The 57,176-nt window shown below is 71.3% G+C and carries 47 protein-coding genes and 1 pseudogene (1 of these 48 running past the window's edge); 20 read left to right on the top strand and 28 right to left on the bottom strand.

The window, feature by feature from the left end:
* The 8 genes in view from ACIBK1_RS30840 to ACIBK1_RS30805 are tightly spaced (at most 22 nt apart) and all read right to left on the bottom strand, a layout consistent with a single transcriptional unit that may run on beyond the window.
* Positions 1 to 1,302 carry the 5' portion of an FAD-dependent oxidoreductase gene (locus tag ACIBK1_RS30840; RefSeq protein ID WP_396739199.1) on the bottom strand. The gene continues 369 nt to the left of window position 1, outside the view, so the window shows 1,302 of its 1,671 coding nt (coding positions 1-1,302); the start codon lies at positions 1,300 to 1,302; its stop codon lies off the left edge, out of view.
* On the bottom strand, positions 1,286 to 1,729 hold the full coding sequence (gene trxA / locus ACIBK1_RS30835) for a thioredoxin (protein WP_030506677.1): 444 nt from the start codon (positions 1,727 to 1,729) through the stop codon (positions 1,286 to 1,288). Before trxA ends, ACIBK1_RS30840 begins: the two co-directional genes overlap by 17 nt.
* 3 nt (positions 1,730 to 1,732) lie before the next feature.
* Positions 1,733 to 4,369 carry an ATP-dependent chaperone ClpB gene (clpB, locus tag ACIBK1_RS30830; RefSeq protein ID WP_221264267.1) on the bottom strand — a complete coding sequence of 879 codons (2,637 nt, stop codon included), beginning with the start codon at positions 4,367 to 4,369 and terminating at the stop codon, positions 1,733 to 1,735.
* Complete coding sequence (locus ACIBK1_RS30825; RefSeq protein ID WP_036405444.1) at positions 4,342 to 4,668, bottom strand: chaperone modulator CbpM; 327 nt, start codon at positions 4,666 to 4,668, stop codon at positions 4,342 to 4,344. The genes clpB and ACIBK1_RS30825 overlap by 28 nt, the downstream gene beginning before the upstream one ends.
* The gene (locus ACIBK1_RS30820; protein WP_396739197.1) at positions 4,665 to 5,654 is read right to left on the bottom strand and encodes a DnaJ C-terminal domain-containing protein; all 990 of its coding nucleotides are present in this window, start codon (positions 5,652 to 5,654) and stop codon (positions 4,665 to 4,667) included. Before ACIBK1_RS30820 ends, ACIBK1_RS30825 begins: the two co-directional genes overlap by 4 nt.
* The gene (locus tag ACIBK1_RS30815) at positions 5,654 to 6,148 is read right to left on the bottom strand and encodes a nucleotide exchange factor GrpE (RefSeq protein ID WP_081903337.1); all 495 of its coding nucleotides are present in this window, start codon (positions 6,146 to 6,148) and stop codon (positions 5,654 to 5,656) included. Before ACIBK1_RS30815 ends, ACIBK1_RS30820 begins: the two co-directional genes overlap by 1 nt.
* Positions 6,149 to 6,154: 6 nt before the next feature.
* Positions 6,155 to 8,053, bottom strand: a complete 1,899-nt coding sequence (gene dnaK / locus ACIBK1_RS30810) for a molecular chaperone DnaK (protein ID WP_396739195.1) — start codon at positions 8,051 to 8,053, stop codon at positions 6,155 to 6,157.
* 22 nt (positions 8,054 to 8,075) lie between these two features.
* A complete protein-coding gene (locus tag ACIBK1_RS30805) occupies positions 8,076 to 8,543 on the bottom strand; it encodes a general stress protein (RefSeq protein ID WP_396739193.1) in 468 nt (155 codons plus the stop codon).
* A 643-nt stretch (positions 8,544 to 9,186) separates the two neighbouring features.
* On the opposite strand from ACIBK1_RS30805, the pseudogene ACIBK1_RS30800 reads away from it, so the two are divergent.
* Positions 9,187 to 9,315, top strand: a pseudogene (locus ACIBK1_RS30800) (BREX system ATP-binding domain-containing protein); the annotation flags it as partial.
* Between the two features lie 40 nt (positions 9,316 to 9,355).
* On the opposite strand, the gene ACIBK1_RS30795 reads toward ACIBK1_RS30800, so the two are convergent.
* The 6 genes from ACIBK1_RS30795 to ACIBK1_RS30770 form a co-directional block, all read right to left on the bottom strand.
* Entirely contained in the window at positions 9,356 to 10,384 is a 1,029-nt protein-coding gene (locus ACIBK1_RS30795) for a D-alanyl-D-alanine carboxypeptidase family protein (protein ID WP_396739191.1), read from the bottom strand.
* A gap of 176 nt (positions 10,385 to 10,560) precedes the next feature.
* A complete protein-coding gene (locus ACIBK1_RS30790; RefSeq protein WP_396739189.1) occupies positions 10,561 to 11,919 on the bottom strand; it encodes a sensor histidine kinase in 1,359 nt (452 codons plus the stop codon).
* 1 nt (position 11,920) lies between these two features.
* Positions 11,921 to 12,700 carry a response regulator transcription factor gene (locus ACIBK1_RS30785; RefSeq protein WP_396739187.1) on the bottom strand — a complete coding sequence of 260 codons (780 nt, stop codon included), beginning with the start codon at positions 12,698 to 12,700 and terminating at the stop codon, positions 11,921 to 11,923.
* 99 nt (positions 12,701 to 12,799) lie between these two features.
* A complete protein-coding gene (locus tag ACIBK1_RS30780) occupies positions 12,800 to 14,437 on the bottom strand; it encodes a M1 family metallopeptidase (RefSeq protein ID WP_197042497.1) in 1,638 nt (545 codons plus the stop codon).
* A gap of 210 nt (positions 14,438 to 14,647) precedes the next feature.
* Positions 14,648 to 15,946: a dicarboxylate/amino acid:cation symporter gene (locus ACIBK1_RS30775; protein ID WP_030506688.1), complete on the bottom strand. Its 1,299-nt coding sequence runs from the start codon at positions 15,944 to 15,946 to the stop codon at positions 14,648 to 14,650.
* Between the two features lie 79 nt (positions 15,947 to 16,025).
* Complete coding sequence (locus ACIBK1_RS30770; protein ID WP_357326566.1) at positions 16,026 to 16,109, bottom strand: putative leader peptide; 84 nt, start codon at positions 16,107 to 16,109, stop codon at positions 16,026 to 16,028.
* Between the two features lie 185 nt (positions 16,110 to 16,294).
* On the opposite strand from ACIBK1_RS30770, the gene ACIBK1_RS30765 reads away from it, so the two are divergent.
* The 3 genes from ACIBK1_RS30765 to ACIBK1_RS30755 all read left to right on the top strand — a co-directional run bounded on the left by ACIBK1_RS30765 (position 16,295) and on the right by ACIBK1_RS30755 (position 20,012).
* Positions 16,295 to 16,957, top strand: coding sequence for a GntR family transcriptional regulator (locus ACIBK1_RS30765; protein ID WP_030506689.1), 663 nt, complete (start codon positions 16,295 to 16,297; stop codon positions 16,955 to 16,957).
* 42 nt (positions 16,958 to 16,999) lie between these two features.
* The gene (locus ACIBK1_RS30760) at positions 17,000 to 18,388 is read left to right on the top strand and encodes an MFS transporter (RefSeq protein ID WP_396739185.1); all 1,389 of its coding nucleotides are present in this window, start codon (positions 17,000 to 17,002) and stop codon (positions 18,386 to 18,388) included.
* A gap of 298 nt (positions 18,389 to 18,686) precedes the next feature.
* Complete coding sequence (locus ACIBK1_RS30755; RefSeq protein ID WP_396739183.1) at positions 18,687 to 20,012, top strand: glycoside hydrolase family 6 protein; 1,326 nt, start codon at positions 18,687 to 18,689, stop codon at positions 20,010 to 20,012.
* Here ACIBK1_RS30755 and ACIBK1_RS30750 read toward each other — a convergent pair.
* From ACIBK1_RS30750 to ACIBK1_RS30730, 5 genes are all read right to left on the bottom strand, one after another.
* Entirely contained in the window at positions 19,997 to 20,401 is a 405-nt protein-coding gene (locus ACIBK1_RS30750; RefSeq protein ID WP_396739181.1) for an MmcQ/YjbR family DNA-binding protein, read from the bottom strand. The genes ACIBK1_RS30755 and ACIBK1_RS30750 overlap by 16 nt on opposite strands.
* Positions 20,402 to 20,428: 27 nt before the next feature.
* Positions 20,429 to 21,451, bottom strand: a complete 1,023-nt coding sequence (locus ACIBK1_RS30745) for a cytochrome d ubiquinol oxidase subunit II (RefSeq protein ID WP_396739179.1) — start codon at positions 21,449 to 21,451, stop codon at positions 20,429 to 20,431.
* Positions 21,451 to 22,818 carry a cytochrome ubiquinol oxidase subunit I gene (locus tag ACIBK1_RS30740; protein ID WP_030506693.1) on the bottom strand — a complete coding sequence of 456 codons (1,368 nt, stop codon included), beginning with the start codon at positions 22,816 to 22,818 and terminating at the stop codon, positions 21,451 to 21,453. Before ACIBK1_RS30740 ends, ACIBK1_RS30745 begins: the two co-directional genes overlap by 1 nt.
* 39 nt (positions 22,819 to 22,857) lie before the next feature.
* Entirely contained in the window at positions 22,858 to 23,157 is a 300-nt protein-coding gene (locus ACIBK1_RS30735; protein ID WP_030506694.1) for a hypothetical protein, read from the bottom strand.
* Positions 23,158 to 23,356: 199 nt separating this feature from the next.
* Positions 23,357 to 23,872: a hemerythrin domain-containing protein gene (locus ACIBK1_RS30730; protein ID WP_197042499.1), complete on the bottom strand. Its 516-nt coding sequence runs from the start codon at positions 23,870 to 23,872 to the stop codon at positions 23,357 to 23,359.
* Positions 23,873 to 24,099: 227 nt separating this feature from the next.
* Between ACIBK1_RS30730 and ACIBK1_RS30725 the strand changes: the two genes are divergently transcribed.
* Both ACIBK1_RS30725 and katG read left to right on the top strand, forming a co-directional pair.
* Positions 24,100 to 24,537, top strand: a complete 438-nt coding sequence (locus ACIBK1_RS30725) for a Fur family transcriptional regulator (protein WP_030506696.1) — start codon at positions 24,100 to 24,102, stop codon at positions 24,535 to 24,537.
* A 33-nt stretch (positions 24,538 to 24,570) separates the two neighbouring features.
* Positions 24,571 to 26,802 carry a catalase/peroxidase HPI gene (gene katG, locus ACIBK1_RS30720; protein WP_030506697.1) on the top strand — a complete coding sequence of 744 codons (2,232 nt, stop codon included), beginning with the start codon at positions 24,571 to 24,573 and terminating at the stop codon, positions 26,800 to 26,802.
* Positions 26,803 to 26,909: 107 nt separating this feature from the next.
* On the opposite strand, the gene ACIBK1_RS30715 is transcribed toward katG, so the two are convergent.
* The 3 genes from ACIBK1_RS30715 to ACIBK1_RS30705 form a co-directional block, all read right to left on the bottom strand.
* Positions 26,910 to 27,896, bottom strand: coding sequence for an alpha/beta fold hydrolase (locus ACIBK1_RS30715; RefSeq protein ID WP_030506698.1), 987 nt, complete (start codon positions 27,894 to 27,896; stop codon positions 26,910 to 26,912).
* A gap of 103 nt (positions 27,897 to 27,999) precedes the next feature.
* Positions 28,000 to 30,000, bottom strand: a complete 2,001-nt coding sequence (locus tag ACIBK1_RS30710) for an erythromycin esterase family protein (RefSeq protein ID WP_396739175.1) — start codon at positions 29,998 to 30,000, stop codon at positions 28,000 to 28,002.
* A gap of 101 nt (positions 30,001 to 30,101) precedes the next feature.
* A complete protein-coding gene (locus tag ACIBK1_RS30705; protein ID WP_030506700.1) occupies positions 30,102 to 31,061 on the bottom strand; it encodes a helix-turn-helix transcriptional regulator in 960 nt (319 codons plus the stop codon).
* A 153-nt stretch (positions 31,062 to 31,214) separates the two neighbouring features.
* On the opposite strand from ACIBK1_RS30705, the gene ACIBK1_RS30700 reads away from it, so the two are divergent.
* The 5 genes from ACIBK1_RS30700 (at position 31,215) to ACIBK1_RS30680 (ending at position 34,857) form a co-directional block, all read left to right on the top strand.
* Positions 31,215 to 32,057 (top strand): NAD(P)H-binding protein, encoded by an 843-nt coding sequence (locus ACIBK1_RS30700; protein ID WP_030506701.1) that lies wholly within the window; start codon positions 31,215 to 31,217, stop codon positions 32,055 to 32,057.
* 62 nt (positions 32,058 to 32,119) lie between these two features.
* Positions 32,120 to 33,211 (top strand): winged helix DNA-binding domain-containing protein, encoded by a 1,092-nt coding sequence (locus tag ACIBK1_RS30695; RefSeq protein WP_396739173.1) that lies wholly within the window; start codon positions 32,120 to 32,122, stop codon positions 33,209 to 33,211.
* A 57-nt stretch (positions 33,212 to 33,268) separates the two neighbouring features.
* Positions 33,269 to 33,868 carry a sulfite oxidase-like oxidoreductase gene (locus ACIBK1_RS30690; protein ID WP_030506703.1) on the top strand — a complete coding sequence of 200 codons (600 nt, stop codon included), beginning with the start codon at positions 33,269 to 33,271 and terminating at the stop codon, positions 33,866 to 33,868.
* Positions 33,861 to 34,556, top strand: coding sequence for a ferredoxin reductase (locus ACIBK1_RS30685; RefSeq protein WP_396739171.1), 696 nt, complete (start codon positions 33,861 to 33,863; stop codon positions 34,554 to 34,556). The genes ACIBK1_RS30690 and ACIBK1_RS30685 overlap by 8 nt, the downstream gene beginning before the upstream one ends.
* Position 34,557: 1 nt before the next feature.
* A complete protein-coding gene (locus ACIBK1_RS30680; RefSeq protein WP_396739169.1) occupies positions 34,558 to 34,857 on the top strand; it encodes a DUF6510 family protein in 300 nt (99 codons plus the stop codon).
* A 21-nt stretch (positions 34,858 to 34,878) separates the two neighbouring features.
* On the opposite strand, the gene ACIBK1_RS30675 is transcribed toward ACIBK1_RS30680, so the two are convergent.
* Positions 34,879 to 36,645: a serine/threonine-protein kinase gene (locus tag ACIBK1_RS30675; RefSeq protein WP_396739167.1), complete on the bottom strand. Its 1,767-nt coding sequence runs from the start codon at positions 36,643 to 36,645 to the stop codon at positions 34,879 to 34,881.
* Positions 36,646 to 37,161: 516 nt separating this feature from the next.
* A complete protein-coding gene (locus tag ACIBK1_RS30670) occupies positions 37,162 to 38,427 on the bottom strand; it encodes an MFS transporter (RefSeq protein WP_051761415.1) in 1,266 nt (421 codons plus the stop codon).
* 99 nt (positions 38,428 to 38,526) lie between these two features.
* Here ACIBK1_RS30670 and ACIBK1_RS30665 point away from each other — a divergent pair, with 99 nt between their 5' ends.
* Positions 38,527 to 39,612 (top strand): helix-turn-helix domain-containing protein, encoded by a 1,086-nt coding sequence (locus ACIBK1_RS30665; protein WP_030506708.1) that lies wholly within the window; start codon positions 38,527 to 38,529, stop codon positions 39,610 to 39,612.
* Between the two features lie 91 nt (positions 39,613 to 39,703).
* Here the strand turns inward: ACIBK1_RS30665 and ACIBK1_RS30660 are convergent, their stop codons facing one another.
* Positions 39,704 to 42,757 carry an MGH1-like glycoside hydrolase domain-containing protein gene (locus ACIBK1_RS30660; protein WP_396739164.1) on the bottom strand — a complete coding sequence of 1,018 codons (3,054 nt, stop codon included), beginning with the start codon at positions 42,755 to 42,757 and terminating at the stop codon, positions 39,704 to 39,706.
* 179 nt (positions 42,758 to 42,936) lie between these two features.
* Between ACIBK1_RS30660 and ACIBK1_RS30655 the strand changes: the two genes are divergently transcribed.
* Positions 42,937 to 43,485, top strand: a complete 549-nt coding sequence (locus ACIBK1_RS30655) for an XdhC family protein (RefSeq protein WP_396739162.1) — start codon at positions 42,937 to 42,939, stop codon at positions 43,483 to 43,485.
* 113 nt (positions 43,486 to 43,598) lie between these two features.
* Here ACIBK1_RS30655 and ACIBK1_RS30650 read toward each other — a convergent pair whose 3' ends face one another.
* Entirely contained in the window at positions 43,599 to 45,965 is a 2,367-nt protein-coding gene (locus tag ACIBK1_RS30650; RefSeq protein WP_396739160.1) for an extracellular catalytic domain type 1 short-chain-length polyhydroxyalkanoate depolymerase, read from the bottom strand.
* Between the two features lie 380 nt (positions 45,966 to 46,345).
* Here ACIBK1_RS30650 and ACIBK1_RS30645 point away from each other — a divergent pair, with 380 nt between their 5' ends.
* The gene (locus ACIBK1_RS30645; protein WP_396739158.1) at positions 46,346 to 47,053 is read left to right on the top strand and encodes a sulfotransferase family protein; all 708 of its coding nucleotides are present in this window, start codon (positions 46,346 to 46,348) and stop codon (positions 47,051 to 47,053) included.
* Positions 47,054 to 47,115: 62 nt separating this feature from the next.
* Here the strand turns inward: ACIBK1_RS30645 and ACIBK1_RS30640 are convergent, their stop codons facing one another.
* Positions 47,116 to 47,298 carry a cupin domain-containing protein gene (locus ACIBK1_RS30640; protein ID WP_396739156.1) on the bottom strand — a complete coding sequence of 61 codons (183 nt, stop codon included), beginning with the start codon at positions 47,296 to 47,298 and terminating at the stop codon, positions 47,116 to 47,118.
* A gap of 254 nt (positions 47,299 to 47,552) precedes the next feature.
* On the opposite strand from ACIBK1_RS30640, the gene ACIBK1_RS30635 reads away from it, so the two are divergent.
* The 4 genes from ACIBK1_RS30635 to ACIBK1_RS30620 all read left to right on the top strand — a co-directional run bounded on the left by ACIBK1_RS30635 (position 47,553) and on the right by ACIBK1_RS30620 (position 50,241).
* Positions 47,553 to 47,942 carry a metalloregulator ArsR/SmtB family transcription factor gene (locus ACIBK1_RS30635; RefSeq protein ID WP_396739154.1) on the top strand — a complete coding sequence of 130 codons (390 nt, stop codon included), beginning with the start codon at positions 47,553 to 47,555 and terminating at the stop codon, positions 47,940 to 47,942.
* Positions 47,875 to 48,357 (top strand): SRPBCC family protein, encoded by a 483-nt coding sequence (locus ACIBK1_RS30630; protein WP_030512543.1) that lies wholly within the window; start codon positions 47,875 to 47,877, stop codon positions 48,355 to 48,357. The genes ACIBK1_RS30635 and ACIBK1_RS30630 overlap by 68 nt, the downstream gene beginning before the upstream one ends.
* A complete protein-coding gene (locus tag ACIBK1_RS30625; RefSeq protein ID WP_396739152.1) occupies positions 48,344 to 48,916 on the top strand; it encodes a TIGR03086 family metal-binding protein in 573 nt (190 codons plus the stop codon). The genes ACIBK1_RS30630 and ACIBK1_RS30625 overlap by 14 nt, the downstream gene beginning before the upstream one ends.
* A 203-nt stretch (positions 48,917 to 49,119) precedes the next feature.
* Positions 49,120 to 50,241, top strand: a complete 1,122-nt coding sequence (locus ACIBK1_RS30620) for an FAD-dependent monooxygenase (RefSeq protein ID WP_396739150.1) — start codon at positions 49,120 to 49,122, stop codon at positions 50,239 to 50,241.
* A 73-nt stretch (positions 50,242 to 50,314) separates the two neighbouring features.
* Here the strand turns inward: ACIBK1_RS30620 and ACIBK1_RS30615 are convergent, their stop codons facing one another.
* Positions 50,315 to 51,121 carry an SAM-dependent methyltransferase gene (locus ACIBK1_RS30615; protein WP_396739148.1) on the bottom strand — a complete coding sequence of 269 codons (807 nt, stop codon included), beginning with the start codon at positions 51,119 to 51,121 and terminating at the stop codon, positions 50,315 to 50,317.
* A 666-nt stretch (positions 51,122 to 51,787) separates the two neighbouring features.
* Between ACIBK1_RS30615 and ACIBK1_RS30610 the strand changes: the two genes are divergently transcribed.
* Both ACIBK1_RS30610 and ACIBK1_RS30605 read left to right on the top strand, forming a co-directional pair.
* Entirely contained in the window at positions 51,788 to 54,721 is a 2,934-nt protein-coding gene (locus ACIBK1_RS30610) for a family 43 glycosylhydrolase (RefSeq protein ID WP_396739146.1), read from the top strand.
* A gap of 250 nt (positions 54,722 to 54,971) precedes the next feature.
* Positions 54,972 to 57,176 (top strand): family 43 glycosylhydrolase (locus ACIBK1_RS30605; protein WP_396739144.1); only part of this gene is annotated, 2,205 nt, incomplete at its 3' end.

Here is a 57,176-nt window from a genome sequence, read left to right as displayed (position 1 = left end):
GACCTGGGTGTTCAGCATCACCTGAATGCCGGGGTGTTGTTCGATCTCGACCGCCAGGTAGCGGGACATGTTCCTGGTCAGCTCGCCGTCGCGTACGAGCAGGCGGACAGAGGCGACGTGGTGGGCGAGGAACAGCGCGGCCTGGCCGGCCGAGTTACCGCCGCCCACGACGACGACCGGGTCCCGGCTGCACATCTGTGCCTCGAACGCGGTGGCCGCGTAGTAGACGCTGGTCGCCTCGAACCTCTCCAGGCCGGGCACGACGAGCCTCCGGTAGCGGACGCCTGTCACGATGAGCAGCGTGCGCGCGTGGACCGTCGTGCCCTCCTTCAGGGTGACGAGGTGATGGCCTTCGTGCTCTCGCAGCGTGCACGCCTCCGCCGGGACGCAGAGCTCCGCGCCGAACTTGCGGGCCTGGATCATCGCCCGCTCGGCCAGCTCGCCACCGGAGATCCCGGCGGGAAAGCCGAGGTAGTTCTCGATCCGCGACGAGGTGCCCGCCTGGCCGCCCAGGGCGACACTGTCGAGGACAACCGTGCCGAGCCCCTCGGAGGCTCCGTAGACCGCGGCGGCCAGGCCAGCCGGCCCGGCTCCGACGATGAGCAGGTCGCACACCGCCTCCCGCGTGCTCGGCGCCGGGAGGCCGATGGCCCTGGCCAGCTCCGCGATGGTGGGGTTGCGCAGCACCAGCTCGCCGCGCCAGATCACGACCGGCGTCTCCGCCGGGGTGACGCCCATCCGCCGCAGGAAGCGCTCGACCTCGGCGTCCTGTTCCAGGTCGATCCACTGGTGCGGCAGCCGGTTACGCGCCGCGAACTCCCGCAGCCGGCGGCAGTCCGGCGAGTAGCGGGAGCCCACGATCCGGAAACCGGCCCCCAGTCGGATGAGCATCGAGCGGCGGATGAGGTAGGCGCGCAGGACGAGGTCGCCCAGGATCTCGTCGCCCGCGACAAGCCGGCGGAGCTCGTCCACGGGCACGGCGAGCACCTCGCCGTCCTCCGCCACCACGGCGGTTATGAAGCTGGCCTGGCCGGTGAGCACGTTGAGCTCGCCCAGGAACCGGCCCGCGCCGTGGACTCTGATCACTTGATCGTCGACTCCGTACCCCTTCACGGTCGCCACCTTGCCGCTCAGTACGACGAAGAAGGCGGCGCACGGGTCGCCCTCCGCGAACAGCACGTCGTCCCGGTGAGCCAGGCGACGCTCGCCGTGGGCGCCCAGCGTCCGCATCTGCACATCGCTCAGCCGGGGGTAGGCGCCCTGCAGATCGGGCGACTCGAGGAGCTCATCCGGCCAGCGCATCGCCGACCCACTCCCGTAACACGGGCGCCGGCGCCGCACCGGCCCGATGGGCCACGACCCGCCCGAGCCGCAGGACGACGAGCGTCGGCACGGCTCGCACGTCGAAGCGCCGCGATGTCTCGGGTGCCTCGTCGATGTTCACCTTCACCAGCTTGATCCGCCCGGCCAGCTCGGTGGCGACCTGTTGGAGCGCCGGGCTCACCATGCGGCATGGTCCGCACCAGGACGCCCAGAAGTCGACGACGACCGGAACCCGCGCCGCCTCGGCGACCTCGGTGAAGTCCTCGTCCCCCGCGTCCACCACCCAGGGCAGCGACTCGCGGCACTCGCCGCAGCGCGGGACCCCGGCACCCGCCCGGGGCACGCGGTTGTTGCGGCCGCAGTGCGGGCACCGGACGACGCTCGACTCCGTGACCTTCGGCGGCATCGGTCAGCCCTCCGGGTTGTCGTATGTGACGACGAGCTCGCCGCCGGACAGCCCCACCCGGATGGTCGCGCCGTCCCTGACGTCACCGGCGACCAGCGCCCGCGCGACCCGGGTCTCCACCTCGCGGGCGATGTAGCGGCGCAGCGGACGGGCTCCGTAGATCGGGTCGAACCCGCGCTCGGCGATGTGGCGGACCGCCTCCGGGCTGATCTCGAGCGTCATCCTGCGCTCGGCGAGCCGCGCTCTGATGTCGTTGAACATCAGCGTGACGATCTGCTCGATCTCGGCCTCGGTGAGTGGCTTGAACAGCACGATGTCGTCGATGCGGTTGAGGAACTCGGGGCGGAAGCGGGCGCGCAGCTCCGCCATGACCATCTCGCGCACCTCCGGGTCGATCTCGCCCGACGGTGCCGCCTTCTCGCTGAGGTAGTGCGAGCCGATGTTGGACGTCATGATGATCACGGTGTTGCGGAAGTCGACCGTGCGCCCCTGGGCGTCGGTGAGCCGCCCGTCGTCCAGCACCTGCAGCAGGGTGTTGAACACGTCCGTGTGCGCCTTCTCGATCTCGTCGAAGAGCACCACGGAGTAGGGCTTGCGCCGCACGGCCTCGGTGAGCTGGCCGCCCTCCTCGTAGCCGACGTACCCGGGCGGGGCGCCGACGAGGCGGCTGACGGTGTGGCGCTCCTGGTATTCGCTCATATCCACGCGGACGATGTTCTCCTCGGTGTCGAACAACGCCTCGGCCAGCGTCTTGGCCAGCTCGGTCTTGCCGACTCCGGTCGGCCCGAGGAAGATGAACGACCCGATCGGGCGGCGGGGGTCCTTGATCCCCGAGCGCGCCCGGATGATGGCGTCGGCCACCGCCCGCACGGCCTCGTCCTGGCCGATCACCCGCTGGTGCAGGATCTCGTCGAGCCGTAGCAGCTTCTCCCGCTCGCCCTCCTGCAGGCGGCTGATCGGGATGCCGGTCCACCGCGACACGATGCCGGCGATCTCCTCCTCGGTCACCACCTCGCGCAGCAGCCGGTGCCCGCCCTGCTTGCTCTCCAGCTGTTCCTCCGCGGCACGCAGCCTGCGCTCCAGTTCGGGAAGCCTGCCGTGACGCAGCTCGGCCGCGCGGTTCAGGTCGTACATGCGCTCGGCCTGCTCGGCCTCCCGGCGTACGCTCTCGATCTCCTCGCGCAGCTGCTGCACCTTGCGCAGGGCGTGCCGCTCGGCCTCCCACTGGGCCCGCATGGCGTCGGCCTCGGCCCGCAGGTCGGCCAGCTCCTTGCGTAGCGTCTCCAGGCGCTCCCGGCTCGCCGGGTCGTCCTCCTTCGCGAGCGCCGCCTCCTCGATCTCCAGCCGCGTCACCCGGCGGGTCAGCTCGTCCAGCTCGGCAGGCATCGAGTCGATCTCCGTACGAAGCATGGCGCACGCCTCGTCGACCAGGTCGATCGCCTTGTCAGGGAGGAAGCGGTCGGAGATGTAGCGGTGGCTCAGCACGACCGCGGCGACGATCGCGCCGTCTTGGATCTTCACGCCGTGGAAGACCTCGAGCCGCTCGCGCAGCCCGCGCAGGATGGAAATGGAGTCCTCGACTGACGGCTCGTCGACGAAGACGGGCTGGAAGCGGCGCTCCAGCGCGGCGTCCTTCTCGATGTGCTTGCGATACTCCGCCACGGTCGTCGCGCCGATCATGTGCAGCTCGCCGCGGGCCAGCATCGGCTTCAGCATGTTGCCGGCGTCCATCGCCCCCTCCGCGGCGCCCGCGCCGACCACCGTGTGCACCTCGTCGACGAACAGCAGGATGCGTCCCTCGGACGCCGTCACCTCGGTGAGCACGGCCTTCAGCCGCTCCTCGAACTCGCCGCGGTACTTCGCCCCCGCGACAAGCGCGCCCATGTCCAGGCTGAAGATCGTCTTGTCCTTCAGGCCCTCCGGCACGTCGCCGCGCGCGATGCGCTGCGCGAGGCCCTCCACGATCGCCGTCTTGCCCACGCCCGGGTCGCCGATCAGGACCGGGTTGTTCTTGCTCTTGCGGGACAGGATCTGGACGACCCGGCGGATCTCGCCGTCCCGCCCGATGACCGGGTCGAGCTTGTCCGCCCGCGCCGCGGCGACGAGGTCGCGCCCGTACTTCTCAAGCGCCTCGTACGCGACCTCCGGATTGGCGGAGGTCACCCGCTGATTCCCGCGTGCCTGCGTCAGGACCTGCAGGAAGCGCTCACGGGTCAGCCCGTGTCCTTTGAGCAGCCGGCCCGCCGCGCTGTCGACGCCCTCGTCCAGCAGCGCCATCAGCAGGTGCTCGACTGATACGTACTCGTCCTTCAGCCGGCCGGCCTCCCGCTCGGCGGCGTCGAGCAGCCGCGACAGCCGTTGGGTGACGTAGACCTGGCCGGGAGCGGCGCCGGGACCGGTGACGCGGGGCCGCCGCTCCAGCTCGTGCTCCAGTTCGAGCCGAAGCTTGTCCGGGTCGGCGCCGGCGGCGGACAGCAGGCGCGGGACGAGCCCGTCGGGCTGGCGGACCAGCGCCAACAGCAGGTGCTCCCCGTCGACCTCGGTGTGTCCGAAGCGGATCGCCGCGGTCTGGGCGTCGTGCAGGGCCTCCTGCGACTTCTGCGTCAGGCGGTTCAGGTCCACGATCTGTCTCCGGTCCATCTCGTATGGGTGCGCAGAGCCGCCTCCAGCTCCGCGATGCGGTCTAGGAGGTCCGTCACGAGGCCGAGGGAGGCGTAGTTGACGCCGAGCCCCGCGTGCAGGCGCTGAAGGCGCCCCACGGCGGCGACCTGAGCGGGCGGGAAGCACAGGCCGCCCGCGAAGCCGGTCCAGGCGTCGATCAGCCCGAGCGCCACCAGGCGACGCACCAGTTCCGGGTGCAGTCCCGTGGCCCGGGAAAAGGACTCCAGGTCCAGGTGCCCGACGTCCACCTGGGCGAGCCGGACGAGCGGATAGGTCATGACGGGCTCCTCGGGTTGAACGCCGAGATCCTGGCCAGTTGCTCGTACAGGCGGCGCTCCTCGTCGCCGAGCGTGGGCGGCACCATGATCCGGGCCTCGGCCAGCAGGTCTCCGGGCCGGCCGCGCGGGTTCGGCATACCCTGTCCGCGCAGGCGCAGGCGGCGCCCGGACGAGGTGCCCGGCGGCACCTTGACCTTCGCCTCCCCGCCGGGCGTGTCGACCGCGACGGTCGCCCCCAGCGCGGCCTCCGACGGCGTCAGCGGGAGGCGAACGTGGATGTCGCGCCCCTCCAGGCGGTAGCGGGGGTGGTCGGCGATCCGCGCGATCAGGTAGAGGTCGCCCGCCCTGGCGCCGTCGCTGCCCGCGCCGCCCTGGCCCGCGAGCCGGATCCGCTGGCCGTCGGTCACCCCGGGGGGAACGTTCACCTGGAGGGTCCGCCCGCCTCCCGGGCCGGGGATAGTTATGGTCCGCCGGCCGCCGCGGTAGGCCTCCTCGACCGTGAGCGGCAGCTCGGCCTCGTGGTCGGCGCCAGGCACCGGGCCCCAGCCGCGGCCGGTCGCGCTGCGCCTGCGCTTGCCGAAGGCGCCGCCGAGCAGGTCTTCGAGGTCGATGCCCTCGAAGCCCTCGCCGGTGGTGAAGTGGATCTCCTCCCCGCCCGGTCCGCGCGCCCAGCCGGGCCCCTGTCCCGCCCAGCCTGGTCCCGCGCCGGCTCCCGCTCCGGCGCGGGCGCGGGCGTACGTCGCCGGGTCGACGCCTTCGGGTACGCGGCGGAAGTCCGGCCCGAACGCGTCGTACCGCCGCCGCGTCCCGGGGTCCGACAGCACCTCGTACGCCTCCGAGACCTCCTTGAAGCGGTCCTCGGCGTCGGGGGACTTGTTGACGTCGGGATGGTAGGCGCGGGCCAGCTTCCTGTAGGCCCGCTGGATCTCGTCCTGGTCCGCCGTTCTCGGCACGCCCAGGATCTCGTAGAAGTCGCGCTCCGCCATCACTCGTCGGCCTTCGTGGAGACGACGACGGAGGCCGGGCGCAGTTGCGTCCCGTCCTCGCCATAGCCGGGCCGTACGACCTCGACCACGGTGCCGGGGTCGGCGTCCGGGACGGCGACAGTGCCGACCGCCTCATGCCTGGCGGGGTCGAACCGCGTGCCCACGTCGTCCCTGCGCGGAAAGCCGAGGCGCGCGAGCACGCCGACCGCCTGATCGCGGACGGCCCGAACCCCCTCGATCACCGCGTCGGCGTCGGCATCCGCGTGTTTGAGCGCGAGTTCGAGGTTGTCGACCACCGGCAGCCACTCCGCCGCCACGCGCATGCGCTCGTCGATCCGCTGCCGCTCCATGTCGCGCGCGACCCGTTTGCGGAGGTTGTCGAGCTCAGCGACGGCGCGCAGCCATCGGTCCTCCAGCTCGGCGAGCTGCTCCGCAACGGGTTCCTCGACGGCCTGCCGGGGCTCCGGAGGTGCTTTCTCGTTCCGCTCGGTCATGTCACGTCACGGGCTGCTGGGGCTGGTGAACTCGGCGTCGATGACGTCCTCGTCCGACCCGCCCGCGGAGGGCTGCGCGGACTGCGCCTGTCCCTGGGTCTGGCCGGAAGCGGCGGACGCCGTCATGCCGAGGCCGTGGTAAACCTGCTGCAGCTCCGCTGTCAGGCTGCGCAGCCGGTCGACGGGCACCTCCTCCTTGATCGCCTGACGTGCTTCCATGATCAGTTGCTCGGCCCGCGCCTTCTCGTGCACCGGGACCGCGTCGCCCAGCTCCGACAGCCGGCGCTCGACCTGGTAGGCGGCGGAGTCCAGCTCGTTACGAGCGTCGATCGCGGCACGAAGCTGGGCGTCTTCGTTGCGGTGCCGCTCCGCGTCGGCGATCATCCGCTCGATCTCGCTCTGGTCCAGGTTGGAGCTCTCGCTGATCGTGATGCGCTGCTCGGCGCCGGTGTCCTTGTCCTTGGCGGAGACGTTCAATATGCCGTTGGCATCGATGTCGAAGGTGACCTCGATCTGCGGCACCCCGCGCGGGGCGGGCCGGATGTTCTCCAGCCGGAACCGGCCGAGCACCCGGTTGTCCGCGGCGCGCTCGCGCTCGCCCTGCAGGATGACGATGTCCACGGCCGACTGGTTGTCCTCCGCGGTGCTGAACGTCTCCGTGCGGCGGGCCGGGATGGTGGTGTTCCGCTCGATGATCTTCGTCATCACGCCGCCGAGCGTCTCGACGCCGAGCGACAGCGGCGTGACGTCCAGCAGCACGACGTCCTTCAGCTCGCCCTTGATGATGGCGGCCTGGACGGCCGCGCCGACGGCCACGACCTCGTCCGGGTTGACCGTCATGTTCGGGTCCTTGCCCGTCAGCCGCCGCACGAGTTGCTGCACGGCGGGCATACGGGTGGAGCCGCCGACGAGGATCACCTCGTCGAGGTCGTTCGTCGTCAGCTTCGCGTCGGCCATGGCCTGCTCCACCGGCCCCCGGCAGCGTTCGAGCAGGTCGCGGGTGATCTGCTCGAAGGTCGAGCGCATGAGCGTGGTGTTCAGGTGCTTGGGGCCGGTCGCGTCGGCCGTGATGAACGGCAGGCTGACCTGCGTCTGGGTGACCGCCGACAGCTCCACCTTGGCCTTCTCCGCGGCCTCGAACAGCCGCTGGAGGGCCTGCGGATCGCGCCGCAGGTCGATGCCCTGCTGCTTTTGGAACTCGTCGGCCAGGTGGTCGACGACGCGCCGGTCGAAGTCGTCGCCGCCCAGGTGAGTGTCACCCGAGGTGGCGCGGACCTCGATGACGCCCTCGCCGATGTCGAGGACGCTGACGTCGAACGTGCCCCCGCCCAGATCGAACACGAGAACGGTCTCGCTGCCCTTCTTGTCCAGGCCGTACGCCAGGGCCGCCGCGGTCGGCTCGTTGATGATCCGCAGGACCTCCAGGCCGGCGATCTTGCCGGCGTCCTTGGTGGCCTGTCGCTGCGCGTCGTTGAAGTACGCAGGCACCGTGATGACGGCCTCGTTGACCTTCTCCCCCAGGAACTTCCCGGCGTCCGAGGCCAGTTTGCGCAGCACGAAGGCGGCGATCTCCTCCGGCGCGTACAGCTTGTCGCGGACCTTGAACCGCACGGCGCCGTCCGGGCCCGGCACGACGTCGAACGAGACCGCCTTGATCTCGCTCTGCACCTCGTCGAACTTGCGCCCGATGAAGCGCTTGGCCGAATAGATCGTGCCCTTCGGGTTGAGGATCGCCTGGCGTCTGGCCATCTGGCCCACCAGCACCTCGCCCTGGTCCGTGAAGGCCACCACCGAGGGAGTCGTGCGCGACCCCTCGGCGTTCGGGACGACCGTCGGATGCGCGTCCTCGGTGGTCGCGATGACCGAGTTCGTCGTGCCGAGGTCGATGCCCACCGCCTTGGCCATGTCCTCATCCCCCTCCTGGCGCTCACCTGAGCGCAGCGGCCTCACGAGCGTCGGTGAGCACTCGCCGGGCCTCGTCGGCGAATTCGGCGTCCACGAGGATGTCGTAGTGGTCGGCGACGACCGCAGGCATCGAGGCGAACGCCCGGTGCTGCACCACGTGACTGATCGCACCCCACACGACGCCGAAGATCAGCCCGAGCACGATCGAGGAGCCGATGGCCCATCCGGCCCACGGGCTGAAGATCGCGAATATCAAGCCGATGAGAAGACCGATCCAGCCGCCGGTACCCGCGCCGGTGACGAGCGCCCTGCCGAGGCCCCATCGCCCGAGCACCTTCTCCTCCCACCGCAGATCGCAGCCCACGATGGTGACGTGGGCGATCGGGAAGTCGTGGCGGGCCAGGACGTCCACCGCGTGCTGGGCCGCGTCGTAGCTGCTGTAGGTGGCCAGCACCACCTTGTGGGGCCCTGCTGTTCTCGGGACGCTCACGGGACCAACCCCTCGGATATTTCAGCTCGTGAAGACAACTTGCTCCGCCGCTGCTGCGTATCGGCCCGAGCGCGAGAACCGGAATCCACGCCACCTTCGATGCTGGCGGTGTCAGGCTCTACCAGCGAGAACAATCCCTATGACGCATATCCCCGTCGGCTTGTGGAACACCTCGACGCGATTTTCGTCTTCCATACCAGGATCCCGCGTGCCGTTCCCTCGCACCACCCTTCCCGTCCCTCATTTGCCTCCCATGAGCAGTAGCAGGTCGCCCAGTGGGAGCGCCAGATAAGAAGCAAATTCGTACTTTCTCGGTCAGGCGTCGTGGCTCCCCGAAATTCACCTTTCCCGTCCCGCCGGACGGCCCGGGTGATGCACCCGCGCGGAGATCTGCTGGTACACGCGTTCGTAGGCCTCGGTAATCACCGGGACGTCGAAGCGTTCGGGGCGTCGGCAACGGTCATGGTCGTGCCGTCGATCGCGCAGATCAGCAGGTTCCGCCAGCGCAGGCCGGGCACCCGCACCCCCGCGGCGGGCTTTGCGACGGCGCCGTACCCGAAAGCGGGCTCGACCTGCTCGCCATCGGCCTCGACCGATTCGAGTCGGCGATGCCGAACTGGACGCGGTCGCCTCCGGCGCGTCGGTGTTCAAGGCGATCCGAGGAGAGTACGGGTCCGGTAAGACGTTCTTCACGCGATGGCTGGGGGAGCGGGCCAAACGGCGGAACTTCGCCTTCGCCGAGATTCAGATCTCGGACACCGAGACGCCCCTCCACCGGGTGGAGACTGTCTACCGGAGACTGACCGAGCGGCTCACCAGCGCCAGGGCAGCTCGCTCGTGCCCTGTGCCGCGACCAGGGAGTCGAGCGACTCACGGACCCCGTCGATCAGTGTCCGGCTGCGGTCCAGGGCGGTCCGCAGGCCGGTCGCGGGGGGCGAGCCGGCGTCCTGGTGCAGGACGACGCCGAGGATCAGCCACGTCCGGCCGGCGGCAGCGGCCTCGGCCGCCCACATCAGGGCGCCGCCGGCCGGCGTGGTGGAACCGGTCTTGAGGCCGATGACGCCTGACCTGCCGAGCAGCGTGTTGGTGTTGACGATCACACCGGGGACCCCGGGGATCGTGACCTCGGGCTTGGCGACGATCGAGCGGAACACCGGGTCCTTCATCACCCGCCGGGCCAGCCTCAGCTGGTCCACGGCGGTGCTCACGGTTGTCGGCTCGATGCCGCTGGCGCCGGTGTAGGTGGTGTGGGTCATGCCGAGGCGGGCCGCGGCCCGGTTCATCTTCACCACGAACGCCTCCTGGGACCCGGCGTCCCAGCGGGCGAGCAGGCGGGCGATGTTGTTGCCCGAGGGGATCAGCATCAGTTCGAGCATCTGACGCTCGGTGAACCTCTGGCCCTCCCTGACCGGCGCGCTCGACTCCTCGCGGGACGACGACTCCTCCGCGGCCTGCCTGTCGACCTCGATGCCCGGCCCGGCGGCGGCTCCCTTCAGCGGATGCTCGCCGAGGATCACGTACGCGGTCATCACCTTGGTGACGCTCGCGATCGGCACCGGCTCCCGCTCCCCCTTGCTGCCGAGATCGCCGAGGCCCTCGACCATGACGCTCGTCTGGCCGTCCTGCGGCCACGGCAGTGCCATTCCGGCCGCGAGGCCCTCGTCCGTCGTGTTCTCGTCGCCTGCGGGAGATCCGAAGCAGCCGCCGGCCGCGGCGACGATGAGGACGACGGCCCACATCGAGGCCGCGAGGCGGAGGGAGCGACGGTGGCGGAGCGACAGGGCCGGGCGGTCGACCGGCCGCTCTCCTGCGGGAACGACGGACAGGCGGGCTGGGAGCATGGAAGGCACCTCCGGGTGATCGGTGCGCGTTTGCGCACGTCACCCACCCTGTGCGGGACGAATGTCCGTGCCGCCGCGGCGGGAAGTCGGCGACCGCTCGAATCTCGCGCGGCTGCGTATCCGCCGTGTATCGGCTCCCCGGCCTGCGCCGGCGCCCGCCGGTGCCCTTCCGGGGGCTATACGCCCGTGTGCCGGTCGCGGGCGCCGGCGTCGAGGCGGACGGTGGCGACCGCGCCGCCGTCGGGAGCGTTGGCGAAGTCGAGCGACGCGCCGATCACCTGCGCCTGGCCGAGGGCGATCGTCAGCCCCAGGCCGTGTCCCCTGCCGCGTTCCTCCGCGCCCGTACGGAAGCGCCGGGGCCCTTCCGCCAGCAGGGTGCCGGGGAACCCGGGTCCGTGGTCGCGCACGACGATCGTCGTGCCGCACACGCCGACCTCGACCGGAGGCCGCCCGTGGCGGTGCGCGTTGGCGACCAGGTTGGCGATGATCCGGTCGAGACGACGCGGGTCGGTGTCGGCCACGGGATGACCGGTCACCTCCACCCGGGCCGGGAGCCCGGTCCGGCGCACGGACTCCTCGACGACCCCGCCCAGCGGCACCGGCACCTGTTCGGCCCGCTCAGCGCCAGCGTCCAGGCGGGAGATCTCCAGCAGGTCCTCGACCAGCGCGCGCAGCACACCGACCCGGTCGCGTACCAGCTCGGTGATCTCTCCCTCCGGGAGCAGCTCCGCCGAGGTGATCAAGCCCATGAGCGGGGTACGCAGCTCGTGGGCCACATCCGCGGTGAAGCGCTGCTCGGTGAGCAGCCGTTCCTGCAGCGCGCCCGCCATCGAGTCGACGGCCGCCGAGATCTCGCCGATCTCGTCACGGGTCCGGCCCCCCGCCCCGATCCTGGCGTCGAGGTCTCCGCCCGCGATGCGCCGGGCCGTTCCCGCCACGCGCCGCAGGCGCCGGTTCGGCAGTTCGGCGACCAGCGCCGCGAGGGGCACCACGATCGCGAGCGCGGCCAGCGTGGCCATGACGATATGCCGGTCGAGGGCCTGGAGGCTGCGCCGCTCGGCACCCATGTCCACCTTGACGGCCAGCACGCGGTCGCCGTCGCGGACGGCCGCCCACATCCAGGGCTCGTCGGGTTTCGTGTCGTCGTACCAGGTGACCGGTTCCCCTGCCGCCGCCTGCCGCAGCAGTCCCGGCGGCAGCACGGCCGGGTCCTGGAGAACCGTGCCGGTCTGGTCCCCGCCGCCGGTCGCCGCGCTTATGGCGGCCTGGAGCGCGGCGGTCCTGCCCACGTTGAGCGACCAGTCGTACGTCGTCGTGTGCACCAGCACCCCGACCGCCACGGCGACCGCGCAGGACGCCGCCGCCACCAGCGCGGCGATCTTCCATCGCAGCGACCGGGGGTCCAGCAACGACAGGGAAATCACGAGTGACAGGGGGTACAGCGGCACCCGGGTGCGCGGCGGGTGCCGGGGGTCCGGCGGCGTCCGCCGCCGGTTCCACGTCGTACGGCGGGTCTCGGCGGGCTCGGCGCTCACGTCAGCGCCGCAGCTTGTAGCCGAAACCGCGGACGGTCTCGATCCGGTCGGCGCCGATCTTCTTGCGCAACCGCTGCACGCACAGGTCCACGACGCGGCTGTCGCCGTCCCAGCCGTAGTCCCAGACGTTGCGCAGCAGCGTCTGCCGGTCGAGCACGATCCCCGGATTGGCCGCGAACTCCAGCAGCAGCCGAAGCTCGGTGGGGGCGAGCGCGACCGGCTCGCCGGCCAGGCGCACCTCGAGGCCGTGGGTGTCGATGGCCAGGTCGCCGAAGACGAGGTCGCCCGACCCGCCGGACGCGGGTTCGGGGGGATCGTCCGGCCCGTGCTGCAAAGCGGGCCCGTGCGCGGGAGTGGGCCCGTGTCCGGGGGCGGGCTCGCGACCGGGGGTGAACGTCGCCCGGCGCAGCAGTGAGCGGATCCTGGCCACCAGCACACCGGTGTCGACCGGCTTGACGACGTAGTCGTCCGCCCCCGCCTCCAGGCCCGACACCACGTCCAGCGAGTCACCGCGCGCGGACATCATCAGGATCGGGATCAGGCTGGTCTCCCTGACCCTGCGGCACAGGCCGATGCCGTCCAGGCCCGGCAGCATCACGTCCAGCAGCAGCAGGTCGTGCCGTCCCTCCCGGAAGAGCTCCAGGCCGGTCAGGCCGTCACCGGCGGTCGACACCGCGTAGCCGTAGCGTTCCAGGGCCATCCCGACCGTCTTGCGGATCACCTCGTCGTCCTCGACGAGCAGCACGGTGACAGGGGCTTGCGGCCCGCTCTTGACATCCAAACCCGAAATATCTCCCCAAAAGCGGCGAATAGCGTGCTTGCGAGCTTATAAGGACGCACCCGGTGCTCCCCTCTTCGGTGGCGTGACGGCGGGGAAACGTCAGGAGGCCGGGGCCGCCGCTCGCTTCCAGTCCGGGTGGCCCGGCATCGGAGGCACCTGGGCCCCGTAGAGCCAGCCTTCGATGTAGGAGGTGAGGTCGCGCCCGCTGACGCGGTTGGCCACGTCGATGTAGTCCTTCGTGGTCGCGGACCTGCCCAGGTATCGGTCGTAGAACGTCTGCTCGATCTTCTTGAAGACGGAGTCGCCGACCTGCTGACGCAGGCCCGCGAGCATCAGCAGGCCCCCGTTGTTCCCGCCGGTCAGCACGTCCTGCGCCGTCTTGAGCCGCGCGGGAGGCCCGGATTCGACCCGCTTGTCGAACTCGAACTCGTACCGCTGCTTCAGGACGTCGTCGAGCTTCCGATACCCCTTCGCCACGGAATAGAGCAGCTGGTAGTACTCGGCGTGGCCCTCGCTGATCCACATGTCGTTCCAGGTGCGCACGGAGACGGCGTCACCGAAATACTGGTGGACCAACTCGTGGATCATGGTCGGCGCGATCTCCTCGGCCGGACGCGTCAGTCCTTCGACGCTGAACGTGGAAAGCGTCGCGGACTCCAGGGCGACGCCGTCGTAGTCTCCCGGCACCCCCAGCACCCCGTAGGTCTCGAACGGATACCTGCGGCCGATCTCCTTCTCCACCCAGGCGACCTGGTCCGCGATGTCGTCCACCGGAGCCTTCGCCGCCTTGTACCGGGCCGTCGCGAGGTAGCTGCGGATCGGCAGGCCGTGGGGCCCGCGCGCCGTCACCTTCGTGAAGCGGCCGACGGCGACCTGGGCCACGTGGGTCGGGATGGGATCGCGGGTGGTGTAGGTGTAGGTCGTACGGTCCCCGGTGGTCCTGCGCGACCGCAGCGTCCCGCTCGCCACCGCCTGGAGGTTCTTGGGCGTGGTGACGCGGAAGGTGAAGCGGGCCTTGTCGCTGGGGTGGTCGTTGCCGGGGAAGAACATGTGGGCGCGGTCGGGCTGACCCATGACCGCGAAACCGTCGTCCTTTTCGAGCCAGGCCTGCAGGTAGTGCGCCGTGGGCGGGTAGGAGGGCGACCGCGTGTCGTCCGCGCGGTCGACGCGGTAGGAGACGTCGACACGGAAGGACTCGCCTTCGCGCAGGGCATGCCGCGGCGTGATCACGAGCTTCTCGCCGGACACCGTGAACGCGGCCCCCTCGCCCTGTACGGACACCGAGTCGACGCGGTCCACCTTCGAATCCAGGCTGAAGCTCGACAGCGCCTGCTTCGCCGTGGCCGTGATGCGCACGGAGGAGTTCATCTTCGTCGTGCCCGGACGGTAGTCGTACCGGATGTCGTAGGAGGCGACGTCGTACCCGCCGTTCCCGAGGTAGGTGAACAGCGGGTCACCGGCGCTGTGGGCGCCGGGCCGGGGCGTCCGGCCGTCCGGCGTGGACGCGCCGGCGCGGACGTCACCCTTGGCGGTCGCGGCGGTGTCACCGGTCTGGGCCGCCGCGGCGCACGCGGAGACCGCCAACGCCAGCGCGCCCGTCGCCGCCAGCGCGCTGAGCGATCCCCGCGTGCGGCGCCGAGGCGGCCGGGGCGACCGGCCCGACGGCTGGGGCGCGCGTGAGCGGGTGCTGTCGGCGCCGGGCCGCGGTCGCAGGCCGGGCATGCGGGCAGAGAACATCGATCGACCACCTCCTGGTGAGAAGGCGCGCTGGGTTCGCGCGCTCCGCCCATCGTGGGTGGGGCATGTGTCCGCGCCGCCTGCACCGTGTATCGGCGGCCGCTCAGGCACGTATCACCGTGCACGGCTGCTCGCACAGAAACGGCCTCGCCCACGACGCGACGTCGTGGGCGAGGCTGTCCCCGCCGGCGGACCGGAGGGGCAGGAGAATCAGGCGAGAGCAGGCTCAGGACCCGACGCGGGACGAACCGCGGCCGGGGCTTCGTCCAGAGACTGCGGCGGAGCGTCGAACACTTCCTCGTCGAGACGGCCCTCGGAACGGGCGACCAGGACGGGCACCACCATCTGCCCCGTGACGTTGGTCGCGGTACGGATCATGTCGAGGATCGGGTCGATCGCCAGGAGCAGCCCGACGCCCTCCAGGGGCAGGCCCAGCGTGCTCAGGGTCAGGGTGAGCATCACGATCGCGCCGGTCAGACCGGCGGTCGCGGCCGAGCCGACCACGGAGACGAACGCGATCAGCAGGTAGTGGCCCACGCCCAGATGGACGCCGAACACCTGGGCCACGAAGATCGCCGCGAGCGCGGGGTAGATGGCGGCGCAGCCGTCCATCTTGGTCGTCGCCCCGAAGGGCACGGCGAAGGAGGCGTAGTCGCGGTCCACGCCCAGACGTTCGGTGGTGACCCGCTGGGTGAGCGGCATGGTCCCGACCGAGGAACGGGAGACGAAGGCCAGTTCGATCGCGGGCCAGGCCTTGCGGTAGAAGGTGAGCGGGCTGACCTTGCCGACGAAGGCGAGCAGCAGCGGGTAGCTCACCAGGAGCACCAGCAGGCAGCCGATGTACACGCCCGCGCTGAGCTTCGCGAGCGGGGCGAGCAGGTCCCAGCCGTAGCTGGCCACCGACTTGCCGATCAGGCCGGCGGTGCCGATCGGGGCGAGCCTGATGACCCACCACAGGGCCTTCTGGACCAGTTCGAGGACGGACCGGCTGAAGCCGAGGAACGGCTCGGCCTTGTCGCCGACCGCCAGGGCGGCGGCGCCGAGGACGACCCCCAGGAAGACGATCTGGAGGACGTTGAGCTCGGTGAAGGCGGTGACGATGTTGGTCGGGATGATGCCGGTCAGGAAGTCCAGCCAGGTTCCCGCGCCCTCCAGGTCGACGGCCTTCGCCCCGGCGGTGGAGATGGTGACGCCCTGGCCGGGATTGAGGATCAGGCCGAGGCCGATGCCGAAGACCACCGCGATCAGCGAGGTGATCAGGAACCACAGCAGCGTCTTGCCGGCGAGCCTGGCGGCGCCGCTGACGTTGCGCAGGTTGGCCACGCTGACGACGACCGCGGTGAAGACCAGCGGCGCGACCGCGAGCTTGAGGAGCTGGACGAAGATCTTGCCGACTTCGGTGAGGGTGGTGGTGAGCCAGGTGACGTCACCGGCGCGGGCGACGAACCCGAGGGCCGCGCCTATCACCAGGCCGAGCAGCAACTGCAGGGAAAAGGAGAGTTTCTTCACGAACGAGACTCCGGCAGAAAGGCATGCTGACGCCGAGGCGGCATGCGAGGTGAAGGGGGGGAAGGAGTGGTGACTGCGTTCAGTGACAGAGACGACTACTCAACCGGCACAGGTCGACGTGCAGCCGCTTGACGAGCAGCACGTGCACCGGGAAGAACCTCATAGCGCGTCAGAACCTCCTCAACCGGCAGTAAATTCCGGTCCTTTATGTGATCCGTATCACGTTCTGCTGCGCCGGTGAAGCCTCAATCACACCAGAAATCCCATATAAGTCCTCCTGGCCGCGATGTTTCGGTCGCGACGCATCTCATAGATACAACTTGTATCTATGGCTGCTACGCTCCCGGCATGGCCGATCCCGCGAAGCGCCCGTCCGCCGCCCACACCGCGTACGCCGTGACCAAGGAGCTGATCCTCTCCGGCGAGCTGCCGGGCGGGAGCCTCATCAGCGAGGGCGAGATCGCCGAACGGGTACGCGTGAGCAGGACGCCCGTCCGGGAGGCGTTCCTGCGGCTGGAGTCGGAGGAACTGCTGGCGCTGCACCCCAAGCGCGGCGCGGTGGTGGTGCCGGTGCCGCCGGGAGAGGCCGCGGACGTCCTTGAGCTGCGGCTGGCCCTCGAACGGTCCGCGGCCGAGCGCATCGCCAGGACCGGCCTGCCGCACGAGCACCACGAGAGGATGCGGGAGCTGCTGCGGCGTCAGCGGGCCCTCGCCGAGGCCGCGGACGTCGGCCGGTTCGCCGAGGCGGACGAGGCGTTCCACCGGTGCATCGTCGAGGCGTCGGGAAACCGGCTGGCCGGCCGGTTCTACGCCACGCTCGGCGACCGGCAGCGGCGGATGAGCATCGCCGCGCTGCGCCCGCGGCCGGAGCGGCTGCCCCTGCTGGCCGACGAGCACGAGGCCCTCCTCGGCCATCTCGTCGGCGCGGACAGCGCGGCCTTCGCCTCGGCCCTGCTCGGTCACCTCACCGCGACGCACGGCTCACCGCACCCCGGCCTCGACGACCGCTGACCGCGTCCCCCGCACGCACTCCTCCCGAAGGTCCGACTTTCCATGCCCGAAACCCAGCGGATGCCGGAACCCCGGCACGCCGCCCTCCCGCCTGCCGTCCCGCTCAGGCCCGGCGCCTGGCGGACCGTCGCCGCGGCGATGTTCGCCTGCGGCTGGGGCGGCAACCAGTTCACCCCGCTGCTGCTGATGTACCGCCGGTTGGGCGGCTACTCCACGCTCAGCGTCGACGCCTTCCTCGGCGCGTACGTCGTCGGACTCGTGCCGGGGCTCCTGCTCGCCGGGCCCGTGTCCGACCGGCGCGGGCGACGTCCCGTGCTGGTGGCCGGCGCCGTCGCCTCGGCCGTCGCGAGCCTGGTGCTCTGCTTCGGCGGTCAGAGCGCCTGGCCCATCTACGTGGGACGGCTGATCACCGGCTTCGCCGTCGGCATCGCCATGTCCGTGGGCAGCAGCTGGGTGAAGGAGCTGTCGAGCGGGACGGACGGCGGGCTCGCCGCACGCCGGGCGGCGCTGTGCCAGACGGCGGGATTCGGCCTCGGCGCCGGGGTCGCGGGCGTGCTGGCCCAGTGGGGACCGTGGCCCATGGTGAGCCCGTACGCCGTCCATCTCCTCCTCACCGCGGCGATACCCGTCCTGCTCCTGCGGGTGCCGGAGACGCGGCCGCCGCTCGCGCACGCGACGGGTCGTCCGGCCCGGCGGCTCCTCACGGCGCTGGTGGACGACCTACGCGTCCCCGCGCCGGCCCGCAGGCGGTTCCGCCTCGTGGTCCTGCCCATGGCGCCGTGGGTGTTCGGCGCGGCCGGACTGGCGTACGCGGTCATGCCGCAACTGGTCGGCTTCCGCGTCGGGGACTGGGGGCTCGCGTACGCGACCGGACTGACCGTGCTGACCCTGGGCGCGGGCGCGGCGGTGCAGCCCGTGGCCAGGTGGCTGCACGGTGAGATGAAAACCGGTGAGATGAAAACCGGCGAGGTGAAACCCGGTGAGACCAAAACCGGCGGGACCAAAACCGGCGGGACCAAAACCGGCGAGACCAAAACCAGCGGGGCGGGAACCCGGACGGGACGGGCTCCGGTGGCGGCGATGGCGGTGATGCTCCTCGGCGCGGCACTGTGCGCGGCGAACGCGGTGCTGCTGTCGCCGTGGCTCGCGGCCGTCACCGCGGCCACCCTGGGCGCCGGTTACGGCCTCGCGGTGGTCTCCGGACTGCTGGAGATCCAGCGCATGGCCGGCCCCGACGACCTCGCCGGCCTGACCGGCGTCTACTACATGCTCGCCTACGCGGGCTTCCTGCTCCCCACCGTGCTGGCCGGCTTGTCGTCGTGGCTCTCCTACCCCCTCATGCTGGCGGCGGTGGCGGCCGCGGCCTTGGTCTGCCTGGGCCTGGTCGTGACCGGCGCCCGCGTCACCGAGCCGGCGGCCCCGGCGCGATGACGGTCGCTTCCGTGCGTCTCGCCCGACGCCTCCGCGCCGCCGGCATCCGGGTGGCCGTACGTCCGGGTGGCCGGCATTCTCGCCCCCCGGCGCCCGGGTGGCTGAAGCTTTCATCCGACGCGGCGCGCGGCGGCGTCGAACGGCGACGGGCGGCGGGGTGTTCGCCGAGCTGAGGGCGGGCGCGCTCCCCCGGGCCGGGCGCGCGTACGGCGACAGGCGCCGTCGGGCGCTGTACGCGCCCGCCACGCCGGTGAATCGTGCGGGGTGACGACGATCTCGCGCGGTGGGGAGGCACGGCATGGCGGTGCGGCTCGGAGCGCGTCTCATGGCGGTGGTCGCGGCGGTGATCCTCCTGCCGGTCACGGCGGTCCTCACGGGCACCCCCGCCGCCGCAGACACCCGCGTCGACAACCCCTACGTGGCCGCCCAGCGCTACGTCGATCCCTGGTGGTCGGCGTCGGCCGCGGCCGAGCCCGGCGGTGCGGCGGTGGCCGACCAGCCGACCGGCGTCTGGCTCGACCGCGTCTCCCTGATCGAGGGCACCGCCTCCTCCCCCGGGCTGCGCGCGCATCTGAACGAGGCCGTCGTGCAGGACGCCTTCGGCTCGGCCCCGCTCACGATCCAGATCGTGCTCGACGACCTGCCGGACCGGAACTGCACCCACCCGGTCTCCAACGGGGACTTCAGCGTGGCGGCCGACGGCCTGAACCGCTACCGGAGCGAGTATGTCGATCCGATCGCCGAGATCCTGGCCGACCCGGCCTACCAGCGGTTGCGCATCGTGGCGATCGTCGAGCCCGACTTCCTGCCCGGGCTGCTCCTGCCCGCCGCCACCTCCCGCTGCGCCGCCGTACAGGCGAGCGGCGCCTATCCCGCGGCGCTGCGGTACGCGGTGACCCGGCTGCACGCCGTCCCCAACGTGTACCTCTACCTCGACGCCTCCCACCACGGCGTCGCCGGTCATCCGGACAACTTCGGCCGGGCCGCCGACCTGCTCGCGAGCATCGCGGGCGTGACCGGAGGGCAGCCTTCACCCGTGCACGGCTTCACGGTGAACGTCGCCGGCTACGGCGCCCTGGTCGAGCCGTACTACAACACCCAGATGGGCCGGCCGGTGAAGAGCTCGCAGTGGGTGGCCGGAAACGACTACGTGGACGAGCTCTCGTTCGCCCAGGCGTTCCGGCAGCGGCTCATCGCGGCGGGCTTCGGATCCGGCATCGGCATGGTGATCGACACCTCGCGCAGCGGCTGGGGCGGCCCGTATCGCCCGGCTCGCACGAGCACCTCCACCGATGTGAACCGGTTCGTCGACGAGTCCCGGACGGACCGCCGGCACAGCGTCGGCAACTGGTGCAACCAGGCCGGCGCCGGGCTCGGCGCACGGCCCGCGGCCATCCCCGCCGCCGGCGTCGACGCGTACGCGTGGATCAAGCCGCCGGGCGTCTCCGACGGCGCGAGCGTGAACGTCACGAGTCCCGACGGCCTCCTCCCCGACCCGATGTGCGATCCCACCTATGTCCAGGGGACCGTGCCCAGCGGGGCGCTGCCGTACGCCCCGGCGGCGGGGCAGTGGTTCGGGCCGCAGTTCCAGCAGCTCCTCGCCAACGCCTACCCGCCGCTGTGAGGCACCGGCCGCGCTAGGCCGGTCTGGGCGGTCGGCGGTTCGTCGAGGAGCCGGACCAGTCGTTTCGGCGCGATCAGCCGGTAGCTGTCCTCGATCAGCCCGGCGATCTCGTCCCAGTCCTGATCGGCGTCCAGGCGTGCGCCCACCCAGCCGTTGCGGCCGACGTACGGCGGGACGAAGAAACGCTCCGGATCCGAGGCCACGAGGGCGTCCTGCACCCCCGGCCCGGCCTTGAACGTCAGCGACCGCCCGTCCTCACTGGTCATCGCGAACATCTTGTCGCCGACCCGGTAGGTGGGCGCCGTGTGGCCCCCGAACGGCTTCTCCACGGCCTCCGGCAGGTTCAGGCAGATCTCCCGGAGCCGGGCCGGCACATCCTGGTCGCTCACGCGGCTCACCCCTTCGCACGGTCGTCGTCAGCGACCAGGGTAGGGGCCGCCCCGCTCGAACGGCAGGCGGTGCTGCACGGCGAGCAGCAATGCGATCGACGGCAGCACCAGCAGCGCGCCCGCCGCCGTGACGGCGAGAACCGCAGTGATCACCGCCGGCTCCGCCGCCGCCTGCCGGAAGGACACGGCCGGCGGCAGCATGAGCGGATACTGCGCCACCGGCCATCCGCACATCACGGCGGCCACGGCCAGGGCCGCGGTGCCGCGTACGAGCAGGTAGCGGCGCAGCCACAGCAGCGCGATGGAGGCGACGCCGAGCACGGCGCTCGCCACGACGAGCGGCAGCGCACCGTGGGTGAGGCCGGTGAAGAGCCGGGGGGAGTCGGCGTGCAGCACTCCGATGCCGCCGAGGGCGACCACACCGGTGACGGCGGCCACGGCCAGCGCCCTGCGCCGGAAGACCTCGGCCATCCCGGGCAGGCGGGACCGCACGGCGTCGTCGCACAGGTAGACCGCGGCCAGGTAGGCGCAGACGGCCACCGCGAGGACGCCGCCCAGCATCGAGGTCGGGTTGACCCACGCGCCCACCAGACTTCCCCTGGCCAGGCCGGGCGGCACCCGGCCGGACGCGACGGCCCCCGCCACCGTGCCGAGGAAGAACGGCGTGAGCACCGACGACAGCGCGAAGGCCGCGCCGAACAGGCGCTGCTGCCACAGCTCGGTGCTGCTCTTGCGGAACGCGAACGCGGCCCCCCTGCCGATGATCCCGAACGCGGCCAGCGTGAGGGGGATGTAGAGCGTGGACATCACCGCCGCGAAGACCGTCGGGAAGCCGGTCCACAGCACCACGAGCACGAAGATCAACCAGACGTGGTTGGCCTCCCAGACAGGGCCGAGCGAGTGTTCGATGAGCCGCCGCTGCGGCATCCCCGCCCGGCTGCCCCCGGCCAGCAGGTCCCACAGGCCGCCGCCGAAGTCGGCACCGCCGAGCAGCGCGTACAGGGTCAGGCCGAGCCACATAACCCCGAGCAGGACCTGCGCCGCCTCCATCAGGCCGTCTCCCGTTCCTGTGGCGCGGCCACCGGCCGGGCGCGGACCATGAGCCGCAGCACGTACACGGTCGACACCGTGAGAACCGTGTAGACGACGACCAGCAGCAGGAGTCCCGCCCACAGATTGGGCGCGGGGTTGACCGCGTCCGCGGTGCGCAGCCTGCCGTACACGACCCACGGCTGACGGCCGACCTCGGTCACCACCCAGCCCGCCTCGACGGCGACGACGGCGAGCACGCCGGAGGCGGCCGCCGGCCACAGGAACAGACGGGAGCGCGGGATCTCGCGCCGCCGCCACCAGGTGAAGGCGAGCCAGGCCGCCAGCAGCAGGAGCAGGACGCCGATGCCGACCATCGTGTCGAAGCACAGGTGGACCGGCGTGACGGGCGGCCGGTCGGCGGGCGGCGTGCGGTCCAGTCCCTGGACGACGGCGTCCGGGCTGTAGCCCACCAGCAGCGACAGTCCGTTGGGGATCTCGAACGCGTAGCGCAGACGGTCGCCCACGAAGATCCCGCCGACGCTCAGCGGCGCGTGCGGCCCGGTCCTGGGCAGCCCTTCCATCGCGGCGAGCTTCGTGGGCTGGTAGCGGGCGAGGAAACGCGCGGCGTAGTCGCCCACCACGATCTGGACGGGCGTCAACGCCCCCGCGACGGTGAAGGGCACGAGGAAGCCGAGGCGGTGGTAGCGGTCCCGCCGCCCGCGCAGCAGGGCCACGGCGTAGACAGACGCGGTGGCGAAGCCCGACACCATGAACGCCGCGACGATCATGTGGATGGTCTGCGGCGGAGTGGCGGGGTTGAACATGGCCGCCCAGGGCGAGACGTGCGTGACGCGGCCGCCCTCCAGGAGGAAGCCACGCGGCTGGTTCATCCACGCGTTGGCGGAGACGACGAAGAACGCCGAGGCCACACCGGCGACCATCACCGGCACCCCGGTCAGCAGGTGGGCTCTGGGCGAGAGCCGGTCCCACGCGTAGAGGTAGATCCCGATGAAGATCGCCTCAAGGAAGAACGCGATGCCCTCCAGCGCGAACGGAAGCCCGATCACCTGGCCGTACGCACCCATCAGGCCCGGCCACAACAGGCCCATCTCGAAGCTGAGGATCGTGCCCGACACGGCTCCGACGGCGAACAGGACGGCCACCGCCTTCGCCCAGCGCCGGGCGAGGCGCAGGTAGTCGTCGTCGCCGCGGCGCAGCCCCCGCCATTCGGTGAACAGCAGCAGGGCGGGCATGCCCACCCCCAGGCACGCGACGATGATGTGCCACCCGAGGGACAGGGCCATCTGGGTCCGCGCCGCGACAAGATCGGCCCCACCCGCCGGGCCGGCCGCGGCGATCAGCGGCGCCGCGAGCGCCGGCCGCATCGTCCGTTCTCCGCCGGGGAGCTCAGGCCGGTTCTGAGGTCAGTGATCATCCCAGTGACCGTCGTGGCGGACGTGGCGGTGCCCGTCGTGGATGTAGTCGACGTGGTCGCCGTGCGGCACGGCCACGTGCCCGCACCCTGGCTTGTGCTCGTGGTCGTGCGTGTCGTGTACGGCGTGCCCGCTCACCTCGCACTCGTCGACATGGTTCTCGTGAACCCGGTGCAGGTGGCCGTCGTGGACGTAGTCGACGTGGTCGCCGTGCGGCACCGCGACATGGCCGCATCCGGCGCCGTGCCGGTGATCGTGCTCCGCGTGCGGCTGATGCTCAGTCATTGTCATGGGGGGATTCCCCTCTCCGAGAACCGCGGACTGGTGCGTAGCTACCCCCGCACGCCCGCCGGAGGCAGCGCCCCGACCGGCTTTTGCGCAAACCGATGAGAGGCTCTACCCCCCTTTGGGGCACTGCGCCGTTCCCGGCCGCCGCGTGCCGGTCGTCCCGGACCGCGACCGGGTGGGCTGCGATCGGGTGGGCCTCGGTTCACTGGCCGCCGGAAGCCCGCAGCAGCGTGCCGGCCCGCGCCCTGACCGCCTCGACGGCCTCCCAGTCCTCGGTGCTCAGACCGGCCAACGCCGCCGGAAACACTCCGTCCTGCTCTTTGAGGATGTGGGCGCGCAGCAGGTTCAGCGCGTCGAGCAGCCTCAGCGGCCAGCCGGGATCGGCAGGCGTGGTGTCCGCGGCCTCGCCGAGGACGGCCTCGACGCGCCGATGCTCCGCTTCCAGTCCGGCGATCTGCTCGGGGAACTCGTCCGCCAGGGCGGGGAACAGGCCGTGCTCCTCGACCTCGGTGTGCGGGCCGAGCACCTCGGCGATCCGTCTGGCGATCACGGCCATGGTCTCCGCGTCGCCGGCGGCGTGCGCCGTGCGCGCGTCCGCGATCAGATCGACCACCAGGTCGTGCTCGCGCGTCAGTTCGTCGATCGCTGTCACGGCCTGGCAGCCGCAGTACTCGCACATGTGCCTTCGATCCTCCACGAGCGCTTCGAACGCGGTCACACCGCCGGACTCACCCAACGGTTCCCGGCCGCCGGACCCGCCGTGCAGGGACCTTTGACCTCTCCGTACGGGTCCCGCGTCACCCGTTCCGCACGAACGGCGAGACGATCCCCGGCGCCGCGCGCAAGGTGCGCATGCCGCAGTGAGACGGACATCACCTGAGAGACCTAGACATTTGTGTCATTCGCTCTCTTGAACTCTTCGTGTTTAGGCGATAGGTTGGCGCCATGATCGCGCCCAGGACTCCGACGACCGCCGAGGAACTGCGCGGGGCCGGCCTGCGGGTGACGGCCGCCCGCGTCGCGCTGCTCGAGACCGTGCGCAGCGGCGACCACCTCGACGTCGAGGCGATCGCCTCCGGGGTCCGCGATCGCGTGGGCCACGTCTCTCTGCAGGCCGTGTACGAGGCCCTTCACGCCCTGACCGCAGCGGGACTCGTACGCCGCATCGAACCGGCCGGCAGTCCGGCCCGGTTCGAGGGCCGCGTCGGCGACAACCACCACCACGTCGTGTGCCGGTCGTGCGGTGTGGTCGCCGACGTCGACTGCGCGACCGGCGAGGCGCCGTGCCTGACCGCGTCCGACAACCACGGCTTCACGATCGACGAGGCCGACGTCATCTACTGGGGCCTGTGCCCCGGCTGTTCCAGCGCCCGCGCTTCCTGAGCCCCATGATCGACTAGTTCCAGAAGGATTCCCTTGACCGAGAACCACGACGCAATCGTTGTCGACCCGAAGACGGAGGGCGAGGGCGGCTGCCCGGTCGCGCACACGCGCGCCCCGCACCCGACCCAGGGCAACGCCAACCACCGGTGGTGGCCGGAGCGCCTCAACCTGAAGATCCTCGCCAAGAACCCCGCCGTGGCCAACCCCCTCGGTGAGGACTTCGACTACGCCGAGGCGTTCAAGTCCCTCGACCTCGCGGAGGTCAAGCGGGACATCGCCGAGGTGCTGACGACCTCGCAGGACTGGTGGCCGGCCGACTTCGGCCACTACGGCCCGCTCATGATCCGGATGGCCTGGCACAGCGCGGGCACCTACCGGATCAGCGACGGCCGCGGCGGCGCCGGCTCGGGCCAGCAGCGCTTCGCCCCGCTGAACAGCTGGCCGGACAACGGGAACCTCGACAAGGCCCGCCGGCTGCTGTGGCCGGTCAAGAAGAAGTACGGCAAGAAGATCTCCTGGGCCGACCTCCTGATCCTCACCGGCAACGTCGCCCTGGAGTCGATGGGCTTCAAGACCTTCGGCTACGCCGGCGGCCGGGTGGACGCCTGGGAGCCCGACGACGACGTCTACTGGGGCCCGGAGACCACCTGGCTCGGGGACGAGCGCTACAGCGGCGACCGTGAGCTGGAGAACCCGCTCGCCGCGGTCCAGATGGGCCTCATCTACGTCAACCCGGAGGGCCCGAACGGCCAGCCGGACCCGCTCGCCGCGGCCCGCGACATCCGTGAGACGTTCGGCCGGATGGCGATGAACGACGAGGAGACGGTCGCCCTCATCGCCGGTGGTCACACCTTCGGCAAGACCCACGGCGCCGGCCCGGCCGACAACGTCGGCCCCGACCCCGAGGCCGCCCCGATCGAGCAGCAGGGCCTCGGCTGGAAGAACAGCTACGGCACCGGCAAGGGCGGCGACACGATCACCAGCGGTCTCGAGGTCACCTGGACCTCGACGCCGACCAAGTGGTCCACCAACTTCTTCTGGAACCTGTTCGGCTACGACTGGGAGCTGACCAAGAGCCCGGCGGGCGCGTGGCAGTGGACGCCGAAGAACGGCGCGGGTGAGGGCTCCGTTCCCGACGCCCACGACCCGTCGAAGCGTCACGCGCCGGGCATGCTGACGACCGACATCGCGCTCAAGGCCGACCCGATCTACGAGCAGATCTCGCGGCGCTTCTACGAGAACCCCGACGAGTTCGCGGACGCCTTCGCCCGTGCGTGGTTCAAGCTGACCCACCGCGACCTGGGCCCGGTCTCCCGCTACCTCGGCCCGGAGGTCCCGGGCGAGGTGCTGCTGTGGCAGGACCCGCTGCCGGAGCGGACGTACGAGCTCGTCGACGCCGGGGACATCGCCGCCCTCAAGGAGCAGATCCTCGGCTCGGGCCTGTCGGTCTCCCAGCTCGTGTCCAGCGCGTGGGCGTCGGCCGCGTCCTTCCGCGGCAGCGACAAGCGCGGCGGCGCCAACGGCGGGCGCATCCGCCTGCAGCCGCAGAGCGGCTGGGAGGCCAACGACCCCGACCAGCTGGCGACCGTGCTGCGCACCCTGGAGGGCATCCAGCAGTCGTTCAACTCGGCGCAGACCGGCGGCAAGCAGGTCTCCCTCGCCGACCTGATCGTGCTCGCCGGGTGCGCCGCCGTCGAGAAGGCCGCCAAGGACGCCGGGTTCGACGTCGAGGTCCCCTTCACGCCGGGCCGCGTGGACGCGTCGCAGGAGCAGACGGACGTCGAGTCGTTCGCCGCGCTCGAGCCGGCCTCCGACGGGTTCCGCAACTACTACGGCAAGGGCAACCGGCTCCCGGCCGAGTACCTGCTCATCGACCGGGCGAACCTGCTGAACCTCAGCGCCCCCGAGATGACGGTCCTCGTCGGCGGCCTGCGGGTCCTGGGCGCCACCCACCAGCAGTCGAAGGTCGGCGTCCTCACCGAGACCCCCGAGGTTCTGACCAACGACTTCTTCGTCAACCTGCTCGACCTGGGCACGGAGTGGAAGTCGACGTCGGAGGACCAGACCACGTTCGAGGGACGCGACCTCGCCACCGGCGAGGTCAAGTGGACCGGCACCCGGGCCGACCTCGTCTTCGGGGCGAACTCCGAGCTGCGCGCGGTCGCGGAGGTCTACGCGAGCGACGACGCCAAGGAGAAGTTCGTGACGGACTTCGTCCGGGCGTGGGACAAGGTGATGAACCTCGACCGGTTCGACCTGGTCTGAGGGTGACATGACTTCCGGGCCGGCCCACACGGGGGCCGGCCCGGACGTTCTGCTTCGTACGGCGGTCCGGACAGCCGGTTCAGGCCCGGCGGGTTCAGGCGAGCGGTTCAGGCGGGCAGGGCGGCGAGCCAGCCGGTGAGGATCTCGTTGACCTCGTCCGGGCGCTCCTGCTGGATCCAGTGGCCGCAGCCGTCGAGCACGTGTGAGGACACCAGGCCCGGCAGGGTGGCCGGATAGGCCGCGATGGCGTCGGCCATCCATGTCGTGGAGGCGTCCAGCGCGCCGCCGGCGAACAGCGACGGCTGGGTGACGGGAGCACCGTCGAAGCCGGCGAGGTCCTCCCAGTCCCGGTCCATGTTGCGGTAGCGGTTCAGCGCCCCGGTCAGGCCGGTCCTCTCGAACTCGGCCGCGTAGACGTCGAGGTCGTCCCCATCGAGCCAGGCGGGCAGCCGGCCGGCCGGGAAGCGGTCGCGCAACCTCCCGCCCCGGGACACGAAGTGCGGGTCCGGGGCACCGGCGGGCGGCATCGTGCCGCCGGACAGGGCGGCGTAGAAGCCGGCGAGCCAGCCGCGGACGTCCGGCTCGATCTCGGCCTCCGCCCGGCCGGGCTCCTGGAAGTAGCTCACGTAGAACTCCTCCTCCCCGCCCATCCGCGCGAACACCTCGCCGGGCCGCGGCCCGCCGCGCGGGGCGTACGGCACGCTCAGCAACCCGACCGCGCGGAACACATCGGGCCGCACGAGGGCGGAGTTCGCGGCGATGGTCGCGCCCCAGTCGTGGCCGACGATCACCGCCGTACGCTCGCCCAGGGCGTGCACGACGGCGACGTTGTCCTCGACCAGCTCCAGCATCCGGTACGCGGCCACGTCGGTGGGCTTGGAGGAGCGGCCGTAGCCCCGGACGTCCAGGGCGACGGCCCGGTAACCGGCCGCGGCCAGCACCGGCAGCTGGCGCCGCCAGGAATACCAGGACTCGGGGAACCCGTGCACCAGCAGCACCAGCGGCCCGGAGCCCTGCTCCACCACGTGGATGCGACCGGCGGGAGACGGGACCAGGCGATGTGTGATCGCCGCGGCGGGGGCGGACTGCGCCATCGATTCCTCCAAAGCTCCTGGTGGTTCCTCCGGGGATCATCCATCGCGCCGTGACGCCGCCGTGAATCGAGTTGCCGGTTCGGCAAACCGCTCCCGGCTCCGTTCAGACCGCCACCGGGTAGGTCTCCGGGACCTCTCCGCGCTCCCAGCGGGCCGTACGCTCCAGGGGCTCCAGCGCGCCGGTCTCGTCGATGTGGATCACCGCGTCGAACTGGTCGGACAGGCGGGTCTGGAAGTAGTGGCTCTGCCGTTCCGTGCCCGGCCGGTAGACGACGCCGATGGCGCGTTCGAGCCGCGCCCCGCGCAGCAGGTCCGCCGCGCCGGCCGAACGTGTGAGGCCGACCAGGAACTCCTTGTGCCCGGCCTCGTGGAACAGCTCCTCGACCGAGCCGGGCAGCGCCGGGCGGACGATCTTCCGCTCGGCCGGGCGGCCCCAGTCGTCGGCCGCCGTGACGGTGCCGGCGAAGGTGGTGAAGCCGATGAGCCGGCAGTCCCCGCGGTTGTGCTCGCGCACCAGCCGGCCGAGGTTGAGCTCGCCGCGCGCGCCCATCTCCGTCGCCCGCGAATCGCCGAGGTGGGAGTTGTGCGCCCACACCACGATCCTCGCCGGCTCGCCGCGCTGCCAGCCGAGGTGCTCGGAGAGCGCGAACAGGGTGTCGGCCATGTGCCGGTCGCGCAGGTTCCACGACGACACCCGGCCGCCGAACATCGTGCGGTAGTACCGCTCCGCGGCCGCCACCACCGCGGCGTTCCGCTCGGCGTGGAAGAACTCGTCCTCACCGAGCAGTCCCTGTGCCCGCTGGTAGCGCAGCGCGTTGCGCTGGAGGTCCACGAGCTGGTCGATCACCCGCCGCTCGCACGACTCCCCCGCGCCGAAGGCGGCGGCGAAGCCGTACGCCTGCCCGTCGTCGCCGTCGCTGTGGTCGAAGCAGGAGTAACGGTCGCGGGCCCGCGCCGCCGCGCCCGGGTCCACCTTCTCCAGGTAGGCGACGACCTCGTCGGCGGACCGGTGCAGGCTGTAGAGGTCGAGCCCGTAGAACCCGGCCCGCGCCCGCTCGTCGAGCCGCTCGTTGTGCTCGCGCAGCCACCCGGCGAACTCCAGCACGTCCGCGTTCCGCCACATCCACGCCGGGAAGCGCCGGAAGCCGGCCAGCGCCTCCTCGGCGGTCGCATCGTCGCCGCGCCCCCGGACGTACCGGTTCACCCGGTACGCGTCGGGCCAGTCGGCCTCCACCGCCACGGCGACGAAGCCCTTCTCCTCGATCAGCCGCCGCGTCATCCGGGCGCGCGCGGCGTAGAACTCGCGGGTGCCGTGCGACGCCTCGCCGATCAGCACGAACCGCGCGTCGCCGACGATGCCGAACAACACCTCGTCCGAGGGGACCCCGTCCCGCACGAGCACGAGCTCCGAGCGCAGGATCGCGAGGTCGGTCCGGACGGGCGGGGCCCCGGCCCGCGCCGACGCCGCCGCGCGAAGCAGCCTGCGCACCTCCTCGTCGGCGGTCTGGGCGAAGTTCCAGTACGACTCCCCCACCGAGAAGAACGGCGTGGGCGTGGTCGCGCAGACCACCTCGCCCACCAGGGTGGACAGCTCCTGGCAGGTGGACTCGGGCGCGGCGGGCACGGCGACCACGATCTTGGCCGGCTCCCGCTGCCGGACCGCGCGGACGGCGGCACGCATGGTCGCCCCGGTCGCCAGCCCGTCGTCGACCACGATGACGGTCTTGCCGCGCAGGTCCGCGACGGGCGTGCCGCCCCGGTAGGCTCGCTCCCGCCTCGCCAGCTCGCGGGACTCCCGCTCGGCGACCTGCCGGACGGTGTCGGACCGGAGGCCGAGCCCGCGGACGACGTCCTCGTCGAGCACGATCACCCCGCCCCCGGCGATCGCCCCCATGGCGAGCTCCTCGCGGCCGGGCGTGCCGAGCTTGCGCACCGGGAACACGTCGAGCGGGTGGCCGAGGCCGATCGCCACCTCGTACGCCACCGGGACCCCGCCACGCGCCAGGCCGAGGACGACGACGCCGGGCAGCCCACGGTAGTGGCCGAGGAGTCCCGCGAGCACGCGGCCCGCGTCCCGGCGATCCGAAAACAGGCGATCAGTCATGAGCCTCGCCTCCCGGTCGCGCAGCCGCATACCCCTCTCCCGCCGGCGCAAACACGGTCGGCGGCCCGTCTACCAGGTCGTTGTTCTCCCCTTGGGGGCGATCAGCGCATGACGGCACGGTGATAGCGGCCGGCGAGGGCACGTACGAGTTCGACCAGTTCCGGCGGCTCCGTCACGGTGAAGTCCATGCCGAGCAGGCCGAGGTGGACGGCGAGCGCCTCGACGCTGTCGGCGCCGGTGTCCAGCAGGCACCGGGTGTCGTCGACCGGCGTGACGGTGCCGATGGCAGCGTTGATCCGTTCGGCGACCAGCTCGGCCGGGGCGTGCACGGTGACCTGGGCCCGGCACCGCCAGGCGGCCGACGACACTCCCCGGCGCACCTGGTCGACGGGGTCCTCCGGCAGCTCGCGCGGGGTGAACCGGGGACCTGCCGGAGTACGCGGACTGATCCGGTCGACCCGGTACGTCCGCCAGCCGGCCCGCGCGACGTCGAAGCCGACGAGGTACCACCGTCGCCCCCAGTTGACCAGCCGGTAGGGCTCGACGTCCCGCCGGCTGTCCGAGCCGTCGTGACCGCGGTAGTCGAACCGCAGCCGCTCATGGTCCCGGCAGGCGGTGGCGATCGTGGTCAGCGTGTCCGCGTCGACCCGCGGGCCGGGCTCGTCCCTGGGCACCGCGACGGCGTACTGCTGGAGGGTGCCGACCCGGCGCCGGAGCCGGGACGGCAACACCTGCTCCAGCTTGGCGAGCGCGCGCAGGGAGGTCTCCTCGACCCCCGTGATGGTGCCGCCGGCGGCGGTCCGCAGCCCGATCGCGACGGCGACCGCCTCCTCGTCGTCGAGCAGCAGCGGCGGCAGCGTGGCCCCGGCGCCGAGCCGGTAGCCGCCCGCGGCGCCCCGGCCGGCGTGCACCGGATAGCCGAGGTTCCGCAGGCGGTCCACGTCGTTGCGGACGGTCCGGGTGCTGACCGACAGCCGCTCGGCCAACTCGGCGCCGGTCCACTCGCGGGGTGTCTGGAGCAAGGAGAGCAGGCGCAGCAGCCGCGCCGAGGTTTCCAACATTCCCCGAAGTCTGCCAGCCAATTAGGAACGGATCTTACCTAATTGGGATCTAGCGTGACTGCCATGACGAACGGCGGGGGCGAGGCTCTGCGGCGAGCAGAGCAGTCCACGCCGCCATATCAGGACTGTCATCGAATTGAAGGGAAACCCCTCATGTATCTGGTCGTTGGCGCCACGGCTCACTTCGGACGTCAGGCGGTTGAGGAGCTCGTCTCCACCGGGGCTGCGGTGCGTGCGCTGACCCGGACTCCGGAGAAGGCGGGGCTGCCCGAGGGCGTCGAGGTCGTCCAGGGTGATCTGACCAAGCCCGAGACGCTGCCGGCGGTCGTGCAGGGTGTCGAGGCCGCCTTCCTGGTCCTGCAGTATGGAGCCGACATCGCTCCGCTCCTGGAGGCCGCGCGCGAGGCCGGAGTGCGGCGGGTGGTGTTCCTGTCGTCGGGGGCCGTCGACGACGGGGCCGAGCGGCAGCCCGACGTGATCGCCCGCTATCACCGTGACGTCGAGCGGGCCATCGAGGCGTCCGGGATCGAGTGGACGTTCCTCCGGTTGCTGTTCCCCGCCATCAACTCCCTGACGTTCGCGATGCAACTGCAGGGCGGCGATGTTATCCGCGCGCCGTACACCGAGGCCGCCTTCAGCGCCGTGCACGAGCGGGACGTCGCCGAAGTGGCCGTACGGATCCTGACCGGCGGCGGGTACGCGGGCCGGATCCTCGACCTGACCGGCCCCGAGTCGCTGACCCAGGCACAGCAGGTACGCATCCTGGGCGAAACGCTGGGACGCGCGCTGACCGTCGAGGACCTCGACCCCGAGCCCGTGCGCGCGCAGATGAGCCAGTTCATGGACGCCGATTTCCTGGCGGCGCTGTTCGGTCTCATGGCGAGGGCGGTCGGGAAGCCGGCGCCGGTCAACGGAGTCGTCGAGGAGATCACCGGGCATCCCGCGCGCACCTACGCCCAGTGGACCAGGGATCACAAGGCCGACTTCGGCGGCTGACCGATCGGGCCAGGGGACGGAGAACCGCCGCCCCCTGCCCCGGCAACCGAAAGGAGGCCACGATGCCACCGGTGCTGAAGCGGCGCGAACTGGGGCGAGCGCTGCTGGCCCGCCAGATGCTGCCGGAGCGGGCCGACGCGACACCCGAGGAGGCGATCACGCGGCTGGCCGGAATGCAGGCGCAGGCTCCGTACGCGCCCTACTTCGGGCTCTGGACCAGATTGCAGAGGTTCGGCGCCGACGACCTGGCGGACACGCTGACAGGGCGCCGGCTGGTGCGGATCGCGCTGATGCGCAGCACCGTCCACCTGGTCACGGCGGCGGAATACCGCTCGTTGCGGACATGGGTCCAGCCTGCGCTCGACCGAGAGTTGGACACCGCGTTCAAGAAGGCCCTGGCCGGTCTGGACCGCGCGGCCGTGGCGAAGGCGGGGCGCGTCCTGCTCGACGAGCGGCACCTCACTCCCAAGGAGCTCGGGCAGGCGCTGAACGAGCGGTGGCCCGGCCGCGAGCCCCGCGCGCTCGCCACAGTGGTGCGGAACCTGGTGCCGCTGGTCCAAGTGCCGCCGCGCGCTGTCTGGGGCGTCGGCGGTGCCACACGGTACGCCACGGCGGCGACCTGGACGGGAACCCCGCCCGCACCGGCGCCGGACCCCGAACGGATCGTGCTGCGCTACCTCGCCGCGTTCGGCCCGGCCTCGGTCAAGGACGTGCAGACGTGGGCGGGTCTGACCCGGCTGCATGCCGTCTTGGAGCGGCTGCGGCCACGGCTGGCCGTCTTCCGCGACGAGCATGGAGTGGAGCTGTTCGACCTGCCGGACGCGCCGCGCCCCTGCGCCGACGCCCCCGCGCCGGTTCGCTTCCTGCCCGAGTACGACAACCTGCTGGCCTCCCATGCTGACCGCACCCGCGTGATCTCGGACGAAGCCCGCCGACGCGTGACGACCCGCAACGGCATGCGCGCGACCTTCCTCGTGGACGGCCAAGTGGGGGGTGCGTGGAAACTCCACACGGACAGGACGTCGGCGACTCTGGAGATCGGCTCTTTCCTGCCGCTGTCCGCCGCCGAACGCGCCGAGGTCGAGGCGGAAGGCGCCCGGCTTCTGGAGTTCGCCGCGCCCGGAGCCGCACACGACCTCCGTCTGACCACCTGATGGGTCTCCCCCGCCCCCGGGCGGAGCGGGAGAACCCGCGGACTCTACGATCCTCCGATGAGCACCTTCACCCGCGGGTTCCGCGGAAGACGCAGAGGCGAGGACGACCGGCTCCCGCCCGGCCAGTACCTCGCCGAGGACTTCCCCGTGCTGTCGGCCGGGCCCACGCCGCACGTGCCGCTCGACCGGTGGGAGTTCACGATCGACACCGAGGCCGGGCAGACGCACCGGTGGACGTGGCGGGAGCTGACGGCGCTGCCGTACGAGGAGCCGGCCGTCGACATCCACTGCGTGACGAGCTGGTCCAAGCTCGGCACCACCTGGCGGGGCGTCTCCCTCGACGTGCTCTTCGAGGACGTCGAGACGACGGCGGACTACGCGCTGGTCCACTCGTACGGCGGCTACACGACGAACCTGCCGCTCGACGATCTGCTGGACGGCAAGGCGTGGATCGCCTACCGCTACGAGGGCGAGGATCTGACACCGAGCCACGGCGGACCGGCCAGGCTGCTCGTGCCGCACCTGTACTTCTGGAAGTCGGCCAAGTGGGTGCGCGGCATCCGGCTGCTGACCGAGGACTGGCCGGGTTTCTGGGAGACCGCGGGCTACCACAACTACGGCGACCCGTGGCGCGAGCAGCGCTACGCCGATGACTAGGTGGCGCGTCGCGCGCCTGGTCAAGGTGCGCGACGAGAACCCGTCCGCCCGCACGCTGGTCTTCGACGTGCCCGGCTGGCCGGGCCACCTGGCCGGCCAGCACGTCGACGTCAAGCTCACCGCCGAGGACGGCTACTCGGCCCGCCGCAGCTACTCCCTCGCCGGGCCCGAGGGCGTGGAGCTGACCGTGCAGCGGGTGCCCGACGGCGAGGTCTCGCCGTACCTCACCCTGGACATGGAGCCGGGCGACGAGCTGGAGCTGCGCGGTCCGGTGGGCGGCTGGTTCGTCTGGCGCCCGGACGGCCCCGCGCCGGTGCTGCTGGTCGCGGGCGGCGCGGGCATCGTGCCGCTGATGGCCATGATCAGAGCCCGCCGCGCCGCCGGTGCGGACACCCCGTTCCGGCTGGTCTACGCCGCGCGCTCGCCCGAGCGGCTCTACTACACCGACGAGCTGGCGCGGCCGGATCCCGGCGTGTCGGTCTCACTCGCCTACACGCGCCGCGCCCCGGAGAGGCACCCGCGGCCGCCCGGCCGCCTCACCGCCGCCGATCTCGGCCCGTACGGCGAGGCCGACTGCTACGTGTGCGGGCCGACCGGCTTCGTGGAGGCCGCGGCGGCGCTCCTGGTGGAGCTCGGCCACGACCCCGTCCGCATCAAGACCGAACGCTTCGGCCCCACGGGAGACTGACATGCAGACCGACCACCTCGACGGGAACGCCCTGGCCGGTCCGCTGGCCGAGATCTTCATGGCCGACGTCTCGGCCGCCGTCAGCCGCTGCGCCACCTGCGGCCTGACCGGTCCGGTGGCTGCCCTGCGCGTGTACGACCGGGCCCCCGGCCTCGTGGCCCGCTGCCCGGGATGCGAAGAGGTCGTGCTGCGCCTGGTCCGCGGCCCCGACGCGGCCTGGCTCGACCTGCGCGGCGCCGTCTCCCTGCGCATCCCGCTGGGCGGCGCGAACCCGGGCGCTGTCGCTACGGACGGGGGCTGAGGACCCGGCGCGGCGAGGTCGTCAGCGGTAGATGTAGCAGTAGTTCGACTTGCCCTTGAACCGGTGGAAGGCCTTCGGGTCGTGATAGCGCCAGCGGCAGCCCTCGTCGAGCCGGCTCTGGGTGAGGTACATGGTGTCGCCCTTCCGCTTGATGCAGTACTCACCAGGCGTGGGCGTCTCCCGGTACTCGACCCACTCCCAGCCGAGGCTCACGCAGTAGTCGGTGAAGTGTCCGGGTCCCAGCTCCACGACCCGTTTGGCTGGCGTGGGCGAGGGCTTCGCCGGCTTCGCGGCCGGAGAATCGGCGGGGACCGGCGCGGACGTCTTCGAGTGACGGACGACCGGCCGGGTGGTGACCGTCCTCGTCGGGGCCGGCCGGGTGGTGTCCGGCCCGGCTGTGGACCGGCGCACCCGCGGCCGGTGTGAGGAGGCGGGCGAGGCGGATGGCGAGGGGACGGCGGGCGACGAGGCCACGGACGGGGACGGGCCGCCGACGGTGTCCGCCGAGGCGGCCGGGTCCGTGCCGACCGCCGCCGCTCGCTGCGTCGCGGGGGCGCCGGTCCCCGCGAACGGCAGGTGCAGGGACGGCAGCAGCGCGATCGCGGCGGCGACCGTGGCCGCCACGGCCACGACCACGGCGGCGACGGCGGCCCGCACCCGCCTGCGCCGGCCGCGTCCCGGCACAGTGTCCGGCCCAAGGACCGGCGCAGGAACCGGCCCAGGAACCCGCCCAGGAACCGGCGCAGGGACCGGCCCAGGAACCGGCGCAGGAACCGGCCCGGACGCCTGGGACGGCACGCCGGCCGAGGCGGCTGCCGCCGATGCGGACGGCCCAGTGGCGGCGGCAGGTGACACCGGCGTGCCCGGCACAGCGGGCGCGGCAGGCCCCGGCTCGGCCGACGCCGCAGGTGCGAGCGGCCCACCCGGCCCACCCGGCCCACCCGACGTACCCGGCGCGACCGCCGCCTCCGGCGCGGCGTGCGCGTCGTGGCGCGGGCGCACGAGGCGGTCGACGATCTCCCGCGCGGCCGGCCGCCGTCCCGGGTCCTTGGCGAGACAGGCCGTGAGCAGGTCGCGCAGCGGCGCCTCGATCCCCTCCAGGTCGGGCTCCTGGTTGAGGATCCTGTTGATGATGGCGGGGATGGCGTCGGCGCCGAACGGCGGGCGGCCCGTGGCGGCGAACGCGATCGTGGACGCCCAGGCGAACGCGTCGAGGGCGAAGCCGAGCTCGCCGGCCGCGAGCTGCTCGGGCGCCATGTAGGCGGGCGTGCCGACGATCTGGCTGGTCATCGTACTTGTATGGGCGAGGGCGCGGGCGATCCCGAAGTCGATGACGCGCGGCCCGTCCGGTCCGATCAGCACGTTCTGCGGTTTGAAGTCCCGGTGGACGACCCCGGCCTCGTGCAGGGCGACCAGGGCGGTGGCCGTGCCGATTGCGAGCCGTTCGAGCGCGCCGCCCGACAGGGGCCCCCGCACGGCCACCACCTGGCTCAGCGGAGGCCCGTCGACGTACTCGCTCACGATGTACGGCCGGCTGCCGTCCATGCCGGACTCCAGCACCTGAGCGGTGCAGAACCGGGCGACCCTGCGGGCGAGCTCCGCCTCGCGGGTGAAGTCGGCGCGAGCCGCGTCCTGGCCGAGCCGCGCGTGGAAGAGCTTGACCGCGACGAGGTCGCCTGACTCGGCCTCCCCGAGGTAGACGACGCCCTGCCCTCCCTCGCCGATCCTGCCGGTGATGCGGTAGGAGCCCAGTCGTGCGGGATCGCTCGGCTCCAGGGGCTGCGGCATGACTCTCCGGGGGGTCGGGGGCATGGACGGCACTTCCAGTATCCCGCCGGAAGATCGGCGACATGGCCGGTCCGCCAAACCGCGACCGCACGGATGCCCGGCGGTCCGCCGCGACGAGGACCGGCGCCCTCCACGCCACCGCCCTGCCCGGCTGTCCGGCATCCCCCGGCTCGCCCGGTCCGGATGGCGCCCGAGCGGGCCTGCGGGGTGGCGAGCGTGCCACCGATGTCCGCCGTACGCAGCGGACGCCACTGGCCGCCGGTGTAGGCGAAGGAGGTGACGGTGTCACCGGACAGCGCCAGCGCGAACCGGTCGCCCGGCTTCAGGGTCAGCGGGGCGTCGCCGGGCGTGTCGAGGAACCGGCCGCCGACCCGCACGTTGATGCCCGAATGCTTGCGGGTGCTGGTGCCCGTGTACGGCATGCGGATACCGCTCAGTTGCTGCCCCGGCCGGCGAAAGGCCGCACTCGCGGACCGGTGTTCGTCACCTACCGCCGCCCCGGGCTGGGCAAAGTCGTCAGCCCCCGCGACGTACCCGGACACCGGCCTTGCTCGTCTCGCCTACGGGCAGGCCCGCTCTGCTCGACCCTTGATCCTTCTCGGTGGCGACGGCGGAGGCGGACAGGAGCGTCGCAGCGGTGAGGCTGCCCCAGAGGGTGGTCGAGTCGTTGGAGGCGAGAGCGGTGATGACCGCCGGGGAGATGGCGAGGCCGAAGCCCGTGGAGAGCTGAAGACGGGCGAGGGCGCGTCCCAGGAGATGGGCCGGGGCGAGGGCGGCGACGAGCGCGGTGGCGCTGCCGGCGTAGATGATCTCGCCGATGGTGCAAACCACGGACACCACGGCGACAGCTGGGGCGCCCCAACCGTGTCCCAGTGAGGTGGCCGCGAGGAAGCCGAGGTAGGACGCGGCGAGTACCACGCCGGCGATTGCCAGTACGGTCCGCCGGGGGAAACGGGACATCAGGACGGTGACCGGAACCTGCAGAGTGACCACCAGCACCGTGTTGGCCACGAAGATGGCCGCCGACCACACCGGAGAGGCGTGCATCTGCGTCACCAGGACCAGGGGGAGCGCGATTTCGGGGACGTTGAGGCAGAAGACGTAGATCACGTTGGCGGCCAGCAGCGCGCGCATCCGGGGTGCGGTCTCGTCGTCCCTAGTCGTGGCCGCGGCAGCGGACGGGTGAGCGTGCACATGGACCGACCACGCCAAGGATGCCGCAGCGAGATAGGCGAGCCCCGTGACGGCTGCCAACGCGTGCAATGCGGTGGTGCCGCCCGCCAGGCACGCAGTGGCGAGCAGGGCGCCCGCGCCCAGACCGGCGTTGCGCAGGGCGCGGCCTCCCGCGAGGGCGGCGTCGCGTTCGCGACCGTGGGCGACCGTGGCCACGAGGGCGGCGTGGGCGGCCGGCCATGCCTGGTTACCGATGCCCAGGAAGAGCGCCGCCGTCGCGAACAGCCAGACGTTCCCCGTCGGGGTGGCCAGCAGCAGCGCCACGCCCAGCACCCGCACCAGCATCGACGCCGCCACGACGGTGCTGCGTGCGCCCCGGTCCAGCCATCGGCCCACCGCGGGCATGCACACCAGACCCATGACGACGCCGACCGTCATGGCGATGCCGGTGACCGGCGCGGACAGCCTCAGCGCCATCACCCCGTAGAGCAGCAGAAAGGGCCGCAGCAGGCCGGTGCCGAGCGCGTCCACGGCCAGGGCGACGGCGTAGCGGGGGCCTCCGGAGGCACGGACGAGGGCACGCGGCCGGATCTTGGCGATGGTTGCCATGGCGTCAACAGTGCGTTCGGCCGCCGGGCCGACTGTGTCGATTGACGGACACCGTCAATCGACGCGATCGTCGGCCATCCGACCAGCGATTATGGGTGGATGGCGTTGAGGATCGACATCGGCGGCCTGCCGCCCGGGCGACTGCGGTTCGCTGCCTCCCCGCTGGCCGAGCTGACCGCGATGCTGCACGTGCTGGCCGAACCCGGGCATCACCCGCAGTTCGCCGGCTGGGCCGGGGATGTCTGGGCCGGGATACAGCCGGAGCTGGCCGAACGGCTGCGGGAGGCGGAGTTCCTCTGGCGTTCCTCACGAGCCGACTTCCTGGTCCCCGCCCGGCCTCGGCTTACCCTCGCCGAGGAGTTGGACGATGTGGACCGGATCGACGACGAAGCTTATGTGACCGCCGCGCTCGTTACGACGTGCGGCAGCAACCGGGTCCACTTCGGCGCGCCGTCGCCGCTGGCCGACGCGACGGCGCGCGAGCGGGCCCTGGACCTGGCCCAGGCCCGCGGCGCGCTTCAGGAGGCCTTCGCGAAACGGCTGCTCGCGGACCCGGCCGCTGTGCGGGCGCGGGTGCGTCACACACTCGAACAGTGCGCTGAGGCCTTCTTCGACGCCGCCTGGGCGGGCGTCGCCGTGCAGCTCGCCACCGACCTGCGCCTGAAGAACGACCTGCTCAAGCGCCAGGGCATCGGGGCGGCACTCGCATCGGTCTCCAGCGCCGTGACCCTGGCGCCGGACGGCAACTGCATCATCGTGGACAAGCTGCAGGACAACGCGACCGCCGCCCTCGGCAGCGGGGTCACCTTCCTGCCCAGCGTCTTCGGCCGCCCGCACCTGGTGGTGGTCCACGCGCCCGGGTGGCAGCCGGTGGTGCAGTACCCCGTGGCCGAGGCCGGTCCATCGGAGCTGGTATCGCTGGAGACGGTCACGCTACGGCTGGAGGCACTCGCGCATCCGGTACGGCTGCGGCTGCTGCGCACCCTGGCCCGCGGCTCGCACACCACCGGTGAGCTGGCCCACGCGTGGGAACTTTCGCCCCCGGAGGTTTCCCGCCACCTCGCTGTCCTTCGCCGCGCGGGCCTTCTGACTGCCCGAAGGCAGGGGCGTTATGTCCGTTACGCCGTTAATCTGCCCAATCTGACGGCGCTGGGCGCCGACCTGCTGACGGCCGTACTGCGCTGAGTAGCTTCGGTCTGCCACGCAGGAGGAAGCCGCGGAAGCCATCGGGCGCCGTCAGCCGGTGTCGGCGCGCGTCCTTCGCCTGCGGCCCGCACTACGGGGAAGCGCGGCCCTCCAGGCCGGCGACCGCGATCGTGCCGGAGGTGCCGCGCAGGCCGAAGCCGTAGCGGAAGCCCTCGCGGGCCTGCGGGGTGGCGAGCGTGCCGCCGATGTCCGCCGTACGCAGCGGACGCCACTGGCCGCCCGTGTAGGCGAAGGAGGTGATGGTGTCACCGGACAGCGCCAGCGCGAACCGGTCGCCCGGCTTCAGGGTCAGCTGGGCGTCGCCGGGCGTGTCGAGGAACCGGCCGCCGACCCGCACGTTGATCCCCGACTGCTTGCGGGTGTTGTTGTACCAGGCGGTCACGTAGGTGCCCGCGTCCTTCACCCAGCCGACGAACACGCTGTCCTCCGGGCTGCCGGTGCCGGCGAACTCCCCCGCCGTCACCACGCTGATCGCGTCGGCCGACGACAGCGCCGCAGGTCCGGCGGCCAGGCCGAAGAACGGCTGGGTGCCGCCGCCCGCGAACCGGCCGCCGCCGGCCGTGACCGCGGGAAGGGCCTCGCCGCCCTCGGGCTTGTAGAGCGTGTAGCCCGCCGAGGTGTCGGCGGCGAAGTCGTCCTCGATGTCCACCTTCCCGTAGGAGTCCGGGTCGAGCCCCACGGTCACCTGGCCGTAGGGGCTCACGGCCCGCGCCGACCCGGCGTACTCGGTGATGGCGCGCACCGGGTGGGCGCCGGGGCTCGGCGCGGTCCCGGCGGGCGGCGCGACCCGCCAGCGTACGGTGAACTCGCCGCCCGGCCGCACCACCGGGGCACGCGGGCTGCCGACCGGCTCGGCCGACCACCCCGGCGGCACGGCCAGCGACGACGTGACCCGGGTGGCGGGCGTGCGTCCCCGGTTGGCGAAGGTGGTGGTCACCTCGGCGGGCACGCCGGCACTCGCCTGCCCGGCGACGGCCACGTCCACCGAGGTGTCGCCCGCCGCGGGTGACCACGCCTGCAGTTCGGTGACGCCGACGTACGCGCCCGGCGGGTTGCCGAACACCAGCCTGATCCTGGTCGTCGTCAGGGCCGGGAACGTGACGCGGTTCAGCGCGGCGCCCACGGGCCGCTCCGGCGTGCGGGTCTGGTCCGACACCTCGCGCCACGCCGCGCCGTCCCAGAACTCCAGCCGGTACGACGCGGGGGCCTTCACTCCGCCGCCGTCGTCGTAGGCGTAGAACCGCACGTCACTCACCCGGGTCGGCACGCCGAAGTCCACGCCGAGATGGTCTTCGGCGTTCGGCGAGCGGTAGTTGGTCCACCGGTTGTGCGGGACGTCGTCGTAAAAGATCCGCCCGTCCACGGCCTCCCACACGTTGTCGATGCCGTTGGTGTACGACGCGAACGGCTTGGGGTAGCCGGTGCCGTACGGGTTGGCGGCGTCGTCGTCCGGCCGCGAGGACCGGCCGGGGGCCACGGCGGCCGGCACGCGGGCGGTCAGCTCGCCGACCGTTGCCCGCTTGGCGGCCTGCCTGCCGTCCACGTAGACGCGCAGGCCCGCGCCCTGGCCATACCTGCTGCCGTCGCGGTCCCACAGGACCGTCACGTTGTGCCCGTGGTAGGGCACGTTCTCCAGCGCGAAGTAGTCCCACCCGGCCGGCGCGAGCGGCTTCAGCACGACCGTGCCGTCCTTCTGCGGGCGCAGCCCGATCAGGCCGCTGATCACCAGGTCGTTGAAGGTCGAGTGGTTGTAGTGCTCGCTGTGGCCCGGGGAGTCGTAGATCCAGCGCGGCTCGTCCGGGTGGTGCGCCTCGGCGACGTACGGATGCCCGTCCTTGTATTGGGTGAGCGCGTAGCCCCGCAGCACCGTGTAGTAGTCGGCGGGGGTGACCACATCCTGGTCGTAGTCGTCGAGCAGGTTGGCCATCGCGGTGAGCGTCGTCGAGGTGGAGTAGGGCCAGCTCGGCCCGTCCCAGCGGCAGCAGCCGTTCAGCGCGTCACGCATGAACAGCGGGCTGCGCCGCTCGGCGGTGGTCGGCCCGTACGGCGCGGCGAACCCCTGCGGGTCGAGCAGCTGCGCCCACGCCCGCTCCGTGCCGGGCTCGGCCATGTCGAACGCCCACGGCACGAACCCGATCTGCTCCCGGGTGGACACCAGCCGCTGCTGGGGGTCGAGGTCGGCGCGGGCCTTGTGGTAGAAGAAGGACCGCTCCGGGTCCCACAGGTAGCGGTGCAGCGCGTCCCGCAGCGACGCCGCCCGCTTCTCGAACTTCTCGGCGAGCGCCTTGTCGCCGCCCATGGTGGCGATGGCGGCGATCGCCCTGGCGTCGCCGTACTGGTAGGCGTTCAGCGTCGGCCGATAGCCCGCGCCGCCGTGGTAGGGATCGGCCGGGTCGGTCTCGTAGGCGGAGGCGGTGTACTCCATCGCGTCCCACACCGGCACCGACCAGTAGAGACCCAGTTTCTTGTCGTACTGGCCGCCCCACTTGTCGTACTGCCGCACCAGGTCGGGCAGCAGCCCCTCGACGAAGGACGCGTCGCCGGTGACCAGATAGCGCTGGTAGGCGGCGTCGGCTGCCCACCAGGAGTACTGGTGCGCCCAGTCGTCGGTGTCCTTGTTGAGGTACTCCTCCTTCGGCTTGGGGCCGGCGCCCGGTCCCTGCAGCCAGTAGGTGAGGTAGTCGTCGATCGGGCGGGTGTCGCGCAGCCAGCGCCCCTCGTACACGTGGTGACCGGCGGCGGCGACGATGCCGCCGAGCGGGGCGGAGTATCCGGGCGGGTTGTGGAACTCGGTGATGACGTCGCCGGTCGCGGAGTCGGTGTAGCGGATGTGCCGCTTGTACGTGCTCCAGCGGTAGTAGTAGACGTCCTGGATCTCCCGGTCGGGCACCTCCAGGAACGGGATGTTGGCCTTGTACCACTCCGGCTCGGCGTAGCCCGACACGAGCGCGTCGTGGTCCAGGAAGGCGGTGCCCCTGCCGACCTCCGGGTACACCGCGGGCGGCGCCTGGGCGTGGGCGGCCTCGGCCGGGGCGGGGATCAGGGTGGTCGGCGCGGCCAGCGCCGCGAGCGTCGCGAGCATCGCGACGGCGTGTCTCATGGTCACCTCGGACGTTCTCAGCATTCTCAGGAGGGTGACGGCAGGCGAAATCGCTCAGGTTCGGTCGCGTTTCACGAGCCGTAGGCGACCGAATCTGATCGTTAACGCTCAGTCTTGACCAATTGTGGACGAAACGCAATAGCTTCCGAAGGGGCGCGGGCCGAGGGCGTCGTCCCGCGGCCCCCGGCTGAGAGACTGCGGGCATGAGCCACAGCCATGACGAGGACCCCGCGTGCGCGGCAGCCCACGGCCACGTACGGCCGGAAGAGGCGGGGCGGCCGGAGGAGACGGGGCGGACGCTGGTGGCGGTGTTCGCGTCTCCGGTGGCCGATCACCTGCTGCGGTTCGGTGTGGAGCTGGGTTTCCGGCCGATCCTGCTGGAACCCGACCCGGACCGCGGGCTCGGCGGCCTCTCCGCGGGCGCGGTCCCCGTGGTGAGAGAGGTGGGCGACCACCTGGACGGCACGGCCGACGTGGTCGTCACCGACCATCACCGCGCGGAGATCGGGCCGATACTGCGTGACGTTCTCGGCAGCCCCACGCGCTGGATCGGCATCATGGGCAGTCCCCGTCACGAGGGGCCGCACGTGCGGGCGCTGACCGAGCTGGGCGTCCCACCCGGGGAGATCGCCCGCGTGCACCGCCCGATAGGGCTCAACATCGGCTCGCGTACGCCTCCGGAGATCGCGGTGGCAACGCTTGCCGGTCTGATCGCCGACAGGAACGGCAGGCCCGGCGGCTTCGCGCACTGACCTCCTGCCGAACACACGGGCGGCCCGCCACACAGACGGGGCACCCCCGCGGGTGGCGGGGGTGCCCCTGCACGCTCCTCCTGGTCAGGAGCGCGTCATCACGGTGTCACCGGTCAGGAGGCGCTGCACGTCAGCGTCGGCGTCTCCGGACTTCCGTTGGCGGTGAACCCGAAGGTGGTGGTGCCGTTGGCGGGCAGCGTGCCGTTCCACGACTCGTTGCGCACGGAGACCGAAGCACCGGAGCCGGACTTGAGGCCGCCCCACAGCTGCGTGATGGACGGAGAGCCGGACCAGCTCCAGTTCACGGTCCAGCCGTTGAGTGCCGAGCTGCCGGCGTTGACCGTGACCTCGGACTGGAAGCCGCCGGGCCAGCTGTTGACCGTACGCATGGTCGCGCTGCATCCGCCCGGCTGGGGCGAGGTGCCGGGAGACGGGCTGACCGGCGGGGTCGGGCTCGGGCTGACGGGCGGGGTCGGGCTGGGGCTAGGGCTGACCGGCGGGGTGGGGCTGGGCGAGGTGTTGGGTGAGGCGTTGTTGAGGGCGTTGAGGACCGAGGTGTAGGCGGCCTTCTTGTTGCCGTTGCCGTCGAACAGCAGCGGGGTCTGGCTGGAGCGCCAGGAGTCGCTGTCGCGTACGCCCCACACGGTGATGCCGACGCAGCGGGAGACCGCCAGGCAGTCGTTGACGATGTTGGCGTAGGTGGTGGCCGAGGCGCCCTCGACGTCCAGCTCGGTGATGGCCACGTCGACCCCGAGGGCGGCGAAGCTGGAGATGGTCGTGCGGTAGTTGCTGTTGTAGGCGCTGCCGCTGTTGAAGTGGCCCTGCAGTCCCACGCAGTCGATCGGCACGCCGCGCTGCTTGAAGTCCTTGACCATGTTGTAGACGCCCTGGGTCTTGGCCCAGGTCCAGTTGTCGATGTTGTAGTCGTTGTAGCACAACTTGGCCGCCGGATCGGCGGCCCGCGCGGTGCGGAAGGCGACCTCGATCCAGTCGTTGCCGGTGCGCTGCAGGTTGGAGTCGCGCCGACCGCCGGTGCTGTCGTCGAAGGCCTCGTTGACCACGTCCCAGTACGGGATCTTGCCCTTGTAGTGGGCCATCACCCCGTTGATGTGGTTGATCATCGCCTGGCGCAGCGCGCTGCCGCTGAGGGACTGCATCCAGCCCGGCTGCTGGGAGTACCAGGCCAGCGTGTGCCCGCGCACCTGCTTGCCGTTCTGCGTCGCCCAGTTGTAGATCCGGTCGGCGTTGGTGAAGTTGAACTGACCCTGGTTCGGCTCGGTCGCGTCGATCTTCATCTCGTTCTCGGCCGTGATCATGTTGAACTCACGATTCGCGATCGTCGTGTAGTTCGAGTCACCCAGCTTGCTCGCGCTGATCGCGGTGCCGAAGTAACGGCCGCTGCGGGCCGCGGCCGCGCCGAGGGTGGTCGCCGGCGGGCCCCCGGTGGGGCCGGACGACGGGCTCGGCGACGGGCTGTTCGGCGGAGTGGGAGACGGCGTGGGCGAGGGCGTCGGTGACGGCGAGGGAGAGGGCGACGGAGAGCTCTGCGTGGTGCTGTTGAGGCCCAGGAAGTTGATCGCGTAGGCGATCATGCCGTTGAGGGGCAGCGAGTGTCCCTGGCCGGAGACGCTGACGCCCTCGACCGGAGGCTGCGTGCTGTTGTTGCCATAGCGGGTGCGGGTCCACCCCGACGAGGGGCTGTCGGTGGACACGGGCGTCTGGCTGACGCCGTTGAGGTTGGTCCACTGCTTGATCTCTTCGCCGAAGTTCGGGTAGGCGAGCGTGGTGTCGTTGGTGCCGTGCCACAGCTGCATGCGCGGATAGGAGCCGCCGTAGCCGGAGTACATCGAACGGGCCAGGTCACCCCACTGCTGGGCGGACTTGATGCTCTGCCCGCCGGAGCACTGGCTGTTCCAGGTGGAGCCGTCGGTCGTGGCGAAGCAGCCCGCCGGGACGCCCATGAATGCCGAACCCGCCGCGAAGACGTCCGGATACTCGGCCGCCAGCACGTTGGTCATCATCGCGCCGGAGGAGACGCCGCTGACGTAGACGCGGCCGGGGTCCACGTTGTAGCGCGACTTGGCGTAGTCGACCATCGACATGATGCCGACCGGGTCGCTGCCGCCGCCCCGCCTCAGCGCCTGGGGCGAGTACACGTCGAAGCACTGCCCGCTGCGCGTGGCCTCGGGGAACACGATGATGAACCCGTACTGGTCGGCCGCGGTCACGTAGTCGCGGAAGTATCCGCCGAACAGCGCCGACGCGGTGCCCGTGCAGTAGTGGACGGCGACCAGCAGCGCGGGCCGGGCCGCCACCCGATCCGGCACGTAGATGTACATGTTCAGGTTGCTCGGGTTGTTGCCGAAGCTGGTCACCCGTGTCAGCGAGGCCGCGGCGGCCGGTTGGGTGACCAGCAACGTGGTCGCCGCGACCACGGGCATCAGCACGGCGGCCAGCAAGGCCACGATGCGTCGTCTCACGTGAGCTGTCCTTCCTCCGGTTGCGCCGACCGGGGGCGTGGCCATGGCGCCCGGGGGCCGGGCTCCCGTACTGCTCGCAGGCTGCGGACGCCACACCCTCACCGGACCGGCGACGTGAATGTTTCCGAAGCGTGCCTAAAACTTTCTGGCGACTCAAGCCACTGATCACCGGATGCTTCGCGGCCGAGAAGAGAAGGACGTCAGAGGCGTGCCCCGCCGTTCAGGGGTCGCGGATATTGGAAAGTTTCATAGAAACGCCGAAATATTGTCAGATCCACGAAGGAGGTACGCCGCGGGGATGCGAGCGCGCCGTGAGAACACCCGGCGGGCGGGCATGGTCTACCGCGTCAGCCGGCGGGGGCGACGACGGGAGCCTGGACATGCTGGAGGTCATCGGCGCGGGACTTCCGCGCACCGGAACGACGTCGACGAAGGCGGCCCTGGAGCTGCTCGGCTTCGGGCCCTGCTACCACACCTTCGAGGTCCTGCTCCGCCCGGAGCTCGCCGAACGGTGGCTGCCCGTCTGCTCGGAGGGGGCGGCCGACTGGGAGAGGGTCTTCGAGGGCTTCCGGTCCTGCGTGGACTGGCCCGCCAGCTTCTTCTGGCGGGAGCTGGCACAGGCCTATCCGGACGCCAAGGTCGTCCTGACCGTCCGCGACCCGGACAGCTGGTACGCCAGCTTCCGCATGCTGGGCTCGCTGAGCCCGCGCGAGCCGCTGCGGGAGGACGAGGTGCCCGAGGGCATCCGGCCCGTCGTCGCCGCCATGACCAGCCTCCGGCCGCTCTTCGAGCGGATCAGCGGGTCGGTCTTCGGTGAGGACTGGCGGCCCGGTCACAGTCCGGACGAGGAGCGGGCCGTCGGGGCCTACCACCGGCATGTCGCCGCGGTGCCGGCCGCCCTTCCCCCCGAACGGCTTCTGGTCTTCGACGTGCGCGAGGGATGGGGACCGCTGTGCGCCTTCCTCGGGGTCGCCGCTCCCCCCGGCGTCCCGTTCCCGCACCTCAACGACGCCGCGTCGATCCGCAGGACGTTCGAGCTCATGCGGACCGAGGGCCGCGTCCACGTCCCCTTCCCACTCCGAGGCTGACGGCGCGCCGCCCTCCGTTCGCCGGTGGAACGTCGAACGTTCGCCGCGACGCTGCGAGGTGATCAGGGGCGCACGGCGTACACCTTGCGAAGCGTCTCGTGCACCGTCCACACCGTGCGCGCGCCACCGGGCATCAGCACGACGTCGCCCGGGCCGACGTCGAGCACCGGGCCGTTCTCGACCTCGATCGTCGCGCTGCCGTGGAGCACGACGAAGACCTCGTCCGCCTCGGTGTCGGTGCTCACACCCGCCCTGGTCAGCGCGGCCGGGCGAGGACCGCGTGGATGATATCGGCGCAGGCGGCGGGGTCGAGCGCCAGGCCCTGATGGCCGCCGGGAAAGACGAGCGGCTCGACGCCGTGAGGCCCCCGGCGGCATCGGGCCGGCCGACTGACATAAAGGGTGCAGGAGCAGCGCTTTCAACCACATGGTTGTCATACGGCGGTCCACGGTCTACGATCCTTTCACCCGTTGGGTTGAAACTAAGGGGGGCGGAAACCATGGACGCGCTGTCGCGGATCTTCGCCGCCCTCGCCGATCCGACCCGGCGCGACATGATCGTCCGGCTCTCGGAGGGCGACGCGACCGTAGGCCAGCTGGCCGAGCCCTACCGGATGACGCTCCAGGCCGTCTACAAGCACTTGCGGGTGCTTGAGGACGCCGGGCTCGTCAGCCGGCCGCGAGGGCCACAGCCCCGGTCGGTGCGCCTGGAGGTCCGCGCCTTCGACCTGATGGACACCTGGATCGAGCTCCACCGGGACCGCGCCGAGCAGCGCTACCGCCGCCTCGACGCCGTCATCGCCGAGATGAGGAGAGACGAGCATGGACAGGATCACAAAGACGGCCATCGAGGCCGACACGACGCTGCCGGTCATCCGGATGACGCGTGACTTCGAGGCGACGCCCGAGCAACTGTTCCGCGCCCACACCGATCCCGCGCTGTTCGCCCGCTGGGTGGGTCCCGACACCACAGTCACCCGCATCGAGCACTGGGAGGCGCGCACCGGCGGCAGCTGGCGCTACGTCTCGGTGCACGACGGCACGGAGTACGGGTTTCACGGCTGCTTCCACGAGGTACGGCCGGACCGTATCGTGCAGACCTTCACGTTCGAGGGCGATCCCGACGGAGTCGCACTGGAGACGCTGTGGTTCGACGACTTGGGCGACGGCCGTACGCGGCTGCGGGCGCAGTCGCTGGTCGACAGCTTCGAAAGCCGCGACGCGTGGCTGCGCAGCGGTATGGAGGTAGGGGTCGAGGACGGTTACGCCAAGCTGGAGAGAGTGCTCAGCGATGGCGCTGTCTGACCGCCCGGCCGAGCGGCACCGGCAGGTCGCGGGACTGTTCACCGAACGGGTCCGCGGCACCCGGTCCTGGGACGCGCCCTCCCCCGTCGCCGGCTGGGCCGCCCGTGATGTCGTCCGCCACCTGACCGAATGGTTCCCCGGGTTTCTCGCCGCCGGCGCCGGTGTCGCGCTGCCCTGCGGACCGCCGGTGGACGAGAACCCGGTCGCCGCGTGGCAGGTCCACTGTGACGGCGTGCAGGCGGTGCTGGACGATCCGGAGACGGCGCACCGGGAACTCGCCAACCCCCACGTCGGCAGCCTGCCGCTGGCGACCGCGATCGACCGGTTCTACACCGCCGACGTGTTCATGCACACGTGGGACCTGGCCAGGGCCACCGGCCAGGACGACCGGCTGGACGCCGAATTCTGCGCTCGGCTCCTCGCCGAGATGGAGCAGATGGAGCAGGTCATCCGCGACTCCGGCCAGTTCGGCGCCCGGATCGAGGTGCCCGGCGATGCGGACGCCCAGGCCAGACTGCTGGGTTTCATCGGCAGGGACCCGTTCTGGCCGGAGCGGTGACCCGTACGCCCCCTGACCTGTGGCCCCGTGCCACCGCGCCGCCTCCGCCGCCGGGTTCGACCCCGAGGTTGAGGCCCGGCCTCTCGCCGCTTCTCCCTTCGTGTGCGTACCGGGACCGCCAGGATCACTCGCCGCCGCTCCGTTTACGATCAAGGACGTGGTCTGCTCTCCTGTCATTTCCCTCGTCATGAAGTGAGACCGTCATGCCAGCAGTAGGCAACGTCCTCATCGTCGGCGGCGGCACCACCGGGTCGGCCCTGGCGATCCCGCTCGCCCGCGCCGGTGTCACCGTCGACATCGCGGAGATCCAGCCGGGGACCAGCGCACTCGGCTCGGGCATCACCCTGCAGGGCAACGCGCTGCGGGTGCTGCGCGACCTCGGGCTGTGGGACCGGGTCGCCGCCGCGGGCTTCCCGTTCGACTCGCTGGGGCTGCGCGCCCCGGACGGCACGCTGCTCACGGAGATCCCCGACGCCCGGATCGGCGGCCCCGGCCTGCCGGCCACCCTCGGTATGAACCGCCCCGAACTGGCCGCCATCCTCGCCGACGCCGTGCGCGAGGCCGGGGCGCGGACCAGGTTCGGGGTGACCGCCGAGGCGCTGACCGACACCGGCGACCAGGTGGAGGTGCGGCTGTCCGACGGCACCAGCGACGCCTACGACCTGGTGGTGGGCGCCGACGGCATCCGCTCGGCGGTGCGTGCTCTGATCGGGATCGACGTCGCCCCGCGGCCGACCGGCATGGGCATCTGGCGCGTGCACACCCGCCGCCCCGCCGGGGTCGAGCGCACCGACCTCGTCTACGGAGGCCCCTGTTTCATCGCCGGATACTGCCCCACCGGCCCGGACACCATGTACGCCTACCTGGTGGACAAGGCCAGGCCCCGGGAGGCGATCGGTGACAAGGTCGCGCACATGCGAGCCCTCGCCGAGGGATACGGCGGCGCCTGGGACGAGATCCGCGAGGACATCACCGACCCCGACCGCATCAACTACACGTGGTTCGAGTCGCTGCTGGTGGACCGGCCGTGGAACCGGGGCCGTGTGGTGCTCGCCGGCGACGCCGCGCACGCCTGCCCGCCGACCCTCGCCCAGGGCGCGGCCCAGTGCCTGGAGGACGCCGCCGTCCTGGCCGAGCTGCTGCTCGCCGCCGACCGGCTCGACCAGTCGCTGTTCGACGCGTACATGGACCGCCGTCACGAACGGGCGAAGGCGGTGGTCGAGGCGTCCCTGCAGCTCGCCGACTGGCAGCTGAATCCGGCCCCGGACGCCGACGTGCCCGGCCTCGCCGGCCGGATCAGCGCGCTCTTGGCCGAGCGGCCCTGATCACGGGGGGACGCGCGGACCGTGGCGGGGCCACCTGCCCGCTCTCCCGTGAGCCGGGTGTCCCGCCCAGGCGTCAGCGGACGCGGCCCACACCGCCGAGCGCGCCGGCCTTGCCCTCCCGTACGTAGGGGTAGTCGGTGTCGGGCCGCCACTCGTGCAGCGGCACCACTCCCGGCTCGACCAGGTCGAGCCCGTCGAAGAACGCGAGGACCTGGTCGTACGACCGGGAGGTGGTGCCGGGGACGGAGGTCCGGCTGAAGACCTTCCGGCCCTCCTCCTCCTGGTCCTCGCTCAGGTCGCCGAGGGAGCCGTGCGACACGACGAGGTAGCCGCCCGGCACGAGCGGATTCCGGAGCGCCGCGACGATCTTCATGGCCTCGTCGTCGTCCGGGACGAAGTGCAGCACGCCGAGCAGCAGGACGGCGAGCGGCTGGGAGAAGTCGATGTGCTCCCGGACCTCCGGATGCCGCAGCAGCGCCTCGGGGTCGCGCATGTCCGTCTCGATCGCGCGCACCCGCTCGTTCTCGGCCAGGATGGCCCGCGCGTGGACGAGGACGATCGGGTCGTTGTCGACGTAGACGATCCGCGACTCCGGAGCCAGTTCCTGGGCGACCTGGTGGACGTTGCGCTGCGTCGGAAGCCCGGCGCCGATGTCGAGGAACTGGCGGATGCCCTGCCGCGTGAGGTACGTGACGGCACGGATCAGGAACTCGCGGTTCTCCCTGGCGATGTCGGGAAGGTTGGGCAGGATCTCGATGATCTTCTCGGCGGCCTCGCGATCCGCCGCGAAATTGTCCTTGCCGCCCAGGTAGTAGTCATACATCCGGGCGACGCTCGGCGTAAACGGGTCGACGCCCGCGGGCGCCTTACGCTCGTCCACAACACTCCCCTCGTCGTACATCAAGGATGGTACGGCCTTGATCGCGACGGGGAAGACGCGTCACCAATTTGTCACCAAACGCTAGAAAGCGGCATGAAGGGGATGTCGGTAGACGAATCCGTTATCCGCCTTCTTAGAGCGCTCCTTGACGTGCCGATACGGCAGCTTCCCGACTTACGGACAGTACGTTACCGACCTCGGTGGACGTCTCCCACTCTTGACAGTGCGCGCCCTCCCGACCTACGTTCACGAAACATCGCCGTCATCTACCTGCAATCCCAAATGTTAGCGCTAACAGCCGAGGAGCCCCCCTGATGAGAAGCGGTCCCCCCGCCGCGGCTCACCCCGCCCCTCCCCGGGAGGGTTTCGCGCCGACCCGCCCATACGAACACGGCCCCCTCACGAGCGTTCACCTCACGGCCGCCCCACCCATGGGCCCGAGGTGACCATCCCACTCCGCACCCGGCACAACCGGTAGGACCCCCGCCTTCACCGCGAGCCCGCGCGCTCCGTTCCTCCCAGCCGGGACCGCCATGCCGGCCGGGCCCGGGACGAGCCCTCCTCCGCGGGCCGGCCGTTCGCCCGCCCTCCAGCCGACCGCTCACTCCGAACCCACACCCCCCAATGTCAGGCATTGCCTGACATCGCTCATCAGAGGAGTTTCGCGTGCCCGAAAATCGCCGATCCTCGGCGGTCCCCCGACGGATCCGGAGGATCTCGCTCGCGACGGCCGCCGCGCTCGTGTGCGGCGGTCTCGTGTCCCACGGTGGTGCGGCGAACGCCTCCGCTGGGTGGTCGCCGAAGCCGTCGTACACCTCGACCGACAAGGGCGACGGCACCTACACCGTGCCGATCACCAACGCCGACGTGCCCGACATCAGCGTTGAACGCGTTCCGGCCGCGGAGAGCAAGGAGCACCGGGACGTCTACTACATGATCAGCACGACGATGCACCTGAGCCCGGGCGCGCCGATCATGAAGTCGTACGACCTGGTGAACTGGGAGATCGTCAACTACGTGTTCGACCGAGCGGACATCGGCGACGCGTTCTCCCTGCGCAACGGGCAGAACTCGTACGGCCAGGGCCAGTGGGCGTCGTCGCTGCGCTACCACGACGGCAAGTTCTACGTCGTCTTCAACACCAACAACCTCGGCGGGGCGTACCTCTACAGCACCGACGACGTCGAGAACGGGAAGTGGACGCGCACACCGCTCGGCCGCGGCCTGCACGACCCGTCGCTGTTCTTCGACGACGACGGCACGGCCTACATCTTCTACGGCTCGGGCAATACGAGTGCCGTGCGCCTCAAGTCCGACATGTCAGGCATCGACAAGGACTTCCCGAACATCTTCACGGCGAACGACTACGCCGGCAAGCCGTTCATCGGCGGCCTGTTCGAGGGCGCCCAGGTCTTCCACATCAACGGCTACTACTACGTGGTCATCATCACCTGGCCGTCCGGGCAGGGACGCCAGGTCGCCATGTTCCGCTCGAAGGACCTGCTCGGGCGCTACACGTCGGCGGACGGCACGAACACCTACGAGGCCCGCGGGGTGCTCAACTCCAACGGCTTCGCCCAGGGCAGCCTCGTGCCGATCTCCCGCGACGGCGGCACCGAGTGGTACGGCATGTTCTTCCGCGACAACTTCCCGATCGGGCGCACCCCGGCGCTCATCCCCGCCACCTGGCAGGACGGCTGGCCGACCTTCGGCACCAACGGGGTCGTGCCGGTGGGCGGCGCGTTCGCCAAGCCGATCGAGCTCAGCCCCGAGGAGGAGACGTTCGAGCAGCAGAAGAGCATCGTCGCCTCCGACGACTTCGCCAACGACGCGCCGCACAGGCCGTACATGGACGAGCAGTGGACGATCCCCGACCCGCCCGCGTACGACGACTCGCTCATCGGTGTCGAACTCCTGCAGAACCCCGGGTTCGAGTCCGACGCGGTCTCGCCGTGGGGCACGCAGTACGGCGCGACGATCAGCCGTGACACGACCGACCCGGCCGCGGGCTCGGCGGCGCTGAAGGTGAGCAACCGCACGCTCAACGGCTCCGGGCCGAACCAGTTCCTCAACGGCAAGGTGCAGCGCGGTGTGACCTACACCGTGTCGGCGAAGATCAAGTACACCTCGGGCCCGAGCAGCATCCGGTTCAACCTGGTGGCCGACTGGGGCGCGGGCGTCCAGACGATGGCGTCCGGGAACGTTCCCGCCGGGCAGTGGACGACCGTGACGGGCCAGTACACCATCCCCTCGACGGCGAACGTGGACAACTTCAAGTTCGCGGTCGAGACCCCGTGGGCCAACCCGCAGCCGGCGTCGTCGAGCGTGGACTACCTGGTCGACGACGTCTCGGTCGTCGGTCAGCCGGTGACGATCGAGGCCCCCTCGAAGGAGGAGATCGCCCCCAACGGGTCGCGGCTCGACCCGGCGTGGGAGTGGAACCACGCCCCCGACAACCGCTACTGGTCGCTCACCGACCGGGACGGATGGCTGCGGCTGACGACCGGCAAGGTGGTCACCGGCAAGTACGTCTACGGCAAGCTCTCCGGCAAGGACGAGCTGACCTGGTTCGAGGAGGCGCGGAACACGCTGTCGCAGCGCACGTTCGGGCCGCGGCAGTCCGTCGAGACCAGGATGGACATCTCCGGCATGAAGAACGGTGACGTCGCCGGCCTGGCCGCCTACAACCGCGGGTTCTCCTACGTGGCGGTCAAGCGCGTCGACGGCCAGAACACGCTGGGCGTCGTCAACCGGGGACAGCCGTTCGCGGTCGACATCGACCAGGCGGCGATCGAGAACTTCGTGTCCGGCACGACGGTGCCGCTGGGAGACGCGACCCAGGTGTACGTGAAGGCGGACCTCGACTTCAGCTCGCCCGCCGGGCAGCTGTGGACGACGTTCTACTACAGCCTCGACGGGCTGCGGTGGACCCAGCTGGGCAGCCGCGTCGGCCCGCAGACGCTCGACGGCAGCCTCTCGCACTTCATGGGACACCGGGTCGGCCTGTTCGACTACGCGACGAAGGAGAAGGGCGGGCACGTCGACTTCGACTACTACAAGCTCAGCGACACGCTGACCGCGCAGAACAAGGCGCTCGACACGAGCGCCCTCGACGCGGCCATCGCCTACGCGGGCACGCTCGACGAGGGCGACTACCCGGCGGACGCCTGGGCCGGCGTGCAGGCCGCGCTCGACGACGCGAAGACGGCGCGGGCCGGTGAGTTCGGCACCCAGAACCAGATCGACGCTCCGGAGCGGGCGCTCAGCTACCAGCTGGCCCGGCTCGGCACGCTCAAGGCCGCCTCGCCGGAGGTGAAGCTGGCCGTCACCGCCTCCTCCCGCTGCATCGGCACCTCGGCGTACGTCGCCGTGACCGCCGTGAACAACGGTGACGTCCCGGCGACGGTGGAGCTGAACACCCCGTTCGGTTCCAGGACGGTGGCCGACGTGGCTCCGGGCAAGCAGGCCTACCAGTCCTTCAACACCCGGGCCGGGCAGATCGACGCCGGCACGGTCACCGTCAAGGCGACCGCCACGATCGACGGCAAGCAGGTCACCTCGTCCTACGACGCCGGCTACACCGCGGCAAGCTGCCGCTGAGTCGCGTACACGGCGGCCGGCTGCCGCCGGCCGCACCACCACCGGCGGTGATCACGGTCACCACGACGAGGACGCCGCCGGAGCACAACCCGGGGCCGGCCAGCCGGCCGGCCCCGCCCCCCCCATGAACGAGTCGCGCGCATCTGCGCGATTCGCCGGGGCGTGCGGCCGCTCATCCCCATCGCAGTGAGCCGACCCGCTCCGGGGCGTCCATGTCCCCAGAAAAGTCTGAGGCCAAGGAGGATATTTCGTGTTGAAGCGTGTTCGAAGGACGACCCGGCGACGGGTCGCCGCCATGGCGATGGCCGGCGCCCTGCTGGGCGCCGCGGTAGCCGCGACGGCGGGGCCGGTCCAGGCCGCCGCACCCAACATCATCGTGAACGGCGGGTTCGAGGACGGCCTCTCCGGCTGGTTCGTCAACAACGGGAACGCGACCGACGGCGCGACGCTGTCGGCCACGACGGACGCCTACGGCGGGTCGAGCGCCGTGCTCGTCACCAACCGCAAGACGACCGGCTCCGGCCCGATGCAGGACCTGTCCGGCAAGGTGCAGGCCGGCAAGACGTACGCGGTCACGGCGCGGGTGAAGTACGAGAACCCCAACAGCCCGGCGACCAAGCAGTTCTTCGCCACCATGCACTACGGCGGCGGCACCTACACGAACGTCGGTACGGTGACGGTCGCGCGCGGGCAGTGGGGGCTCATCCAGGGCACGTTCACGATCCCCGCCGGGCAGAGCGTCGCCACCGCGCGGCTCTTCATCGAGACGCCCTGGACGTCGGACCCCGCGTCCGCCCCGGACACGCACCTCATGGACTTCAAGGTCGACGACGTGTCCGTCTCCGAGTTCGTGCCGTCGACGACCATCGAGGCGCTCGGCAAGAACCCCGGCGAGGGCAACCCGCTCATCTCGCACAAGTTCGGCGCGGACGGCAACGCGTTCGTCCACGACGGCCGCGTGTACATCTACATGACCAACGACACGCAGGAGTACAAGCCCGGTCCCACCGGAGTCTCCTCGACCAACACCTACGCCAGCATCAACACGATCACGGTCATCTCGTCCGACGACCTCATGAACTGGGTCGACCACGGCGAGATCCCGGTCGCGGGCTCGAGCGGGGTCGCCCGCTACGCGAGCAACTCGTGGGCGCCCGCCATGGAGAGCAAGGTCGTCGACGGCAAGGAAAAGTTCTTCCTCTACTTCGCCAACAACGGCGGCGGCTCCGGCGTCATCGTCGGCGACTCGCCGGTCGGCCCGTGGCACGACGAGCGCGGCAGCCTGCTCATCACGAGTTCGACTCCGGGGGCCTCCAACGGCAAGAACTGGCTCTTCGACCCCGGCGTGTTCATCGACGACGACGGCCAGGGTTACCTCGTGTTCGGCGGTGGCGGCGACGACGGCACGCGCAGCGCCGAGAACACCAACCACCCGAAGTCCACGCGCGTGATCAAGCTCGGCGACGACATGATCAGCACGGAGGGCTCGGCGGAGGTCATCGACGCGCCGCTCGTGTTCGAGGCCGGCCACCTGTTCAAGCGCGACGGCAAGTACTACTACTCGTACTCGTCGAACTTCGGCTTCGGCGGTGCGATCGACCCCAACGGCCCGCCGACCGGCGCGATCGCCTACCTCATGGCAGACAGCCCGATGGGCCCCTGGACCCCCGAAACGTACAAGGGCATCATCTTCAAGAACCCCGGCACCTACTTCGGCGCCGGCGGCAACAACCACCAGTCGGTGTTCCAGCTCGACGGGCAGTACTACTTCACCTACCACGCCCAGACGCTCAACAGTCGCATCACGGGCGGCGCCACCCAGGGCTTCCGCAGCCCGCACCTCGCCAAGCTCGACTTCAACGCCGACGGCACGATCAAGGAGGTGAAGGGCGACTACAAGGGCGTCGAGCAGATCCGCAACCTCGACCCCTACCGGGTGATCGAGGCCGAGACGATCGCCTGGCAGCAGGGCATCGCGACGAAGAAGGTCGACGGCGGGTCGGAGGAGTTCGGCGCGCAGGCTCCGAACCTCGTGGTGCACGACATCGACAACGGCGACTGGACGTCGCTCGCGAAGGTCGACTTCGGCACGGAGGGCGCCACCGGCGTCACCGCCAAGGTGCGTCCGCTCGCGACCGGCGGGAAGATCCAGGTTCGTCTCGACGGCCGCACCTCGCCCGTGGTGGCGACCATTCCCGTCGACGCGCCGCTCGGCGAGTGGACGAAGCTGAGCGCCCAGCTCGACGGCGTCACGGGCGTGCACGACGTGTACTTCACCTACGCCGGTCCCGACGGGGCGGACCTCTTCGAGGTCGACTCCTGGTCGTTCGAGGCCGCGTCCTCGCCGGAGGTCAAGCTGGCCGTCACCGCCTCCTCCCGCTGCATCGGCACCTCGGCGTACGTTGCGGTCACCGCCGTCAACGACTCCGACGTTCCGGCGACGATCACGCTGACC

The sequence above is a fragment of the Microbispora rosea genome, assembly GCF_044460045.1.
GTDB lineage: Bacteria > Actinomycetota > Actinomycetes > Streptosporangiales > Streptosporangiaceae > Microbispora > Microbispora rosea.
This window is presented reverse-complemented; position numbering and strand designations above follow the sequence as displayed.

Bases quoted from the DNA above. Each gene is read 5' to 3' on its own strand.
- ACIBK1_RS30690 (WP_030506703.1), top strand. From the start codon at position 33,269: ATGAGCACCTTCACCCGCGGGTTCCGCGGAAGACGCAGAGGCGAGGAC.
- ACIBK1_RS30635 (WP_396739154.1), top strand. From the start codon at position 47,553: ATGGACGCGCTGTCGCGGATCTTCGCCGCCCTCGCCGATCCGACCCGG.
- ACIBK1_RS30630 (WP_030512543.1), top strand. From the start codon at position 47,875: ATGGACAGGATCACAAAGACGGCCATCGAGGCCGACACGACGCTGCCG.
- ACIBK1_RS30620 (WP_396739150.1), top strand. From the start codon at position 49,120: ATGCCAGCAGTAGGCAACGTCCTCATCGTCGGCGGCGGCACCACCGGG.
- ACIBK1_RS30670 (WP_051761415.1), bottom strand. From the start codon at position 38,427: ATGGCAACCATCGCCAAGATCCGGCCGCGTGCCCTCGTCCGTGCCTCC.
- ACIBK1_RS30820 (WP_396739197.1), bottom strand. From the start codon at position 5,654: ATGGCGGAGCGCGACTTCTACGAGATCCTGGGCGTGCCGAGAACGGCG.
- trxA (WP_030506677.1), bottom strand. From the start codon at position 1,729: ATGCCGCCGAAGGTCACGGAGTCGAGCGTCGTCCGGTGCCCGCACTGC.
- ACIBK1_RS30645 (WP_396739158.1), top strand. From the start codon at position 46,346: ATGCTGGAGGTCATCGGCGCGGGACTTCCGCGCACCGGAACGACGTCG.
- ACIBK1_RS30780 (WP_197042497.1), bottom strand. From the start codon at position 14,437: ATGTTCTCTGCCCGCATGCCCGGCCTGCGACCGCGGCCCGGCGCCGAC.
- ACIBK1_RS30655 (WP_396739162.1), top strand. From the start codon at position 42,937: ATGAGCCACAGCCATGACGAGGACCCCGCGTGCGCGGCAGCCCACGGC.
- ACIBK1_RS30660 (WP_396739164.1), bottom strand. From the start codon at position 42,757: ATGCTGAGAACGTCCGAGGTGACCATGAGACACGCCGTCGCGATGCTC.
- ACIBK1_RS30695 (WP_396739173.1), top strand. From the start codon at position 32,120: ATGCCACCGGTGCTGAAGCGGCGCGAACTGGGGCGAGCGCTGCTGGCC.
- ACIBK1_RS30765 (WP_030506689.1), top strand. From the start codon at position 16,295: ATGGCCGATCCCGCGAAGCGCCCGTCCGCCGCCCACACCGCGTACGCC.
- ACIBK1_RS30665 (WP_030506708.1), top strand. From the start codon at position 38,527: ATGGCGTTGAGGATCGACATCGGCGGCCTGCCGCCCGGGCGACTGCGG.
- ACIBK1_RS30725 (WP_030506696.1), top strand. From the start codon at position 24,100: ATGATCGCGCCCAGGACTCCGACGACCGCCGAGGAACTGCGCGGGGCC.
- ACIBK1_RS30715 (WP_030506698.1), bottom strand. From the start codon at position 27,896: ATGGCGCAGTCCGCCCCCGCCGCGGCGATCACACATCGCCTGGTCCCG.
- ACIBK1_RS30680 (WP_396739169.1), top strand. From the start codon at position 34,558: ATGCAGACCGACCACCTCGACGGGAACGCCCTGGCCGGTCCGCTGGCC.
- ACIBK1_RS30705 (WP_030506700.1), bottom strand. From the start codon at position 31,061: ATGTTGGAAACCTCGGCGCGGCTGCTGCGCCTGCTCTCCTTGCTCCAG.
- ACIBK1_RS30760 (WP_396739185.1), top strand. From the start codon at position 17,000: ATGCCCGAAACCCAGCGGATGCCGGAACCCCGGCACGCCGCCCTCCCG.
- dnaK (WP_396739195.1), bottom strand. From the start codon at position 8,053: ATGGCCAAGGCGGTGGGCATCGACCTCGGCACGACGAACTCGGTCATC.
- ACIBK1_RS30675 (WP_396739167.1), bottom strand. From the start codon at position 36,645: ATGCCGCAGCCCCTGGAGCCGAGCGATCCCGCACGACTGGGCTCCTAC.
- ACIBK1_RS30770 (WP_357326566.1), bottom strand. From the start codon at position 16,109: ATGAGGTTCTTCCCGGTGCACGTGCTGCTCGTCAAGCGGCTGCACGTC.
- ACIBK1_RS30700 (WP_030506701.1), top strand. From the start codon at position 31,215: ATGTATCTGGTCGTTGGCGCCACGGCTCACTTCGGACGTCAGGCGGTT.
- ACIBK1_RS30825 (WP_036405444.1), bottom strand. From the start codon at position 4,668: ATGACCTATCCGCTCGTCCGGCTCGCCCAGGTGGACGTCGGGCACCTG.
- ACIBK1_RS30625 (WP_396739152.1), top strand. From the start codon at position 48,344: ATGGCGCTGTCTGACCGCCCGGCCGAGCGGCACCGGCAGGTCGCGGGA.
- ACIBK1_RS30815 (WP_081903337.1), bottom strand. From the start codon at position 6,148: ATGACCGAGCGGAACGAGAAAGCACCTCCGGAGCCCCGGCAGGCCGTC.
- ACIBK1_RS30745 (WP_396739179.1), bottom strand. From the start codon at position 21,451: ATGGAGGCGGCGCAGGTCCTGCTCGGGGTTATGTGGCTCGGCCTGACC.
- ACIBK1_RS30735 (WP_030506694.1), bottom strand. From the start codon at position 23,157: ATGACAATGACTGAGCATCAGCCGCACGCGGAGCACGATCACCGGCAC.
- ACIBK1_RS30795 (WP_396739191.1), bottom strand. From the start codon at position 10,384: ATGCTCCCAGCCCGCCTGTCCGTCGTTCCCGCAGGAGAGCGGCCGGTC.
- ACIBK1_RS30755 (WP_396739183.1), top strand. From the start codon at position 18,687: ATGGCGGTGCGGCTCGGAGCGCGTCTCATGGCGGTGGTCGCGGCGGTG.
- ACIBK1_RS30710 (WP_396739175.1), bottom strand. From the start codon at position 30,000: ATGACTGATCGCCTGTTTTCGGATCGCCGGGACGCGGGCCGCGTGCTC.
- ACIBK1_RS30685 (WP_396739171.1), top strand. From the start codon at position 33,861: ATGACTAGGTGGCGCGTCGCGCGCCTGGTCAAGGTGCGCGACGAGAAC.
- clpB (WP_221264267.1), bottom strand. From the start codon at position 4,369: ATGGACCGGAGACAGATCGTGGACCTGAACCGCCTGACGCAGAAGTCG.
- ACIBK1_RS30740 (WP_030506693.1), bottom strand. From the start codon at position 22,818: ATGCGGCCGGCGCTCGCGGCGCCGCTGATCGCCGCGGCCGGCCCGGCG.